Here is a 57671-nt window from a genome sequence, read left to right as displayed (position 1 = left end):
GCCCGTTCCTCGCGCCGGATCCGGTCGGCCGGGACGCCCCGGGCGGTCAGGTAACGGGCCATCGCGGCGGCCTCGGTGCACTCCTCGTGCGGGCCCTTCCCGCCGGTGACCAGGAGCAGCGGCGCGTGCCCGGCGGCCTCCTCGGCGGCGAAACGTTCCAGCGCGGCGTCCAGCCGGGCCGCCAGCGGCGGGGCGGGCTCGCAGCCGTCCAGGGCGGAGCCGAGGACGACCAGGTAGTCCGCCCCGACGGGGGCGGGGCGGCGCGCCTGCCGCAGCGCGCAGCCGAGGAAGCCGAGCAGCCAGAGCAGGACGTACCCGCCGAGCAGGACGGCGACGATCAGCAGAGCGTGCATACCGTCCGAACGTGTACGGCGGAACCCCCGTTCCACAGGGCGGTTTCCAGGGGACGGGGGTTCCGCGGTGCGGGCGGCGGCGGGGTCAGCCGGCGTCGGCCGCCGGGGTGACGGGGGTGACAGCGGCCGCCGGGGCGGCCGGGGCCGCCGGGCGCGGGCCGCGCTTGTGCAGCGAGGCCAGATAGGCGTTGTACGCCTCCAGCTCGGCGTCGCCGCTGCGCTCCTCGGCGCGGTCGGAGCGGCGGGCCTGCCGCTGTTCGGAGCGCATCCACTGGTACACCAGCGCGATCAGCACGATCGCGGTCGGGATCTCGCCGAACGCCCAGGTGATGCCGCCGGCCAGCTTCTGGTCCTCCAGGAGATCGGTGCCCGGTGGCGCGCCCTCCACGGTGAAGGTGGTGACCAGCGGGTGGCTGGCCATCATCACGGCCACGCCGAAGAAGGCGTGGAACGGCATGCCCATGAACAGCTCGATGATCCGCATCACATGGCCGGGACGGTGCGGGCCCGGGTCCACGCCCATGATCGGCCAGAAGAAGGCCAGACCGGTGAGGAGGAAGTGCACCATCATGAAGATGTGCCCGGCGCGGTACTGCATCAGGAAGTCGAACAACGGGGTGAAGTAGACCCCGTACAGGCTCGCGATGAACATCGGGATGGTGAAGGCCGGGTGCGAGATCACCCGGACGTACCGGCTGTGCAGCAGCGCCACCAGCAGTTCGCGCGGCCCGCGCGGGCGGCCCTTGCCGGCCGGCCGCAGCGCGCGCAGCGCCAGCGTGATCGGGGCGCCCAGCAGCAGCAGGATCGGCGTCAGCATGGACAGCACCATGTGCTGGATCATGTGCGCGCTGAACAGCACCATGCCGTAGTCGTTCAGCCCGGTGCAGGTGACCAGGATCAGGCTGCCGACACCGGCCGCCCAGCCGACCATCCGGCCGATCGGCCAGCGGTCGCCGCGCCGGTGGAGCCGGACCACGCCCGCCGCGTACAGGGCCAGGGCGGCCAGGCCGCCCAGCAGGAACACCCAGTCGGGGGACCAGGTCCAGACGTTGGACAAGGTGAACGGGCCTAGCTGGGTCATCCCGCCGTGGTGGTGCATGCCTGACATTCCGTCGCCCATCGGGGGGCCCTGCTTTCCGTCCTCGTGGCCCCTGGAGGGGGTCCGGTTCGCCCGTTTTGCTTGGGCTACAGCCTAGGTGGGCCTTACCTCGGGCCGTGCCCCGCCCCCTCCGTACGGGTGGCCGCCGGGCGGGTGGCGGCTGGATAGACTGACCGGCCGGTCGACGGCGACACGCCGGGACGGCGACACGGGACACGCCGGGACGGCGAGGGGGCGGCATGGCGGCGGGACGGCGGCACCCGGAGCGCACCACGGTCGCGCTGACCGGGGCGACCGGCTTCATAGGCTCCGCGGTGCTGGCCGCCCTGACCGCCCGCGGCGCGGAGGTGCGGGCGCTGGCCCGCGCAGTGCCGGAGGGGCGCGGCCCGGCCGTCTGGGTGCCGGGAGACCTCGCCGACGGGGCGGCGCTGGCCGCGCTCTGCGAGGGTGCCGACGTCCTGCTCCACCTGGCCGCCCGGGTCTCCGGCGGCGCCGAGGAGTGCGCGGCGGTGAACGTGCGCGGCACCGAGGCGGTGACGGCCGCCGCGGCCCGGGCCGGGGTGCGACGGATCGTCCACCTGTCGACGACCGCGGTGTACGGCGAGGGGCCGCACTCCGGCATCGGGGTCGACGAGGTGCCGGCCGCCCCGGTCTCCGAGGCCAGCCGGACCAGGCTGCTCGGCGAACGCGTCGCGCTGGCGGCCGGCGCCGTCGTGCTGCGGCCCGGCCTGGTGACCGGGACGGGCGACCGCTGGGTGGTGCCCGCGCTGGCCGAACTGGTCCGCCGGGTGCCGGTGCCCTGGGCGGGCGGGAACGCCAGGCTCTCCGTGGTGGACCGCGCCGACCTGGCCCGGCTGATCACCGCCCTCGCCCTAGACGACCACGCCGTCCCGCCCGGAGTGCAGCACGCGAGCCACCCCGACCCGGTCCGGGCCGGCGACCTGCTCGCCGCCCTGGCCGGCCTCGGCCTGCTGCCCGCCCTGCCCGGCGCGGACGGCGTGGACGGCGTGGACGGCGTGGACGGCGTGGACGGGCCGGACGGCCCGGAGGCCTCGTGGGACGAATGCCGGCGTCTGCTCGCCGCCACCCCGGGCCGCGTCTCCGAGCGGCAGTTCTCGCTGATCGCCCGCGACCACTGGTACCGGGGGGACGACGTCTGGCGCCTCGCCGCCTGCCCGCCCGGCCCCGGCCCGCTGGCCCGGCTGCCCGCCGCCGCCTCCTGGTACCGCCAGGCGCTGGGGCTCACCGCACCGGCGTAGGACGAGACGCCGGTGCGGCGGGCGGGTTCAGGCGCTGTGCCGTCGGTCGGGCGCCGCGCCGACGGTCAGGGCCGCGCCGACGGTCAGCGGGGGCCGGGGTCGCTGGTGCCGGGGCGGCCGTTCTCCAGGTGGCCGGCCCAGCGGCGGCGGAAGGCCGGGCCGTCGGTGGCGGCGACCGTGATGTCGTACCAGCGGCTGTCGGGGCGTATGTCGAAGGTGAACTGGGCCGAGGCGCCGCGCCGGAGGCTGCGACTCTGCTGCGAGCCCTTGACGTAGGCGTTGGCGACGGTCACCGTCCGGGTGGTCGGCCCGTTGTTGGTGATCTTGACGCGCACCTTGGACTTCTGCGGGTCGAACAGCGCGACCAGCTCGGTCCGGGCGGTGCCCTCGAACTCGTACACCGACCCGTTCGGGCCGTGGGCGGCGAGGTGGTAGTCGCCGGAGGCGGAGTGCGGCCAGAAGTCGCCGAGGGTGTCGCCGCCCGAGATGGTGTAGCGGCGGGGGGCGGCCTTCGGCGCGGTCCGGTCGTAGACGTAGAGCCAGGCGCCCGCTTCGCCCCGGTTCTCCAGATCCAGCTGGAACCGCCCGGGGGTGTCCGTCTCCTCCTCGTTGACCACCAGGTCGTACGGGAGGGCGCGGGCCGGCCGGACGCCGGGCTCCTGGGTGGGCATCCGCTGGGGCAGCGGTACCTGGTACGGCTTGCCCTGGGAGGCGATCGGCGCGGGCACCGGGATCGAGACCGGCCGCGGGTCGGCGCCGGAGAAGTCGAGCGCCGAGGTGAGGTCGCCGCAGACCGACCGGCGCCAGGCGCTGATGTTGGGCTCCTCGATGCCGAACCGGGCCTCCAGGAACCGCAGCACGGAGGTGTGGTCGAAGGTCTCCGAGCAGACCCAGCCGCCGCGCGACCACGGGGAGATGACGAGCATCGGCACGCGCGGGCCGAGGCCGATCGGCTGGAGGCCGCCCGGGTCGGCGCCGGGGACCAGTGGGCTCATCTCGCCCGGGTGCTTGCCGAGGTCGAGCAGTTCGTCGCGCAGGCTCGCCCTCAGGTCGGCGGAGACGATGCCCTGGCCTCCCGGGCCGCTGACGACCGGCGGCATCGGCGGGACGACGTGGTCGAACAGGCCGTCGTTCTCGTCGTAGTTGATGAGGAAGACCGTCCTGCCCCAGACCTCGGGGTTGGAGGTGAGCGCGTCCAGCACGAGGTTGATGTAGTACGCGCCGTCGGTGGGCGTCGCGGACGGGTGCTCGCTGTACTTGTACGGCGGGACGATCCAGGAGACCTGCGGCAGCCGGCCCTGCTGGACGTCGGCGCGGAACTCCTTCAGCGTGTGGTCGGTGGCGCCCTTGTCCACCAGGGGGCCCGACGCGCCCTCGGCGACCTGGTACCGCTCGAAGAACATCAGCGAGTTGTCGGTGTAGTTGTCCGTGGGGGTGCCCGGCTCGCCGGAGCCGCCCTGGTACAGCTTCCAGCTGACGCCGGCCTTCTCCAGGCGCTCGGGGTAGGTGGTCCAGGTGTAGCCGTTGGTGTTGTTGCGCTCCTCCAGGCCGGGGCCGTTGGGCTTGCGGCCGTAGACGTTGCGCGGGTCGCTGGTGCCCGTCCACAGGTAGATGCGGTTGGGCGCGGTGTCGGCGTGGACGGAGCAGAAGTACGAGTCGCAGAGGGTGAAGGCGTCGGCCAGGGCGAAGTGGTACGCCAGGTCCTGGCGCTTGAGGTGGCCCATCGTCATGACGTCCTGCTTCTGGTTCACCCACTGGTCGTGGCGCCCCTCGTTCCAGGCGAGGTGGCCGCTGCTCCAGCCGTGGTCGGTGCCGGCCTGGTACTCGGTGGTGTTCCTGGGGTCGATGTACCAGGGCAGCACCTCCTGCTCGGAGGCGGGCAGGCCGCGGTCGTGGTAGCGGCCGGTCTTCACGGCGGCGGCGGGCTGGTGCCAGTTCGGCCGGCCGTCGGGCAGCAGGGTGGGGCGCGGGTCGTCGAACCCGCGCACGCCGCGCAGGGTGCCGAAGTAGTGGTCGAAGGAACGGTTCTCCTGCATCAGGACGACGACGTGTTCGACGTCCTCGATCGAGCGGGTCCGGCCGATCGCGGGCAGTGCCAGGGCCTTGCTGACCGCGGGCGGGAACGCGCCGAGGCCTGCGGCGGCTGCGGATGCGCCGCTCAGCTGGAGGAATCGGCGCCGGTCGATGGAGGCCACGTGGTGTCCTTCCTTCTCGGGGTACATGGGGTGCCAAGAAGGTTCGAACATAGGTGCCGCGGCCAGGCCGTACGAGGTCCCCCAGCGAACGCCGCATGAGTTTTCGGCCAATTCCTGTCTAGCCAACTTCTCGTGACCCATCGGCGGCGGGCCTGCGCCGACCGCCGGTCCGCGCGGTATGACCGTGATCACATCAATTCCGTTGTGCCGTGGTCCGACCCTCATCGCGTCTGAGTTCGGGGGTCTGTGCCCACGAGCGAATCGGAGACCGGACTGTGCGTGCTCACCAAGGTGGCGGGGCCGAGAAGGAGAAGCCCGGAGGGGAGAGGCCCGAAGGGCGGCGGTGGATCGACTACCCGCGCAGAGGGCGGCGCGGAGTCCGCCGCTGGCTCCCGTCCTGGCGGCAGCTGCTCCTGGTGGCGGGGGCCGGGGCGGCGGTGCTGACGGGGTGGCTGGCCTGGTTCTACGTCACCACCAAGGTCCCGGAGGACCTGAACGCCTTCGCCACCCAGCAGAACAACGTGTACTTCTGGGCGGACGGCACCGAGATGGCGCGGATCGGTGAGACCAACCGGCAGGAGGTGCCGCTCGACCGGGTGCCGGAGTCGGTGCGGTGGGCCGTACTGGCCGCCGAGAACGAGACCTTCTACTCGGACCCGGGGATCTCCTTCACGGGCATCGGCCGCGCGGTCTACCAGATGGCCACGGGCGGTGAGACCCAGGGCGGATCGACCATCACCCAGCAGTACGTCAAGAACAGCTACCTGAATCAGCGTCAGGACTTCTCGCGCAAGCTCAGTGAGATCGTCATCGCGATCAAACTGGACCGGCGGATGAGCAAACCGGACATCCTGGCCGGCTATCTGAACACCAGTTGGTTCGGGCGCGGCAGCTACGGCATCGAACGGGCCGCGGCGGCGTACTACGGCAAGGACGTCTCGCAGCTCAACCCGAGCGAAGGGGCCTTGCTCGCCGCCCTGTTGAAGGGGGCCGGGCAGTTCGATCCGGGGATCAGCGCGAACAACCACCGGCGGGCCGAGGAGCGGTGGTCCTGGATCCTGGACCGGATGGTGAAGGTCGGCAAGCTCTCCGCCGCCGAGCGCGCCGGGTACACGGTGTTCCCCGAGCCCAGGACCCAGCCGAAGGCGGCGGGGCTGAGCGGCCAGGTCGGGTACCTGGTGGACATGGCCAGGACCTACGTGGAGGGCCACAGCGACATCACCCAGGCCCAGTTCGACCTCGGCGGCCACCAGATCTTCACCACCTTCGAGAAGCCGAAGGTCACCGCGCTGGCCGCCGCGGTGCGGGACGCCACCAAGGGGATCGACCCCGACAGCCGTGAGGCCGACCGGTTACTGAAGGTCGGCGCCGCCTCGGTGGCCCCGGACGGGAGGATCGTCGCGCTCTACGGCGGAACCGACTACCTGAAACAGGGCTTCGACAACGCCAACACCTCCACGGTGCCGGTCGGTTCGGCCTTCACCCCGCTGGTCTACGCCTCGGGCCTGAGCGAGGGCGTCCAGCGCCAGCGGGGCGGCAGCCGCACCCCGGTGACGCCCGCCACCACCTACGACGGCGACGACGGCGTGAACGTGATGACCCCGGAGGGGCCGTACTGGGGGCGTAACGGGCGAATAGCGAGGACCGCCAACGACGGCAAGCGGAGCTGGGGGGCGGTCACCCTGAGGAGCGCGGTGGAGCAGTCCGTCAACGGGCCGATGATGCAGCTCGCCATGGACGTCGGCCTGGACCGGGTGCAGAAGACCGCCGCCGATCTGGGCCTGCTCCCGGGCAGCATGGGGGAGTTGGTGCCGGCCTTCGGCGTCGGGAACTCCACACCGAGCGCGATCAGGACCGCCGACGCCTACGCCGCCTTCGCCGCGGGCGGCAGCCGCACGGACCCGTACTCCGTCCTGAGGATCACCCGGAACGGCGAGCCCCTCGCGCTGCGCCTGCCGACCGCCGTACAGGCGCTGACCCCGCAGGTCGCGGGGGAGGTGGACGCGGCGCTGAAGAGCGCGGTCCGCACCGGGAGCGCCAAGGCGGCGGCGGAGGCCGGGCCGGACCTGGCGGGGAAGCCGGGGACGACCCCGGACCGTACGGCGGGGTGGTTCGTCGGCTACGACGCGCAAATGTCCACGGCCGTCACGGTCTTCCGGGCGGACCTGAAGGACATGAAGCTGCTCTCACTGGAGGGGCTGGGCGGCGCCGCCCCGGACACCCCGGACTCCGCGCTGCCCACCCGGATCTGGACCTCGTACATGAAGGCGGCCGGCGGCCCGGGAGGCGGCCGGTAGGGCCGGGCGGCCGCGGGGCGTGGTGTCACGGCCCCGCGGCCGCCCGGGCAGGGTCACTTGACCAGACGGGACCAGTCGGCCGGCTGCCCCGGGTCCAGCGCGCGCAACTGGTCGAGCACCTTGGGGTCCTGGACGTCCAGCCAGTCGGCGACCTGGCGGAAGGACACGCAGCGGACGCCCTCCCGGGTGCAGACGCTCTTCATCACGTCCTCGATGGCCTGCATGTAGATGCCGCCGTTCCAGTTCTCGAAGTGGTTCCCGATGAAGAGCGGCGCCCGGCTGCCGTTGTAGACCCGTTCGAAGCCGTTGAGGTAGCCGTTCCGGGTCTCCTTCTCCCACGCGTCGTACTTCTTCGGATCGCCCTTGGTGCTGTCCCCGGACTGGTTGGCGAGGAAGTTGAAGTCCATCGAGAGGACCTGGGTCGATTTGCCCGGGTAGGGCAGCAGTTGGAGCGGGAAGTTCCAGATGCCGTCCTTCTTGCCGGGCCAGACCTGGAACTCGCCCGGTGAGCTGGCGTCGTACCGGAAGCCGGCCGCCTTCTCGGCCGCGAGCAGGTTCTTCTGGCCCTCCAGGCAGGGGGCGCGGCCGCCGACCGCCTCCTTGGTGTAGTCGAAGGGCAGCGGCGGGAGGTCCTTGAAGCCGGTGTTGGTCTTCCAGGTGGTGACGAAGGAGATCGCCTGGTCGAGCTCGCTCTTCCACTCCTCGGTGCTCCAGTCGCCGCCGCCCTTGGAGCCGCAGAAGTGCCCGTTGAAGTGGGTGCCGATCTCGTTCCCGTCCTGCCAGGCCAGGCGCAGTTGCTCCAGGGTGTCCTTGATGTGGGCGTCGGTGGCGAAGTCGATGGCGGCGGCGCCGGCGTCGTGCTGCGGCGGGTGGTAGAGCGTGCGTTTGGACTTGGGCAGGGTGTACATGCCGCTCAGGAAGAACGTCATCTGGGCGTTGTTCTCCGTGCCCAGCTTGCGGAAGCGCGAGAACTGCTCGTCGTCGCCCTCCAGGGCCCCGTCCCAGGAGAACACCACGAACTGCGGCGGCTTCTCGCCGGGCTTCAGCTTCTCGGGCCGGGGTTGCCTGGGCTGCGGGCCGGTGTCGGAGGTGGAGCCGTCGCCGAGCACCTTGACCTGGCCGTCCCAGGTCGGCGTGGCGCTGGGGGTCGGGGTGGCAGCGGGGCTGCTGGGGCTGTCGGAGGGTGTGCCGCTCGGGTCGGGTGTGCTCTCCGGGGCGGCGTCGGCGGTGGCCGGTCTGCCCTTCGAGTCGGGGCCTCCCGTGCCCAGGCCGAGGGCCACGACGACCCCCGTTGCCAGCAGGACAGCCACGCCACGAGCAGGCCGCACCGTTCCTCCGCTTCTCCGACCCACCGTCAGGTTTCGGTCGGATAGTCATACTTATGGTGCGAACATCAGAACACCTTGATCGACAATGTGTCGAGGCTTGCACGGAAAGGGAGTTGGGAGATATGTGTGCGACGGGAGGCCGACCGCACCCCGGGTGGGTGCGGCCGGCCTCCTGGTCGGGCGGGCTCCGGTCGGGCGGCTCAGCGGCCCGCGTAGACGTCCTCGACGTAGCGGCGCTCGTCGATCAGGCCCTGGAGCCAGGCCTGGGCCTGGCCCTCGTCGGCGCCGGGGGTCCGGCTCAGGTAGAGCTCGCGGAAGGCGGCGCGGACGCCCGGGGCCATCCGGGCGCCGTCGCCGCACACGTAGACCTCGGCGCCGGCGGCGAGCAGGCTCCAGACCTCCGCGCCCTCGGCGGCGATGCGGTCCTGGACGAAGCGCCGGCCGTCGACGGGCTGTTCGCTGAAGACCGGGCGCATCGAGACGGCGCCGGCCTGCTCGGCGGCGAGCAGTTCGTCGCGGTGCAGGTAGTCGGCGTCGGGTGCGTCGCAGCCGAAGTAGAGCAGGGCCGGGGCGAGTTCGGTCTCCCCGTCGGTGGCCTCGGCGGTGGCCTTGTCGGTGGTGGTGGCGAGCAGGGCGCGGCGGTCGGCGACCGCGCCGCGGAACGGCGCCAGGCCGGTGCCGGCCGCGATCATGATCACCGGGGCGCGGTGGCCGATCCGGAACGTCTCGCGGCACGGCTGGAGGCGCGCCAGCACGGTGTCCCCGACGGCCACCCGGTCGAGGTAGCCGGAGCCGACGCCCCGGAAGGCGCCCCGGCCGGAGCGGGCCGGGGCGTCGAGCACGGAGACCATCAGGTCCACGTGGCGCGGGGCGCTGGTCGGTGAGGTGGAGATGGAGTACATCCGGGGCCGGATCGGCGGCAGCAGTTCCAGCAGCACCGGCCAGGTCAGGACCTCCCGCAGGGCCGGGTGGTCCTCGACCAGCTCCAGGAGCGTCCGCGGGTCGTCCTCGGGCAGCGCCCGCAGCGCGGCCTGCTCGGGCGGGCAGGGGTTGAGGTCGGCCAGCGTCGCGCGCTGGGCGGCGTTCGGGCGGTCCTGCAACTCGACGTGGTGGGTCAGCAGTTCGCGAACCGTCAGCGGCCGGTCCACGGCCAGGATGGTGCGGCGGTTCGCCACGATGGCGAGCAGGGTGTCCGGGTCGGCGCCGAACACCTTGGCGGCGCGCTCGACCAGGGCCGGGTCGTTGGCCGGCAGCACCGAGACGTGGTCCGCGGTGCGGTAGTCGACGCCCTCCGGCAGGGCCAGCCGGACCAGGCGCTTGACCCGGGGGTAGGCGGGGTCGGTGAGGCTGCCGACCGCCGTGACGGTCAGCCCGATCACGCGGCGCTTCGCGGCCAGGGCGTCCAGCGGACCGCCGGCCAGCTCGGTCACGGTGTACGTCTCCAGGGCGGCGGCCTCGGCGGGCGCGGGCGCGGGAGCGGTGCCGGTGGCGGGGGCGACGACGGGTGCGGCGGCGTCGCCGTACCGCTCCAGCAGGGCCCGGCCCAGCGCCGTGGTGAACTCCGCCACCTTCCCGGCCAGGTCGCCGGAGGCGTCGGCCGCGCCCCGGGCGAGCAGCCGGGTGCCGCCGAGGGCGGCGAGGCCCTCGTCGATCAGCGTCGGCACGCGCTGGTACGTGGCGGCGTACGTCCGGTCGCCGATGCCGAGCACCGCGTACCGGACGTCCTTCGCGAACCCGGCGGCGCCCTCGGCCTGTTCGGCCTGTTCGGCCTGCTCGGTCGCCGCCCGGAGCCGGCGGAAGAACTCCGCCGCGTCGTCCGTCGGCTGGCCGTTGTACGAGGCGGCGGTGATCACCACCGGCCGGTCGGTGGGCAGCCCGTCCGCGTACGCGTCCAGCGGGGCGACAGCGGTGTCGCAGCCGAGTGCGGCCGCCGCGTCGGCCAGCTGCCGGGTGAACTCGCGGCAGGCGCCGTAGTTGGAGCCGTGCAGGAGCAGCAGGCCGGTACCCTGGCGGACCCGCCCGGGCAGGTCGGCGGCGCGGACCGGCGCGTCCACCACCGCCGGGGGCGTGGGCGTGCGCGGGGCGAGGGCGAGGGTGAAGTCGTCGGGCTTGATGGTGAGCGTCTGCTTGATGGTCAGCTGGTAGTCGGCGTGGTCGATCAGCCGGTAGCGGTGGACCAGCATGCCGAGCAGCATGGTTGCCTCGTGCAGCGCGAACTGCCGCCCGATGCAGGCGCGTTCGCCGGTGCCGAAGGGCTTGAAGGCGTGCGGCGAGCGGGCCGCCTCCGGCTCGGGGTCGAAGCGGGAGGGGTCGAACAGCTCCGGGTTGTCGCCCCAGACGGGATCGCGGTGCAGCATCATCGTGGCCACCAGGACCGGCTCCCCGGCGCGGACCGGGATCCGGCCGCCGAGCAGGGTGTCCGCGCGGGCCTCCCGGCTGAACGCGGGGGCCGTCGGCCACAGCCGCAGCGCCTCGTTGAGCACCTGCCGGGTGTACCGGAGCCGGCCGACGTCCTCGTACGAGGGCTCCGGGTCGGCCTGGTCGCCCCAGAGCGCGTCCACCTCGCGCTGGACCTCGCGGAGCGCGGCGGGGTGCTTGACGAGGTAGTACAGGGCGAAGGAGAGCGCGCCCGAGGTGGTCTCGTGGCCGGCGATCAGGAAGGTGATCACCTGGTTGCGGATGTTCTCGGCGTCCAGTCTGCTGCCGTCGGCGGGGTGCACGGCGTCGAGCATCAGGCCCAGCAGGTCCTCGGCCGGGCCCTGTTCGGGGCTGCCCGCGCGGGCGGCGATCACCTCGTCCACCGCCGAGGCCAGGTACCGGGCGTCGCCCCGGGCGGACTCGTCGCGCTCGCTGTGGTCGAGTTCCGGGTCGCGCAGGAGCTTGTTCATCGCCCAGTCCAGGGAGCGGACCATCGCCTCGACGAAGGGGTGCGGCTCCTCCCGGTCGAAGGAGCCGAAGTCGAAGCCGAAACCGGCCAGCCCGATGGTGTCCAGGGTCATCCGGGTCATGTCGCCGGGCACGTCGACGACCAGTCCGGCAGCCGACCTGCCGTCCCAGGACTCGATCAGGCGGCGGGCCACCCGCAGCATCACCGGGTGGTAGGTGCGCATCGAGCCGAGCGCGAAGGCGGGCATCAGGATGTCGTGCGCCCTGGCCCAGTTCGGCTCCGCGTTGTACGCCGTGAACAGGCCGTCCCCGGTGAACGTGCGGACGTTCTCCAGGGCCGGTCCGATCGACTTGGTGAACCGCTCCTCGTCGGCCAGTTCCTCGGCCAGGTCCAGGCCGGTGACGATCAGGGTGTCCCGCCCGTGCAGGCGCTGGACGAAGGCCGGGGCGTGCCGCCGGGCCAGCTCCATGGTGCGCAGCACGGGAGCGGCGATCGGCGGCGCCGACGAGATGTCGACCAGCGGCACCCCGGCGGCGTTCTGCCGGGGCAGCGGGGTCTCGGCCGGGAGCCCGGCTCCAGCCGGATTCGCAGCCCCGGCCACCGCCGGAGTCATCGTCTCGGTCATGGGTTGTCGCCTTCCGTGGCAGGAGAAACCTCGTCGTCCTCCACTCTCGCCCGAGCGGGGCGGGAACCCGGGCCCGATGACTACATGTTTGTGCAGTAGCGGCGGTCGCGAAAGACTTGTCAACGGACCGTCAGGTCTGCAGCACGCGGGAGCCGTACACGGGAGGGGCCGGGCATGAGACTGACCGACTGCGAGTCGACCGCGGAGAGCTGGCAGGACCTCGCCGTCATCTGGCGCAACCGGACGCTGCGGTTGCTCGACCACGTGCCGGTGGCGCTGGCGGTGTGCGAGTTCAGCGGCCGGATCATGATCGTCAACCGGGCGATGGCCGCCGAATTCGGCCTGCTGCCCGGGCAGTTGCGCAACCGGAAGATCCTGGAGTTCTTCACCCTCCGGGACAGCGCCACGATACCGGCGCTCGCCGAGGCCGTCCGCCTGCACCGCCGCTCGCAGTACCCGGCGCCGGTCTCCTGGTCGGCCGCCGACGGCACCGAGCGGAGCGGCGAGATGACCGTCGCCCTGGTCGGCGACACCCCGGAGGAGGCCCCGAACCTGCTGCTCTCGCTGCCCGTCCGTACCGGGCCCGCCGCCCCGCCGGCCGCACCCCGCCCCGAGGTGAGCCCGATCGAGGCCCGGATCCTCGCCGCCGCCGCGCGCGGCGCCACCACCGCCCAGATCGGCCGGGAGATCGGCCTCACCCCGGACGGCGTCAACTACCACCTCGCCCGGCTCACCCGCCGCTGGCAGCTGCCCAACCGCACCGCGCTGGTCGCCCGCGCCTACGCCACCGGCGTCCTGACCGCCGGCGCCTGGCCGCCGGAGCCGGCTCCCCGGCCGTGACGGGGGCGGCCCGCGGGCTGGGCCGGGCTGCGAGGGCTGGGCTGTTCGGCGATTTAGTTATATGCTCACAATGATTGCAATCATACAAATACTTGTGGAGCCCCCACCATGCCGGACGCCGCCCCACGACGGCCCTGGCTCGTGCTCGCCATCTGCTGCATGAGCCTGCTGATCGTCAGCCTCGACAACACGATCCTGAACGTCGCCCTGCCCGCCATCCAGCGCGACCTGCACACCTCGGTGTCCGGGCTGCAGTGGACGGTCGACGCCTACACGCTGGTGCTGGCCAGCCTGCTGATGCTCTCCGGCTCGACCGCCGACCGGGTGGGCCGCCGCCGGGTCTTCCAGATCGGGCTGGTGGTCTTCACCGCGGCCTCGCTGCTGTGCAGCCTGGCCCCCGGGCTCGGCTGGCTCGTCGTCGCACGGATGCTCCAGGCGGTCGGCGGATCGATGCTGAACCCCGTCGCCATGTCGATCATCAGCAACACCTTCACCGACTCCCGGCAGCGTGCCCGCGCCATCGGCGTGTGGAGCGGCGTCGTGGGCATCAGCATGGCCGCCGGGCCGATCGTCGGCGGCGCCCTGGTCGAGTCGGCCGGCTGGCGGGCCGTCTTCTGGATCAACGTGCCGATCGGCCTGGCCGCGCTGTTCCTGACCCGCAGGTACGTGCCGGAATCGCGGGCACCGCGGCCCCGCCGGGTGGACCCGGTCGGCCAGGTGCTCGTCATCGTCCTGCTCACCACGCTCACGTACGCGATCATCGAGTCGCCGGAGCGCGGCTGGACCTCGCCGCTCGTCATCGGCTGCGCGGCGGCGGCGCTGGGCGCGCTGCTGGGCCTGCTGTGGTACGAGCCCAGGCGCACCGACCCGCTGATCGAGCTGCGCTTCTTCCGCTCCGCACCGTTCGCGGGCGCCACCGTGATCGCGGTCGCCGCCTTCGCCTCCCTGGGCGGGTTCCTGTTCGTCAGCTCCCTGTACCTGCAGAACGTGCGCGGGCTCACCCCGCTGCACGCCGGACTGTTCATGCTGCCGATGGCGGTGATGGCGCTGCTGACCGCACCGGTGTCCGGCCGCATGGTCGCCTCCCGGGGGCCGCGCGTCCCCCTGCTCCTCGCCGGGGCGGCCCTGTGCGCGAGCGCCGTGCTCCAGGCGCTCACCTACTCCGACCACCTTCCGACGGCCGTGCTGGTCGTCGCGTACCTGCTCTTCGGCACCGGCTTCGGCCTGGTCAACGCGCCGATCACCAACACCGCCGTTTCGGGCATGCCCCGTTCGCAGGCCGGCGTCGCGGCCGCGGTGGCCTCCACCAGCCGGCAGATCGGCCAGTCCCTCGGCGTGGCCGTCGTCGGCGCCCTGATGGCGGGCGGCGCGTACGCGCACACCGCGGCCTTCACCGACGCCGGGCGGACGGCGTGGTGGATCATCGCCGGCTGCGGCGCCGCCGTGCTGGTCACCGGTACGCTCACTTCCGGCCGCTGGGCCCGGGAGACGGCCCTGCGCACGGCGGAGCGGCTCGCCGCCGAGGAGACGCCGGAGACGCCGGAGACGCCTGGGACACCGGAGGCGCCGGGGACGAGGGAGACGAAGGAGACGGTGAACACCTGATGGACCGCCCGCACACCGGCGAGCACCACGAGGGCGACGAGGCCGCCACCAGGACGGCGACCAGGGTCTGGCAGGGGCTGAACGCGCTCGTCCTGGAGCGCTACGACCGCCGCAAGGCCGTCGCCGAAGCCCTCGGCATGAGCTTCAGCCGGGTCAGGGCGCTGCGCCGCCTCGGCGCCGACCCGATCACCCTGCGGGACCTGGCCGAGAGGCTGGGCAGCGACCCGCCCTACACCACCGTCATCGTCGACGACCTGGTGCGGCGCGGCCTCGCCGAACGCGTCACCAATCCCGCCGACCGCCGGTCCAAGCTGGTCCATCTGACCGAGGAGGGCCAAGCGAAGGCCGCCCTCGCCGTCAGGATCCTCACCACCCCGCCCGACGACCTGCTCGCCCTGCCCCCGGAGGACATCCAGGCGCTCGACCGCGTCCTGGCGAAGCTCCTGGACTGAACCTCCCGGAGCGGGGCGGAGCGGGGCGGAGCGGGGCGGGGCGGGGCGGGGCGGGGCGGGGCGCCGCCGTGGCGGCCGGGCCGGCCGCCACGGCCTCCGCGACGACGGACCCCGTCAGTCGCGTGCGCCGATCCAGGCCGCCCACAGCTGCGCGTACCGGCCGCCGGCCGCCACCAGCTGGTCGTGGCCGCCCTGTTCGACCAGCAGGCCGTCCTCCAGGACCAGGACCCGGTCGGCGCGCACCGACTGGGTCAGCCGGTGGGCGACCACCAGTGCGGTGCGCCCGGCCAGCGCCCGCTCGGCGGCGGCCTCCAGGATCCGTGAGCCGGCGCTGCCCGCCTCCGCCGTCGCCTCGTCCAGCACGGCGACCGGGGGATCGGCCAGGACCAGCCGGGCCAGCGCCAGCTGCTGGGCCTGGATCGGGGTGAGCTGGGCGCCGCCCTGGCCGACCACGGTGGCCAGCCCCTGCGGCAGGGCGGCCGCCCAGTCCCAGGCCTCGACCGTGCTGAGCGCGGCGCGCAGCTCCTCGTCCCCGGCGTCCGGGCGGGCGAGCCGGAGGTCATCGGCCAGCGTCCCGGCGAACACGTGGGTCTCCTGGTTGACCAGGGCGACCATCCGCCGCATCTCGCCGGACGTCAGTTCGTCGGCCGGGCGGCCGTCGAAGAGTATCCGCCCTTCGGAGGGCGGGTAGACCCCCGCCACCAGCCGGGCCAGCGTGCTCTTGCCGGCCCCGGTGGTGCCGACCACGGCCACCCGCTCGCCCGCGGCCAGGGTCAACTCCAGCTCCCGCAGCACCCGGTGGCCCGGGAGGTAGGCGTGGCCCACCGCACGCAGCTCTACGGCCGCACCGCGGCCCCGGGGCCGCGGTGCGGCCGTGGCCCCGGGTGCCTGCGGCTCCGAGGCCCTGGCCTGCGGCAGCCGGGCCAGCCCGACCACCCGGTCGGCGGCCGCGGCGGCCGACTGCACCTCGTCGACGGTCGACAGCAGGCCGTTGATCGGGTCGAACAGCCGCAGGAAGTAGAGCGCGGCGGCGCTGGCCGTGCCGACCTCGATGGTGCCCGAGCGGACCAACAGGTACCCGACGACGAGCAGGCCCGTCAGCCCGGTCAGCTCGGCACCGTTGAGCTTGCCGAAGAAACGCGTCCCGATGTGCGTGGAGCGCAGCGCGAGGTCGCGGGCGGCGCTGGAGCGCTGCTCGACGGACGCCAGTTGCTGCGGGCCCAGGCCGAACGCCCGTACGGTGTGGACGCCGTTCACCGACTCCAGGATCTGCTGCGCCTGCTCGCCCTGGGCGATCCGTTCCTGGCGCCGGACCGGGCCGGAGCGCCGGCGCAGCCACCGTACGGCGTACACCTGGAGCGGTACGGCGGCCAGCGCGGCCAGCGCCAGCCGCCAGTCCAGCAGGAGCAGGGCGGCCAGGGTCAGACCGATCTCCAGCACCGCGCCGATGAGCTGCGGCACCAGGGTGCGGACGGCCTCGCCCAGCACGGTGACGTCGCCGCTGACCCGGGCCACCAGGTCGCCGCTGCCGGAGCGTTCCAGCCGGGCCAGCCCGGTGGAGAGCGCGCTGCCCAGCGCGCTCTCCCGGAGGCCGGCCAGGACCTCCTCGCCGCGGCGGGCCACCAGCGCCCGGCCCCAGCCGGCGAAGAGCGCCTGGGCCAGGCAGGCCGCCGCGATCAGCAGGGCCGGTCCGGTGACGGCCGAGGTCCGGTGGCCGCCGGCCACGACCAGGTCCACGAGGTGCCCCAGCGCGCGCGGCACCACGAGGCCGGCCACGACCCCGGCCACGACCAGGAACAGGGCGGCCGCGGACTGCCAGGGGTGGCGCAGCAGCCGGCCCGCGATCTCCGCGCGGGTCTCGGCGGCGCCGGCGGTGGGCAGCGGTTCCGGTGCGTCGGGCGGGGTGGCCCCGCCCCGGGGGTCGGTCAGCAGCTGGGTCACGACATCACCGCCGCGCGGTAGGAGGGCTGGTCGGTGGTCAGTTCACGGTGGGTGCCGGCGGCCCGGACCGAGCCGTGGTCCAGGAACACCACCCGGTCGCAGCCCCGGAGCAGGATCGGGCTGGTGGTCACGAGCAGGGTGGTGCGGCCCGTGCGCATCGTGCGCAGGCCGTCGGCGATCTTCGCCTCGGTGGCCGCGTCCACGGCGGTGGTCGGCTCGTGCAGCACCAGCACCGCCGGGTCGGCGGCCAGCGCCCGGGCCAGGGCCACCCGCTGGCGCTGGCCGCCGGACAGGGCCCGGCCGCGCTCGCCGATCCGGCCGTGCGCACCGTGCGGGAGCACGCGGAGCACCTGGTCGGCGTCGGCCGCCGCCATCGCCCGCGCGACCAGCGCCGGGTCGGCGGGGGCGTCGGCCGGGCCGCGCACGTTCTCGGCGACGGTCAGGTCGAACAGGTCGGCCTCGTGGTCGGCGACCAGCAGCGTGCCGCGGGCCGCGGCCAGTCGCAGCTCGGCGAGCGGGACGCCGTCCAGCTCGACCCGCCCGCGCTCGGGGGGACACCGCAGCGCGAGGACGTCGAGCAGGGCGGCGGCGACCGCCGGGTCGGGGGTCACCACGCCCACGGTCGTGCCCGGGTGGACGGTCAGGTCCACCGCGCGCAACGCTCCCGCGCCGAGTCCGGCCAGGACCAGCCCGCCGCGCACCGGCCGGGCCGCCTCGCGCTCGCCGCCGAGCACCGCGTACGGCTCCGCCAGCAGCGCGGCCATGCGGGCGGCCGAACCGCGCGCCCTGGCCCGCAGGCCCATCGCCATGCCGAACCGGGTGCTGGGGCCGACCAGGAACTGGGCCAGTCCGACCGAGGCGACGAACTCGCCCACCGAGATGGACCCTTCGACGGCCAGCCTGGCCCCGGCCCAGGCCACCACGGCCAGGAAGCAGCCGTTGAGCAGCAGCGTGAGGCCCTGGTACCCGGCGTCCCAGCGGGCGGCGCGTACGGTGGCGGCCAACGAGGCGCCGCTGGCCACCCGGTACCTGCGCAGTGCGGCGTCCTCCGCGCCCAGCCCCTTGACCACCCGCAGGCCCCTGACCAGGTCGGCCGCCGTCCCGGTGGCGCGCGCGACCTCGGCCTGTTCGGCGCTGCCGCGCGCGGTCAGCGGCCTGGCCAGCAGCCGGGTGCCGGCCAGCAGCGGCACCAGGCCGACCAGGACCAGCAGGCCCAGCGGGACGGACGTCAGCAGCAGCGCCGTCGCGCCGAAGGCCAGCGCGGCGACGGCGCCCGCGCCGATCGCCCAGGCGCGGTTGCCCAGGCCGATCCGCAGCGCGTCGGCCGTCGCGGTGCTCAGCAGGGTGCCGGAACTGCCCGTCCGGGCGGCGAATCCGCGAGGGTCCAGGATCCTGGTCACCGCGGCCAACCGGAGTTCGTGCGCGGCGTCCTGGCTCGCGTGCCGGTTGCACCGTCCCGCCAGCCGCATCGCGCCGCTGAGCACCAGGAACAGCAGGGCCAGCAGCGCGATCCAGCGCACCAGGTCGACCGGGGCGCCGCCGTCGATCGCGTGGTCGACCACGGCGCCGACCAGGACCGGGACCGCGGCCTCGGCCGCCTGGTGGAGCGCCGTGAAGGCCATCGCCCCGGCGATCCAGCGCCGTTGGCGGTGGAAGACCCACCGTCGTACGTCCTGTTCGGTGGCCAGGCGGACAGGCCCTGAGGGGCCCGCCACCGACCGGGTTCGCTCGTCCTGGGGCACGGGGCCCTCCCATCGTTCGTTCGTGTCGACTGGTGCGGGCGGCTGTCGGGCGCGGCGCCGTCAGCGGGCCGCCCGCCACTGCGCGGCCAGCAGGAAGGCCAGGTAGACCCCGCCGAGGGCGCCGGTGGCCACGCCCACCGGGAGCTCGCTGCTCAGCGCGTGCTGGGCGGCGAGATCGCTCAGCGGGACGAGCAGGGCGCCGGTCAGTGCGGCGGGCCCGAAGCCGGCGCCCGGGGAGCGGGTCAGCCGGCGGGAGATCTGCGGTGCGGCCAGCGCCACGAAGCCGACCGGTCCGGCGGCGGCGGTGGCCGCGGCCACCAGACCGACCGCGAGCACCATCAGGGTCAGCCGGGTGCGTTCGACCCGCAGGCCGAGGGTGTGCGCCGACTCGTCGCCCAGCTCCAGTTGGTCGGCCCGCGGGCTGAGCAGCAGCAGCGGGGGAAGCAGCGCGAGCAGGGCCAGCGTCAGCGGACCGGCCTGCTGCCAGCCGCGGCTGTTGAGACTGCCGGTCAGCCAGATCTGGGCGGTCAGCGCGTCGTTGAGCGAGGCCCGGGTGAGCATCCACTGGTTGAACGCGGTCAGCATGCCGGTGACGCCGATGCCGATCAGCACCAGCCTGAACCCCTGGACGGTGCGGCCGCGCAGGGCCAGCAGGTAGACGGCGGTGGCGATGGCCAGGCCGCCGGCCAGGGCGCCGAGCGCGACCTCGCCGGGACCGCCGTGCGCCAGGACCAGGACCGCGACCGCGCCGGAGGCGGCTCCGGTGCCGAAGCCGATCACGTCGGGGCTGCCCAGCGGGTTGCGGGTGACGCCCTGGAAGACGGCGCCGGAGGCGCCGAGCGCGGCCCCGACCAGGATGCCGGTGGTGAGCCGGGGCAGCCGCAACGAGTCGACCACGAAGCGGGTGCCCGGATCGCCCCCGCCGGTCAGGGCCTTGAGCACGTCGGGGACCGGGATCGGGTAGTCGCCGGTGGTGAGGGTCACGACGGCGGTCACGAGCACGGCGGTCAGCAGCGCGGCGCAGACCGCGGCGGCCCGCGGGCGCACCCGCAACGAGACCCGCTCGCCCAGGCGCAGTACCCGGAAGGCCGGCCCGGCCGGCGGCCGCGGCGTGCGCGATGGCACGGTCCGGAGGAGGTTCACAGCCGGGCCACCCGTCCGCCGCGGGCCAGCGCGATGAAGGCCGGTGCGCCCAGGAAGGCGGTGACCAGGCCCACTTCGATCTCGTTGGGCCTGGTGACCACCCGGCCCAGTACGTCGGCGCCGATCAGCAGGATCGGTGCCAGCAGTGCCGAGAAGGGCAGCACCCAGCGCTGGTCGGGGCCGGTGAGGAAACGCGCCAGGTGCGGGACGGCCAGCCCGATGAATCCGATCGGCCCGACCGCCGCGGTGGCCGCCCCGCACAGCAGGGTGATCGCCGCCATGGCCACCAGCCGGGTGCGGGTCGGGTGTGCGCCGAGCGCGCGGCCGGCCTCCTCGCCCAGGGCGAGGGCGTTCAGCGGGCGGCCCAGCGCCAGCGCGAGAACGGCGCCCACGGCGATGAACGGCAGCAGTTGGATCAGGACGTCCGTGCCGCGGCCGACCACCGAGCCCACGTTCCAGTAGCGGAACTGGTCGAAGGTCGCGGGGCGCAGCAGCAGGACGGCCGAGGTGAAGGCGGTGAGCGCGGCGGTCACCGCGGTGCCGGCCAGGGCCAGGCGTACCGGGGTCGCCCCGGACCGGCCGATCGAGCCCAGCAGGTAGACCAGGACGGAGACGGTGGCGGCACCGGCGAAGGCGAACCAGACGTAGCCGAGCGGGGAGCGCAGGCCGATGAAGCCGATCCCGACGGCGATCGCCGCCGAGGCGCCGGAGTTGACTCCGAGGAGGCCCGGATCGGCCAGCGGGTTGCGGGTCAGGGCCTGCATCAGCGCCCCGGCCAGGCCGAGGGCCGCGCCGACCACCAGGCCGAGTTCGGTCCGCGGCAGCCGTTCGTGCAGGACGACCAGCTGGTCCTGCCCGCCGGTGAAGTGGAAGAGCGCGTCGAAGGCGGTGTGGAGCGGGATGGACTTGGTCCCCACCGCGAGTGAGAGCAGGACCGTCAGGGCGAGGACGGTCGCGCACACCGCCAGGCCGCCGGCCCGGGCGGCCGCCGAGCGGCGCCGTACCGTCTTCTGGGGTGCAATGACCCTGGTGGGGAGGCCAGTTGGGGGGGAGCTAGTCCGAGGCACGAAGAGTTAGGTTAGCCTGCCCTTAGGAGTGCGGCAATGAACGGGCCCGAGCATCGTGGCGCGAGCCGACGCCGAGAGAGAGGGCTTTGCCATGACTCGTCCGATCCGAATCCCGCAGCGCGTCGCACTGGGCGCCGTCGGCGGAGCCCTGGCCCTCGCGCTGACCGCCTGTGGCGGCGGTGCCGCCGGAAGCGGCGGCGATGCCGGGTCCGCCTCGCAGGCCGACCCGGGCGCCTTCCCGGTCACCGTCCAGACCCAGTTCGGCACCGCCACCATCCCCAGGGCGCCCCAACGCGTGGTGGCCCTGGGATGGAGCGACCAGGACGCGGCGCTGGCTCTGGGGGTCAAGCCGGTGGCGATCGTCAAGACCGAGGACGGATTCAAGAACGGGGTGGGGCCCTGGGCCGAGCAGGCCCTCGGCGACGCCAGGCCCCAGGTCCTGGACACCACGGACGGCTACCCGATCGAGAAGGTCGCCGCCCTGCACCCCGACCTGATCCTCGCCGTGCAGTCCGGCCTGACCTCGGCGGACTACGGCAAGCTCTCGCAGATCGCGCCCACCGTGGGCTACCTGAGCGGCCGAACCGCCTACGGGACGCCGTGGGAGGAGCAGACCGAACTGATCGGCAAGGCCCTCGGGCGCGGCAAGGAGGCCGCCCAGGCGATCGCCGCGGTCGACCAGAGCCTCACCCGGGACGCCGCCACGTACCCGCAGTTGAAGGGCAAGAGCTTCCTCTACGCCTTTCCGCAGCCGAGCAACGGCCGGGTGGTGCTCTACACCGACGAGCGGACCAGGGTGCTGGAGCGGGCGGGTCTGGTCCTCGACCCGGTGGCGACCGGGGCGCCCAAACTGAACAGCTTCTCGAACGCGCTCAGCATGGAGCACCTGGGCTCGCTCACCTCGCAGGCGCTGCTCGTCTGGTACAGCACTCCGGAGAACCAGCAGCAGCTGGAGTCCAACCCGGTCTTCAAGGGTCTGCCCGCGGTCGCCTCCGGCGCCTACCTGCCGGTGAACCGCACGCTGGCCCAGGCCAGCAGTGCGCCCAGCGTGCTGAGCATCCCGTGGTCGGCGGAGCAGATCCTGCCGGCCCTGGCCAAGTCCCTGCACTGACAGGGCGGCTGCCGCTGCGGCAGCCGCGCCTGCGGTGCTTCGTCGACGGACCGCGCCCCGACTCCGGGCGCGGTCCGTCGGCATGCCCCCGAACCGCCTCCGGGTGGCCGGAAATGGAACACGTGGTCCTCAGGAGAACGCTTGACGGGTCGTCAAACTAAGGCAAGGCTTACCTAAGATTCGGGTCGGGGGCGGAGCGCCGCACGCCTCGACCCGAACCCTCCCAGCCTGCCCCCCTCCGGAGGAACGCCATGCCCCTGGACCCTGCCGACCTTCTCCCCCTGCTCGACCCGGGCGACCCGAACGGGATCGTGAAGGCGTTCGCCGCCAACACCGCCTTCCGGGCCGCCGAGTGGGAGGAACTGACCACGGAGGAGAACCCCTACCGGCGCCCCGTCCGGCCCGACGACCTCGCCTGGCTCGACTACGGCAAGCCGATGCCGGCGGCCAAGGCGCTCAAGCTGAGCGCGCTGCTCGGCCACCGGATGCTCCGCAACGTGTACGACGCGGGCCTGCTCTACCTCCCGCCGGTGCCCGGCCGGGCCGCCGCCGACGACGGCGCCGCCTTCTACAGCGCGCGCAACCGGGCGCTCGGCGCACTGGCCGGGCCGATCCTCGAACGCCACCTGTTCAGCCTGCTGGACGGCGAGTACAAGCCGCTCGACAGCGCCGACCCGCAGGCCCTGCGGCGCGAGATCCGCGCGTACCACGAGAACCGGCTCGCCGAACCGGGGCGGGCCTTCACGGTGGCCGCCGCCACCACGGACCGCAGGGCCGCCGCGACCTTCATGCTGCTCCAGCTGAGCGCCTACCTGCCGGCCGCCCGCGCCGCCGCGGGCCGTGCCGCGCTCGGCGAGTACGACGCCGCGCACCCGGGAGCCCGCCCGCTGCTGCTCGACGAGTACCGCAACTGGGCGGCGGCGCACCAGGATTACCGGGACCTGCTGGCGGGAGCCGGGTTGAAGCCCACCGCCGCGGCCTACTGGCAGCTGTACCTGGGGACCTCGCTGGGCCGCGGCAACCTGCTGCACCACCTGTCCGGCGACCGGGAGAAGTATCCGGAGTTCCTCGGCGCCCTGGTGCACCAGCAGATCGACGAGGCGGCGGACGGGCCCCGCTTCGCGGCGGTCCTGGAGGACGGACTCGGCCTGCGCACCGGCCTGTTCGACACCCTCGGCACGCTGACCCCGGACGGCCTCGACGCCCGGCTCGACAGCGTGCTGACCCCGCTGGCGGCCGCCTTCGGCCCCGAGGCGGTGCACCGGTTCCACCGGGGCTTCGCGGACGCCCGGTGGTTCGCCGGGCTCTGGGACGGCGATCTGGCCGACCAGTTGGCGTGGGCGGACAGCATCGAGCTGCACCGGGAGAAGGCCGAGCGGATCAGTCGTCACATCGCCGAGAGCGGCATCGAGGTCGACCTGGACACCTTCGTGGAGAGCCATGAGGAGACCTCCACCACCCATGTGCACAACGAGCACCGGCTGGTGATGGTGGAGCGCGGCCAGATGCACTTCTGGAACAACGTCACGCACAAGATCGCGTTCGGGGAGGGGGACAAGGTGTTGATCCCGGTCTCCCGCCTGCACGGCTCGACCGTCCTGTCCGGGGAGTGCACCTACCACCAGCCGATCATCCCCGAGGCGATGTACCAGCAGTTCTGACGGATCGCCGGATGAAGTCCCGAGGCCCTGAAGCCCGGGTGAAAGACGTCGAAGCCGTCCTGCCGCCCTACGCCGAACGAGGACCCCGGGCGCCGTCGCGCGCCCGGCCGTCCCGGGATGGAGTTCTCGCAGTGACCCCCCTTGATCCCCCCGGCGGTCCCGCCGGTGCGCTCAGTCAACAGGCGCTGGCCTCCTGCACGATCGGCAGCACGCCGGTGTGGGGGCCGCCGGTCGCCCGCGGCCTGCTGGCGACGCTGCTCGACCCCGGCCGGCCCTTCCCCTGCACCTTCGCGGTCTCCGCCGCCAAGAAGAACGCCCTGCGGTTCGGCTACCTGGAGAGCGTCCACGACGACGGCACCTGGGGCCCGCTGGTGGACATCCTGCACGACTACCTGGACTGCTACCAGGAGCTGGGCAAGGACACCTCGCTCGTGGTGTTGTTCCGCCCGGAGGAGCAAGTGCTCTCCCTGGAGGCCTACTTCGAGCGCTTCTGGTCCGTCCTCCAGTTCCTGCACGAGAAGGACTCCCAGCCCTGGCCGGCCGAGGTGCCCACCGACCCGGAATCGCTCTGGTGGGAGTTCAGCTTCGCCGGCACCCAGATCTTCGTGGTCTGCAACACCCCGGCCCATCTCACCCGGCACAGCCGGCACGCGCCGGGTTTCATGATCACCTTCCAGCCCCGCTGGGTGTTCGAGGGGCTGGAGCCCGACACCCCCAGGGGTGCCCGGGCCCGCACCGTGATCCGCAACCGGATCCGCCGCTTCGACGGTCTCGAACCCGCCCCCGAACTCGGCAACCACGGGGAGGAGGGCAACCTCGAATGGCGGCAGTACTTCCTGCCGGACACCCCGGACGGAACCGTGCCCTCCTGCCCCTTCCGCGCCCGGCACGAACCCGCCATCGGCGACCAGACCCTGGAGGCCGACCGATGAGCCCGACCGACCCCGCGCACCGGTCCACCTCCGCGCCGCGGAGCCGCCCGCGGCCCCCGGCCGGCACCGCCCCGCCGGGCCGCGCGGCCGCACCGGAGGCAGGCCCGCCGGAGGCGGAGCCGCAGTCGCTCACCGGCGCGCAGGCCGGCATCTGGTACGCGCAGCAGCGCGACCCGGCCAGCCCGGCGTACCTGTGCGCCGAATACGTCGAGCTGGCCGGCCCGCTCGACGAGCGGCGGTTCACCGAGGCGCTGCGCACGACCCTGGCGCAGGCGCAGACGCTCTGGCTGCGCTTCGCCGAATCGGGCGCCGACGCCCTGCCGGTGGCCGTCCTCGGCGCCCCCCGGGCCCACGGGGCGGCGTCGGTGCGGGTGGACCTGACGGCGGAGCCCGAACCCCACGCCGCCGCACTGGCCTGGATGCGCGCCGACCTGACCCGGCCGATCGACCTCGCCACCGGGCCGCTGTTCGGCACCGCCCTGATCCGGCTGGGCCCGGAGCACCACCTGTGGTACCTGAAATGCCATCACATATCCCTGGACGCCTACGGATTCGGCCTGCTCCAACACCGCCTGGCCGAGCTCTACTCGGCCCCGGAGGGCGGCCTCCAGCCCCCCGAGCGCTTCGCCCCGCTCACCGAACTCCTCGCCGAGGAGGACGAGTACCGCCGCTCCGCGCAGCCCGAGCGCGACCGCGCCTTCTGGCGCGAGCGGCTGGCCGGGCTGCCCGCCCCGGTGACCCTGGCCGCCGGCAGCGCGCCGCCGAGCGCCACCCCGGTGAGCGTCCGCGCCGCCCTGCCGCCCGCCGCCCAGGAGGCGCTGGCCCGCGCCGGCGCCGGCCTGCGGGCCCCCCGGGCCGAGATCCAACTCGCCGTGGTGGCCGCCTACCTGCACCGGGTCACCGGACGGACCGACCTCACCCTCGGGCTGCCGTTCGCCGGGCGGTTCGGTTCGGTCGCCGCCCGGGTGCCCGCCGACACCGTCAACGTGCTGCCGCTGCCGCTCACCGTCGACCCCGGGATGAGCGGCGCGCAGCTGGTCGCCCAGGTCGCCCGCAGGCTGCGCGAGGTGCGTCCGTACAGCAGGCTGCGCGGTGAGGAGCTCCGGCGTGAGCTGCGGCTGGGAGCCACCGACCGGCTCACCGGGCCGCTGGTCAACGTCGGCCTCGTCAGCCCCTCGCTGCGCTTCGCGCAGCTGCGGGCCAGGGTGCACCCCCTCGCCCCCGGGCCGATCGACGACCTCACCATCAGCTTCCGCGACGACGCGGACGGCCGGGCCACCACGGTGGACCTGGACGGCAACCCGGCGCTCCACTCGGCCGAGCGGCTGAGCGGGCACCACGACCGGCTGCTCGGCCTCCTGGCCGCCTTCACCGCCCGGCCCGACCGGGCGATCGCAACGCTGGACACCTTCGCGGAACGCGAGCGGGCCGCCGTCCCCGAACTGGCGCCCGCCGAAAGCCGGCGCGCCCCCGAGCCGCCCGGACCCACCATCCCGGAGCTGTTCCGCGAACAGGCGGCGGCCCACCCCGAGGCGATCGCCCTGGTGGCGGGGGAGGAGCGGCTGACCTACCGCGAACTGGCCGACCGGGTGGCCCGGCTCGCCGGACTGCTGCGCGACCGGGGCGCCGGGCGCGAGCAGGTCGTCGCCCTGGCACTGCCGCGCTCGGCCGACCTGGTGGTGGCGGTGCTCGCCGTCCTGAGCGCGGGCGCGGGCTACCTGCCGATCGACCCGTACCAGCCGGCCGCCCGCACCGGCGCCGTGCTCCGGGCCGCCCGCCCACTGCTGCTGGTCACCGACCTCGGCCACGCGACCCGCCACCCGGCCGAGGCGGCAGCGGGCGGGCAGGTGCCCGTGCTGGTCCTGGACAGCCCCGGCACCCGGGCCGAACTGGCCCGCCGGCCCGCCACCGCACCCGCCGTCGAGGACGCCGCCGACACCGACTGCGCCTACGTGCTGCACACCTCCGGATCCACCGGCGAGCCCAAGGGCGTCGTCCTGGAACACCGCAACGTGGTCCGCCTGCTGCGCACCACCGCGGCCGGATCCGGCTTCGGCCCCGCCGACACCTGGACGCTGTTCCACTCCTACGCCTTCGACTTCTCCGTCTGGGAGCTCTTCGGCGCGCTGCTGCACGGCGGACGCCTGGTGGTCGTCCCGTTCACCGTGAGCCGCTCCCCGGAGGAGTTCCTCGGCCTGCTGGTCCGCGAGCGGGTCACCGTCCTCAACCTCACCCCGTCGGCCTTCGAACAGCTGGTCCAGGCCGACCGCGACCTGCCGCACCTGGGCGACGCCCTGTCACTGCGCCAGGTGGTCCTGGGCGGCGAGGCGCTGCGCCCGGCGGTGCTCGCCGACTGGTACCGGCGGCACCCGGACACCGCGCCGCGGATCACCAACATGTACGGGATCACCGAGACCACCGTGCACGTGACCAGCCGCCACCTCACCCGCGCGGACGCCGACCCGGGGGCCACCGGGCTGATCGGCGAACCGCTCCCCGACCTGCGGGTCCGCCTGCTGGACGCCGCGCTGCGCCCGGTGCCGCCCGGGGAGGTCGGCGAGATCCACGTGGCCGGGCCCGGCCTCGCCCGCGGCTACCTCGGCCGCCCCGCGCTCACCGCCGAGCGGTTCCTGCCGGACCCGTACGGCCCGCCCGGATCGCGGATGTACCGCAGCGGGGACCTCGCCCGGCGCGACGCCCAGGGGCGGCTGGAGTACCTGGGCCGGTTCGACGACCAGATCAAGATCCGCGGCTTCCGGATCGAACCCGGCGAGGTCGCGGCCGCTCTGGCCCGGCACCCCGTCGTGCGGCAGGCCGCCGTGACGGCCAGGAGCGAGGCCGGCGGCGCGCGCCTGGTGGCGTACGTCGTGCCGCGCCGCGGCGAGCGCCTGGAACCGGCCGAGCTGCGCCGGCACGCCGCCGAGCTGCTGCCCGAACACCTGCGCCCGGCCGCCGTGGTGGTCCTCGACGCGCTGCCGCTGACCGGCAACGGCAAGCTGGACCTGGCCGCGCTGCCCGCCCCCGCCGCCGCCGGCCCGTCCCCGGGCCGCGACGCCAGGGGCCCGCGCGAGCAGGTGCTCTGCGAACTCTTCGCCGACCTCCTGGGCGCCGACCGGGTCGGCCCCGAGGAGGACTTCTTCGCCCTCGGCGGCCACTCGCTGCTGGCCACCCGCATGGTCGGCCGCATCCGTGCGGCACTGGGCGCCGCCGTCGGCGTCCGCGACCTGTTCGAGGCGCCGACCCCGGCCGCACTGGCCGCCCGGCTGGACCACGCGGCCGCCGAGCGGCCCCGGCTGACGGCCCGACCGCGTCCCGAACGACCACCGCTCTCGTACGCCCAGCGCGGGCTGTGGTTCCTGCACCGCATGGAGGGGCCCAGCGCCACCTACAACATCCCGCTGGCCCTGCGGCTCACCGGCCCGCTGGACGTGCCCGCGCTGCGCCGGGCGCTGAACGACCTGGTCGCCCGGCACGAGAGCCTGCGCACCCTGCTGGTCGCGGACGGCGACGAGCCCGGAGCGCGGGTGCTGGCCGCCGGACAGGCCGAGGTCGAACTCGACCTGCTGACGGCACGCACCGGCCGCCCGGTCTCCGCCGAGCTGGCCGCCGCCACCCGCTACGCCTTCGACCTCGCCGGTGAACTTCCCCTGCGGGCCCGGCTGCTGCGGGTCGACGAGAGCGAGCACGTGCTGCTCCTGCTGCTGCACCACACCGCGGGCGACGACTGGTCGCAGGCCCCGCTGGCCCGGGACCTGGCCGCCGCCTACGGTGCCCGGCTGGACGGCGCCGCCCCGGCGTTCGCACCGCTGCCGGTGCAGTACAGCGACTACGCGCTGTGGCAGCGCGATCTGCTCGCCCCCGACAGCGCCCTGTTCCGGAACCAACTCGGCTACTGGAAGGAGCGGCTGGCCGATCTGCCGGACCACCTGGAGCTGCCCACCGACCGGCCGCGACCGGCGGTCTCCAGCCATCGCGGCGCCGCCGTCCCGGTCCACCTGGACGCGGAACTCCACCGCGGCCTGCGGGCCCTGGCCAGGCACGGCGGCGCCACCGTCTTCATGGCCCTCCAGGCGGGCCTCACCGTGCTGCTCACCCGCCTCGGCGCCGGTACCGACATCCCCCTCGGCTGCCCGGTGGCCGGCCGCCAGGAGGGGGCGCTGGACGACCTGATCGGACTGTTCGCCAACACCCTGGTGCTGCGCACGGACACCTCCGGCGACCCGACCTTCCGCGAGCTCCTGACCCGGGTCCGGAAGGGGGATCTCGCCGACTTCGACCACCAGGAACTTCCGTTCGAACGGCTGGTCGAGGAGCTGGGCCCGGTCCGCTCGCCCTCGCGGCACCCGCTCTTCCAGCTGATGATCTCCTACGGCTCCGGCCGGCGCCCCGTCCGGCTGCCCGGACTGGACGCCACGGCCCTGCGCCCGCACAACGGCTCGGCCAAGTTCGACCTGACCCTCTCGCTGGCCGACCGTCCCGAGGGCGACGGCATCGACGGGTTCCTGGAGTACGCGCTCGACCTCTTCGACGAGGCGGGCGTGCGGGTGCTGGTCGAACGGCTGGTCCGGCTGCTGCGCCAGGCGGTCGACGCGCCGGACCGCCCGATCAGCACCCTGGAGGTGCTGGCGGACCCCGAACGCCGGCGCATCGTCCACGAGTGGAACGACACCGACGCGCCGGTGGATCCGCGCGCCTTCCCCGCGATGTTCGAGGAGCAGGCCCGCCGGGCACCCGACCGCCTCGCGCTGGTCGCGGGCCCCCACCGCCTGACGTACGGACAGGTCAACGTCCTCGCGAACCGGTTGGCGCACCACCTGGTCGCGATCGGGGTCGGCCCGGAGCGCACCGTCGGCATCCACCTGCCGCGCTCCGCGGAACTGGTGATCGGCCTGCTCGCCGTCCAGAAGGCCGGCGGCGCCTTCGTCCCGTTGGACCCGGGCTGGCCGCCGGCCCGGATCGCCGGGCTCGCCGCGGACGCCGGCCTCACCGCCGCTCTCACCTCGCCGGGCGGCGCCGGCCTGCCCGACCACCTGCCCGGCATCGAACTCGCGCTGGACGGGCACGGGCCGGGCGGCTGGTTCGCCGACCGGCCGGAGCACGACCCCGAGGTGGTGATCGACCCGGAGAGCCTGGCGTACGTCATCTACACCTCGGGCTCCACCGGCACGCCCAAGGGTGCGATGATCCGGCACCGGGCGATCAGCAACCGCCTGCCCTGGCAGATCGGCCTGCTCGGCCTGACCCCGGAGGACCCGGTGCTGCACAAGGCCCCGCTGACCTTCGACATCTCGGTCAACGAGATCTTCCTGCCGTGGGCGGCCGGTGCGCCGCTGGTGGTCGCCGAGGCGGGCCGCGAGGGCGACGTGGCGCACCTGCTGGAGCTGATCGAGCGGGAGCGGATCGCCTTCGTCTACCTGGTCTCCTCGATCCTCGACATCATGCTGGAGCGCCCCGACGTCTCCCGGGCCGCCGCCTCGCTCAAGCACGTGTGGTGCGGCGGCGAGGTGCTGACGCCCGAACTGTTCGCCCGGTTCCGCGAACGGCTCGGCCCGGCCACCATGTACCACGGCTACGGCCCGGCCGAGACGACCATCGGCGTCACCTGCCAGGTCTACCGGGGGGCGGCCGACCAGGGCATCACGATCGGCCGCCCGAACCCCAACACCCGGGTGTACGTCCTGGATCCGGCGATGCGCCCGGTGCCGGTCGGGGTGCCCGGCGAGCTCTACCTGGGCGGGGTGCCGCTGGGCCGGGGCTACCTGGGAGACCCGTGCCGCACCGCGGCCGCCTTCGTGCCCGACCCGTTCTCCGGGCGGCCGGGCGCCAGGCTGTACCGCAGCGGCGACCTGGCCCGTTACCGCGCCGACGGCAACATCGAGTTCCTCGGCCGGGCGGACAACCAGGTCAAGATCCACGGAGTGCGGGTCGAGCTGGAGGAGATCGAGTCGGTGCTGAGCCGGCACCCGGCGGTCCGCCAGGCGGTGGTGCTGGTGCTCCGGGGTGCCCCGGGAGGGGACCGGCTGGCCGCGTGGTGCACCCCGGACCCGAAGCGGCCGCGCCCGGACCCGGCCGACCTGCGCGACTGGATGCTGGCCGTCCTGCCGGAGTACCTGGTGCCCCGGGAGGTCCGCGTGGTGGCGGCGCTGCCGCTGATGAGCTCCGGCAAGGTGGACCGCAAGGCGCTGGCCGGGCAGGCGCTCCGGGACGGCCGCGACGGGCCCCCCGAGGCGGTCGGCCACCGCGCCCCGGCGGAGGGCACCGAGCGGCTGATCGCCGAGGTCTGGTCCGCGGCGCTGGGCCTGGAGCGGATCGGCGCCGAGTCCAACTTCTTCGACCTCGGCGGCCATTCGCTGCTGCTGGCCCGGGTGCAGACCGGGCTGCGAGCCCGCCTGGGCTGGGACGTGCCGGTGCTCGACCTGTTCACCCGCCCGACCATCGCCCAGCTCGCCCGCCACCTGGACAGCCGGGACGGCCGCGCACCGGAGTCGGCGGCCGGCGCCGGCAGCCGCGAGGCCCTGGAGGTGCTCCTCCCGCTGCGCACCGGCGGCGGGTTGGCGCCGCTGTTCTGCGTGCACCCGGCCTCCGGGCTGAGCTGGCCGTTCGCGGGCCTGCGTCCGCACCTGGACCCGCGCCGCCCGCTCTACGGACTGCAGAGCCGTACCCTGCTGGGCCGGCCCGTCCCCGAGTCCCTGGAGGAACTGGCGGACGAGTACCTGGAGCGGGTCCGCGAAGTCCAGCCCGCCGGGCCGTACCACCTGGTCGGCTGGTCCTTCGGGGGCGTGATCGCGCACACCATGGCCACCCGCCTGCAACAGCGGGGCGAGCGGGTCGCGCTGCTGGCGATGCTCGACTCCTATCCCCGCTACCCCTGGCGCCGGCTCGCCCGCGATCACCGGCAGCAGGCGCTGCGGTCGCTGCTCCACATGTCCCACTACGACCTGTCCCGGCTGGACGGCACCCGGCTCGACCGGGCCGAGGTGCTCCGGACCATCGCCGAACAGGGCGGTGTGCTGGCCGAGTTGGCCGAGGACACGATCCAGGGGGTGATGGACGGCTTCGTCTCCTCCGCCGAACTCCAGCAGCGGGTCGAGCACCAGGTGTTCCACGGGGACCTGCTCTTCTTCACCGCCACGGTGGACCCGGTCGACCCGGCGCTCTCCCACCGGGACTGGAAGCCCCACCTCGACGGCACGATCGAGAACCACGGGATCACCTGCGAGCACAAGGACATGACCCGCAGCGGCCCGCTCGCCGAGATCGGCCGCCGTCTCGACCGGCGCCTTCGCGACCTGGCCGAGGCCGGAGAAGGATGAGCCCGGTGCGCCGGGGGTCCGTCAGCCCCCGGCGCACCGTTCGACGTCAGTCCGCGACCAGGCCGCCGATCAGCGCCTCGAGCGCGGTGCGCAGTTCCCGGCAGTGGGCGCCCGGACCGCGGTACGGGGCCTCGGCCCGCGCGCGGGTCAGGGCGGGGAGGGTCTGCGGATCGGCGGCGGCGATGGCCGCGGCCCGCTGGTTGGGCTGGCGCGGCGGGCTGACGAGGTGTTCGGAGAGGAGCTCGCCGAGCACGAGCTGCCAGCAGGAGCGGAAGGCGGCCGCCGCGCGCGCGGGCGGCAGGCCGGCGGCCATCAGGTCGGCGAGGCAGGCGTCGCTGAAGGGCAGCGCGTTCTCGGCGACGAGTTCGCCGCGGATGAGGATGTGCGGCACCCAGGCGTGGCCGGCCATGAAGTCGTGCGCGTCGAGGAGGCGGCGGAGCAGCCGGGCGGCCGGGGAGGCGCCGGGGACGGCCACCGGCAGGCCGGCGGCGACCTCCTCCAGTACGGCGAGCAGCAGGCTGTCGCGGTCGGCGACGTGCCGGTACAGCGAGGCGGCGGCGGTGCCGAGTTCGGCGGCCACGGCGCGCATGGTGAGGGCGTCGATCCCGTCGCGCTCGATCACCCGGTGCGCGGCCGCGACGACCGACCCGGTGGTGAGCCCGGGGCGTTGGCGCCGGGGGCCGTAGCGGCCGCGCTCGGCGGTGGTGTGCTGCTCTGCCGTCCGGTCTGCCATTGCGCCATCCTGCCACGCCCGGTCGGCCCGCGACCTGCGCGGTTGCCGTCGAGGTCAACTTAGGCTTACCTTACGCGAACAACGTTCGCATCATTGGAGGTGGCCGTGCCCGGCCCAGCCCTGCCCTCACCCTCGACCGGCGCGCCCGCGGCGTCGGCCCCGTCCGCGCACGGTCGGCGCGCCCCTTCCGGCCCGCGCGCCGGCCTCGTGCTCGCCACCGCGTGCCTGTGCCAGCTGATCGTCACGCTCGACGCCAGCATCGTGAACATCGCGCTGCCCGCCATGGGTCAGTCCCTGGGCTTCGGGGACAGCGCGCTCGCCTGGATCGTCAACGCCTACGCGCTCGCCTTCGGCGGGCTGCTCCTGCTGGGCGGACGGGTGGCCGACCTGGCCGGTCACCGCCGGGCGCTGCTCGCCGGCCTGGCCCTGTTCGGGGTCGCCTCCGTACTCGGCGGGTTCGCGCAGACCCCCGCTCAACTGATCGCCGCCCGGGCCGGGCAGGGCGTCGCCAGCGCCCTCCTCGCGCCGATCAGCCTGACCCTCATCATGGTCACCTTCGCGGAGGGGGCCGCCCGGGCCCGGGCCCTGGGGGTCTGGTCGATGGTGACGGCCGCGGGCAGCGCGATCGGAGTCCTGCTCGGCGGGGTGCTCACCGACCTGCTCGACTGGCGCTGGGTGTTCTTCGTGAACGCCCCGCTGGTGCTGCTGGCCGTCGTGCTGGCCCTGCGCTCGGTCGCCATCGCCCGGCCGGTACCCGGCGGGAGGCTGGACGTGGTCGGCGCGGTGCTCGGCACGGGCGCGATGAGCGTGCTCGTCTACGGGCTGATGGAGACCGGCCGGCACCCGTGGGGCTCGACCCGCACCCTCGTCACCCTCGGCGCCGCCGTGCTGCTGGGCCTCGCCTTCCTCGGCTGGGAGGCCCGCTTCGCGTCCGCGCCGATCGTCCGGCTCGGGGTGCTGCGGGCGCGGACGGCGTGGTCCGCGACGGTGATCGTCACGCTGATCGGGGCGGCGATGCTGGTCGGCTTCTACTTCTGCTCGCTGCACCTCCAGAACGTCCTCCACTACGGGCCGCTGGCGGCCGGTGCCGCCTTCCTGCCCTTCTGCGCCGGGGTGATGGCGGGCAGCATGGCGGCCGGCCGGCTCGGCGCCCGGTTCGGTGGGCGGGCCACGCTCACCGGCGGGCTGCTGCTGGCGGGCCTGGGGATGCTGTGGTTCAGCGACCTCGGCGTCGACTCGGGTTATCTGACCGCGTTCGTCGGGCCGTCCGTGGTCACCAGCGCGGGTGTCGGAATCTGCATGGTCGCCAACACCGCGATGGGCACCTCGGGGGTCGCCCGGCGCGAGGCCGGCCTGGTCAGCGGGCTGCTCAACGCCGGGCGCCAGTGCGGCGGCAGCATCGGCCTGGCCGTGCTCTCCTCGCTCGCCGTGGCGGCGACCCGGAACGCGGCGGAGGAGGGCCGGGCCCCGCTGGAGGCGCTCGCGGCCGGCTACGACCGGGCGTTCGTCGTCACCGCGGTGCTGTTGGCCGTGGCCGCGTTGATCGCGGTGCTCTTCGTCCCGGGCCCCGCGCCGAAGGCGGCGGCGACCGGAGACGCGTCGGCGCGCTGACGGCACGACCGTGCACCGGAGACGCGTCGGCGAACCGGCGGCGCGTCTCCCCGCCCCGTCCGGCGATCGATCGGACCGGCCTGGCCGGTGGGGATACCCCCGCCCGGCATATTAGGTTAGCCTAACCTCAATTGTGGCGTGCTGATGGCGTACCGAACGGCGCGGCCGTGGTGCCCGGCCGCCTGTTGGAAGGAGCCCACCCTGTCCTCCGTCACCGCTCCCGTGCGTTACGCGCTCTTCCCGCTGAGGGTCGCCCGCACCGAGACGCTCACTCCGCACATGGTCCGGATCACGCTCGTCGGCGAGAGCCTCGCGGGCTTCGTCAACGGCGGCCTCGACCAGAGGGTCAAGCTGCTGCTACCGCTCCCCGGCCAGGCCGAGCCGGTGATCCCGCCCGGCGAGGGCGACTTCGGCTGGTACCACAGCTGGCGGGGGATGTCCCCGGACGAGCGCCCGGTGCTGCGCACCTACACCGTCCGCGAGCAGCGTCGCGATCCCGACGAGATCGACATCGACATCGCCGTCCACGGCGACGCGGGCCCCGGATCCCGCTGGGCGGCCGCGGCCGCCCCCGGCGACCGGGTGGTGGTCTGCGGCCCGGCGGTGGAGCAGGCCGGCGGCGTCGAGTTCGACCTCCCGGACGCCGCCGACTGGGTCCTGCTGGTCGGGGACGAGTCGGCGCTGCCGGCCATGGCCGCCGTCCTGGAGGCGCTTCCCGCCGGACTGCCGGTCCGGGTCTTCGCCGAGGTGGAGGGGGTGGAGGAGGAGAAGTATCTGCCGACCGGACGGCCGGGCGTCGAGACCGTGTGGCTGCACCGGAGCGCCGGCGGACCCGGGCTCACCGGGGCCGTGCGCGTCGCCGACCTGCCGGCCGGCGAGCCGTACGCCTGGATCGCCGGAGAGGCGGCCGCGGTGCGGGAACTGCGCCGCCACCTGGTCGGCGAGCGGGGGATCGACCGGCGCGCCGTCTGCTTCATGGGCTACTGGCGGTCCGGGCGCAGCGAGGACCAGCGGGCCGAGGAGGGCCCGGAGGACTGATCCGGCCGGCCTGGTGGCCGCTCGTCACCGGGCGCGGGGCGGCCCGGCCCTGACCTCCCGGCAGTGTCCGCGGCGCCACCGGGCCCGGGCCGGCGGGGCGGTGCGGCGGGGAGGTCGGCGGGCCGGGCGCCGAGGGATGGTGACGGCATCAGGGGAGCAATGTAAGGTAACCCTTGCCTAAATTCCCTGGTGGGAGCGGACGCGATTTCGAGCCGGGTGCCGAGCGGGTCCAGTGGGCTGTGGTGCGACCGGCGCCGCATGGGGTCGGATCACGGATGCGGGGCACTGGTGGGCGAAGAGAGCTCGGCTGCTTTCGGCGCGGAACGGATCCTGGCGGACCGGTACCCCCCGGACCTCGCCTCCTGCCTCTCCGACCTGCGCCGCTTCCAGGGCGCCGTCGTGGTGGTCAAGTTCGGTGGCAACGCCATGGTCGACGACCGGCTCAAGGCGGCCTTCGCCCGGGACGTGGTGTTCCTGCGCTACGCGGGTCTGCGTCCGGTCGTGGTCCACGGTGGTGGCCCGCAGATCGGTGCGCAGCTGAGCCGGCTGGGGCTGGCGTCCTCCTTCGTCGGCGGGCTGCGGGTCACCACGCCCGAGGCGATGAACGTCGTACGGATGGTGCTCGCCGGACAGGTCCAGCGTGAACTGGTCGGGCTGATCAACGCCCACGGGCCGTTCGCCGTCGGACTGACGGGGGAGGACGCGGGCACGATGACCGCGGTGAAACGTTTCGCCGACGTGGCGGGCGAGCAGGTGGACATCGGCCTCGTCGGTGACGTCGCGTCGGTGCGCCCCGCTCTGCTGGAGTCCCTGGTCGGCGACTGCCGGGTCCCGGTGGTGTCCTCGGTGGCGCCGGGGCCGGACGGCGAGGTCTACAACGTCAACGCGGACACGGCCGCCGCCGCGGTGGCGGGTGCGCTGCGGGCGGACGTCCTCCTGATGCTGACCGACGTGCCCGGGCTCTACCGCTCCTGGCCGCCGGAGGGCGAAGTGATCCCCCGTCTGGGATCCGAGGAGTTGACGGCGATGATGCCCGGTCTCGCGGGCGGGATGGCGCCGAAGATGGGGGCCTGTCTGGCGGCCCTGAGGGCCGGGGTGCGCGCGGTCCGGGTGCTGGACGGACGGACTCCGTACGCCCTCGTGCGGGCCTTCGGTGCCGGGGCCCCGGGCACGGAGATCGTGCCGTCGCCCTCCGGTCCGCGCGACGGGGCACGCGGCCGGTCGTCGGGTGAACTCGCCCTGAGGTGACGGCCGGTGGCGCGGCGGGGGGCGTTGCCGGGCCCGTTCGGGCAGGTCGCCGCGCTGTGCGGGGGAGGGGGCTCGCCACGCCTGAACTTGACTACGTCACCTTCCGTAAGAAAACTTAGGCAAGCCTAACCAAAGTGATCCGGTAATTGCTCCGGGGTTGCGAGCCGGGTCCCCGGGTTGTGAACGACCAGCAGATGGACGGAAGGACAAGTCATGTCGCGCGAGAACGAGGCCATCCACGAAGGTGCGAGCGTCGACGACCTGGTCGGCATAGGCTTCGGCCCCGCCAACCTCGCCCTCGCCATCGCGATCGACGACCACAATCGCCGGAGTGCCGAACAGGCCCTGCGGGTCCGGTTCCTGGAGAAGCAGGAACGATTCGGCTGGCACCGGGGCATGCTGCTCGACGGCGCCACGATGCAGGTGTCCTTCCTCAAGGACCTGGTCACCCTGCGTGACCCGCGCAGCCGCTTCACCTTCCTGTCCTACCTCCAGGAGCGCGGCCGCCTGGTCGACTTCATCAACCTGAAGAGCTTCTACCCCACCCGGCTGGAGTTCCACGACTACTTCGAGTGGTGCGCCGCGGAGTTCGCCGGCCAGACCGGATACGGCCGCAAGGTCACCGCGGTCCGCCCGGTGGAGTCGGACGGCCGGATCGACAGCGTCGAGGTCGTCTCCGAGGCGGTCGCCGGCGGTGACCGCGAGGTCCGCCGGGCCCGCAACATCGCGGTGGGCACCGGCCTGACCCCGCGCCTGCCCGCCGGAGTCACCCTCGGCGAGCGCGTCTGGCACACCCGCGACCTGCTGACCAAGGCCCCCGAGCTGGCCGGCCGGCCGCTGCGCCACCGCCGCATCGCCGTCGTCGGTGCCGGCCAGTCCGCCGCGGAGACCGTCGAGTACCTGCACCGCACCTTCCCCGACGCGGAGATCTGCGCCGTCCTCACCCGCTACGGCTACAGCCCGGCGGACGACAGCCCGTTCGCCAACCGGATCTTCGACCCGTCCGCCGTGGACGAGTTCTACGCGGCCTCCGAGGACGCCAAGCGGACCCTGCTCGACTACCACGCGAACACCAACTACTCGGTCGTCGACGGCGACCTGATAGAGCAGCTCTACCGCACGGTGTACCAGGAGAAGGTCGCCGGCCGGGAGCGCCTGCGGATCCTCAACGCCAACCGTCTGACCGGCGTCGGCCACGAGGCGGACGGCGTCACCGCGACGATCGCCTCCCTGACCACCGGCCAGGATCAGGTGCTCGACTGCGACGCCGTCGTCCTCGCCACCGGCTACGCCCACGTCGACCCGCGCGAACTGCTGGGCGCCCTCGCCCCCGCCTGCCTCACCGACGCCTCCGGCCGGCTGAGGATCGACCGCGACCACCGGGTGCTGACCGAGGACCACGTCGGCGTGGGGATCTACCTCCAGGGCGGCACCGAGCACACCCACGGGATCACCTCCTCGCTGCTCTCCACCCTCGCCGTCCGTTCCGGCGAGATCTGCGACTCGCTCCTCCTCCGCCGCACCGGCGAGCAGCTGAGGGCGCAGAACGGCCGCCTCGGCGTGGCCGGCTGAACCGGCTACTAGCCCCCGCCGACCCGAAACCCCCCGAAAACGAACGGAGTCCTCGCATGAGCACCGACCCCGCGGCCGACCGCACCGGCTTCGACCCGGACGCCGTCCGGGCAGACGTCGCCGACATCCTCGGCGAGCGTCCCGAGGACGTCTCCGACGAGGACGACCTGCGCGAACTCGGCCTCGACTCGATGCGTCTGATGCACCTCGTCGAGATCTGGCGGGCCCGCGGCGCCCGCGCCGAGTTCGCCGACCTGGCCGACCTCGGCACCTCGCCGACCGTCGCCTCCTGGTCGGCCTACCTCAGCCGCCCCTGATCAGCCCCGAATCCCGTTACGGCGTCCCGCCGTTCCCCGCTCCCGGGCGGCCCCGAACCCGCACCCGGCGGACCCGCCGCGCACCATGCAGCACCCAAGGAGAACCATGAACACCCGTGCCCTGACGACCCGCAGCGTCAGGCTCGCCGCCGTCGCCGCGACCGCCGCCCTCACCCTCGCGGCCTGCGGCTCCAACGGTGGGAGCAAGGACGCCGCGGACTCCTCGAACGGGGCCTCCGCCGCGTCGGGCCCGGTCGTGGTCGAGGCCACCAACGGCAAGATCACCGTCCCGGCCGGCGTCAAGCGCATCGTCAGCGTCTCCTACGCCACCGGCGCCCTGCTCGACCTCGGCGTGCAGCCCGTCGGCACCAGCACCATCGACGACAACAACCCGATGGAGCTGCTGCCCTCGCAGACCGAGGCGGCCAAGAAGATCGAGCCGATCGGCTCCGGCATCGAGATCAACATCGAGAAGGTCGCCTCGCTCAAGCCCGACCTGATCATCGTCGAGGGCGCCACCGCCTTCGACTGGGGCGTCAAGAAGCTGGAAGGCGTCGCCCCGACCCTGTACTTCGGCGTCGACAAGCCGGTCGACCTGCTGAACGCCCAGGAGAAGATCGCCACCGCCGTCGGCAAGGAGGCGGAGTTCAAGAAGCTGAAGTCCGACTACGACGCCAAGGCCGCCAAGATCAAGGCCGACTACGCGGGCAAGCTCAACAACGTCAAGTGGACCATCGCCTCCTCCTACGGCGGCGGCGAGTTCCTCGTCGACACCAGCACCTCCTGGGTCGGCCGCGTCCTGAGCGACGCGGGTGCCACCTTCTCGAAGGCCTCCTCGGACACCAAGGACCACGAGGTCACGTACTCCGTCGAGAAGCTGGACGTGCTCTCCGACGCCGACATCATCCTGGTCCCCAAGGCGGCCGCCACCGGCGAGGTCCCGCAGGACACCAAGGACCTGCAGCAGCAGCCGTCCTGGAAGAACCTCAAGGCCGTCCAGGCCGGCAAGGTCATCCCGGTCACCTACGCCACCACCGACCGGTACGGCACCTCGATCAACGTCCTCGACCAGATCGAGACCATCCTCAAGGGCCTCTAGCCCACAGCGTCAAGGGCCTCCGGGCCCCGCAGCGTCACGGGCCTCCGGCCCCACCGCGTCCGGGCGGCCGCACCTCGTGCGCCCGCCCGGACGCGGACACCACCTCATCGCACCGAGCGCACGAGCACCCCGGGCCGGCACGGCCGGCGGGGCGGCGGAACCGGGAAGGGTCGACCCATGGCTGGCACGACGACCACGCAGGCCGAGCAGGACGCTCCCCAGGAGCTGACGGCGGCCCAGGCGGGAATCCTCGCCGCGCAACGGATCGACCCGGACAACCCGGCCTACAACGTCGGGCAGTACGTGCGCATCACCGGGGCCCTCGACGAGGCCCTCCTGGAGGGCGCGCTGCGTCGCACCCTCGCCGAGGCCGACGGCCTGCACCTGCGGCTCGCCGAGCACGGTGGCCGCACCGTCGCACTGCCCGGCCGCTTCGACGCCGACGCCTGGGGCCTGCCGCGCCTCGACACCAGCGGCGCCACCGACCCGGTCGCCGCCGCGGTGGCCCTGGTCCGCGAGCAACTGGCCGTCCCCACCCTCCTGGAGGGCCCGGACGCCGGCCCGCTCACCGGCTCGCTGCTGGTCCGGGTCGGCCCGGACGACCACCTGTGGTTCCAGTGGTTCCACCACCTCGTCATCGACGGCTACTCCGTGGCCCTGTTCAGCCGCCGCGTCGCCGAGGTCTACACCGCGCTCGCCACCGCGACGGACGTCCCCGACAGCCCGTTCCGCCCCACCGCCCTGCTCGCCGCGGCCGAACGCGACTACCTCGCCTCCGAGCAGGCCGGGGCCGACCGCGCCTACTGGACCGAGCGCTTCGCGGACCGCCCGGCCGTCCTCGGCCTCACCGAGCACACCGCCGCGGCCGCCCCCGCCGCCCTGCGCCATCGGGCCGAGCTGACGGCCGCGCAGAGCGCGACGGTCCTCGCCGCCGCGCGGGCCGCCAAGGCGACGTGGGCGGAGGCGGCGAACGCCGCGTTCGCCGCCTACCTCCACCGGATGACCGGCACCACCGACGCCGTCCTCGGCCTGCACGTCATGGCGCGCACCGCCCCGGGCGCCCTGCGCGTCCCGGGCATGGCCGTCAACATCCTGCCCGTGCGGCTGCCCGTCACCGGCACGGACACCTTCGACGCCCTGCTGCGCCGGTCCGCCGACGAACTCAAGGCCGTCCGCCGCCACCAGCTCCACCGCGGCGAGGAGATCCGCCGCGACCTCGGCCTGGTCGGCACCGACGGACGACTGTACGGGCCGATGCTCAACATCAAGCCGTTCGACCTCGACCTCGACTTCGCGGGCCTGCCCGGCGCCCCCGTGAACCTCGCCTCCGGACCGGTGGACGACCTCGCGCTGTCGGTGGTGAAGACCCCCGACAACCGCCTGGTGCTGGAGCTCGACGCCAACCCCCTGCTCTACGGCGCCGACGAACTCGCCCGCCACGCCGACCGGTTCGCCGCGCTGCTGGCCCGCCTGGCCGCCGAGCCCGACCGCCCGCTTGGCACGCTGCCGCTGCTCTCCGACCAGGAGGTCCAGGACCTCCGGCGCTGGAACGACACCGCCCGCGAGGTCCGCGAGGGCACCCTGGTGAGCCGGATCGCCGAGCGCGCCGCCGCCACCCCGGACGCGGTCGCCGTGGTCGCCGAGGACCGCACCCTCAGCTACGCCGAACTCGCCGCCCGCTCCGACGCGTTGGCCCGCACCCTGGTCGCCGCCGGGGCCGGGCCGGGCCGGATCGTCGCCGTCGCCGTCCCGCGCTCGGCCGAGCTGATGGTCGCCCTGCTCGCCGTCCTCAAGTCCGGCGCCGCCTACCTGCCGCTGGACGCCGACTACCCGGCCGACCGCCTGGCCCTCATGGTGGAGGACGCCGCCCCGGTGCGCGTCCTCACCGTCCCGGCGCTGCTCGACCGCCTGCCCGAGGCCGCCCGGGCCCTCGCCCTCACCACCGAGGCGGCCGCCGACGGCGACGCCACGACACCGCTGCCCGCGCCCTCGCCCGAGCACGCCGCGTACGTCATCTTCACCTCCGGCTCCACCGGGCGCCCCAAGGGCGTCGTGGTCACCCACCGGGCCATCGTCAACCGGCTCGCCTGGATGCAGCACGCCTACCGGCTGGACGCGCAGGACCGCGTCCTGCAGAAGACCCCGGCCAGCTTCGACGTCTCGGTCTGGGAGTTCTTCTGGGCGCTGTGCGAGGGCGCCGCCGTCGTCTTCGCCCGGCCCGAGGGGCACAAGGACCCCGCCTACCTCGCCGCGCTGATCGCCGAACAGCGCGTCACCACCCTGCACTTCGTGCCCTCCATGCTGCGCGCCTTCCTGGAGGAGCCCTCGGCCGCCGAGCGGTGCGCCGGGCTGCGGCGCGCCTTCTGCTCCGGCGAGGCCCTGCCCGGCGACGTCGTCGACCGGTGGTACGCCGCCCTCCCCGGCGTCCCCCTGCACAACCTCTACGGCCCCACCGAGGCCGCCGTCGACGTCACCTACCACCGGGCGTGGGCCGGCTCCGGCGTCGTCCCGATCGGCCGCCCGGTCTGGAACACCCGCCTGCACGTGCTCGACGCCCGGCTGAGGCCCGTCCCGGTCGGCGTGCCCGGCGAGCTCTACCTGGCCGGTGTCCAGCTGGCCCGCGGCTACCTCGGCCGCCCCGGCCTGACCGCCGGCCGCTTCGTCGCCGACCCGTTCGGCGCCGGCGGCGAGCGGATGTACCGCACCGGCGACCTGGTCCGCTGGGCTCCCGACGGCACCGTGGAGTACCTGGGCCGCACCGACGACCAGGTCAAGGTCCGAGGCTTCCGCATCGAGCTCGGTGAGATCGAGGCCGCCCTGGAGGCCCTGCCCGGCACCGTCCAGGCGGCCGTGACGGCCCGCGAACTGACCGCCGGCGGCGCCCGCCAGCTCGTCGGCTACGTCGTGCCCGCACCCGCCGACCCCGAGGCGCTGCGCGCCGAACTCGCCCGCACCCTGCCCGAACACATGGTCCCGGCCGTCCTGGTCGGCCTCGACGCCCTGCCGCTGAGCCTCAACGGCAAGCTCGACCGCAAGGCCCTGCCCGCCCCGGCGTCCGGGCGCACCGACGGCGGCGGCGCCCCGCGCACCGACGCGGAGCAGATCCTGGCCGCGCTCGTCGCCGAGGTCCTCGGCCTGCCCGGCGACCAGGTCGGCGTCGACGACAACTTCTTCTCACTCGGCGGCGACAGCATCTCCGCGATCCAGCTCGGCAGCCGGGCCAGGCGCGCCGGATTCCGGATCACCCCGCGCGTGGTGTTCGACAAGCGCACGGTCGCCCGGATCGCCTCGGTCGCCGAGACCGCCACCGACGGCCCGGCCGACCGGCCCGCCGTCGAGGCCGTCGGCGCCCTGCCCACCACCCCGATCAGCGAGTGGCTGCGCGAGCGCGGCGGGCCCGTCGCCCGGTTCGGCCAGCACACCGTCGTCACCGTGCCGGCCGGCCTCGACCCGCAGCGCCTCGCGGCCGCCCTGGACACCCTGACCGACCACCACGACGCGCTGCGCCTGCGCCTGCACGTCGCCGAGGACGGCGGCTGGACCCAGGAGGTCCGCCCGGCCGGCTCCGCGCCCGCCGTCGACCGGCTGCGCCACCTGCGGGTCGCCCCCGACGAACTGGCCACCGCCGCCGCCATCGAGCGCGAGGCCGCCGCCGACCGCCTCGACCCCGAACTCGGCGTCGTCCTCCAGGCCGTGCACCTGGACGCGGGGGCCGACGCCCCCGGCCTGCTCGTCCTCGCCGCGCACCACCTCGCCGTCGACGGCGTCTCCTGGCGCATCCTGCTGCCCGACCTGCACGCCGCCTACCAGGGCCGGGCCCTGGAGCCGGTCGGCACGCCGCTGCGCGCCTGGACCACCGGACTCGCCGAGGCCGCCACCGGCGACCGCGTCCGCGCCGAACTCCCGCTCTGGCAGGCCGTGCTGGCCGACGGCAGCGGACCGCTCCTGGGCGAGCGCCCGCTGGACGCCGTCCGCGACACCGCCGCCACCACCCGCCGCCTGCGGCTGACCCTGCCGGCCGAGCGCACCGCGCCGCTGCTCGGCGCCGTCCCCGCCACCCACCGGGCCGGGGTCGACCACGTCCTCCTCACCGCGCTGACCCTCGCCCTGCTCGCCCGGCGCCGGGCGCGCCTGGGCGCCGACGCCCGCCCCGACCTGCTGATCCGCCTGGAGGGCCACGGCCGCGAGGACGTGCTCGTGCCCGGCGCCGACACCGCCCGCACCGTCGGCTGGCTCACCAGCGAGTTCCCCGCCCGCCTCGACCTGACCGGCATCGACCCCGAGGCCGCCCTCGCAGGCGGCCCGGCCGCCGGCCGCGCCCTCGCCCTGGTCAAGGAGCAACTGCGCGCCCTGCCCAACGCCGGCTCCGGCTACGGCCTGCTGCGCCGCCTTGACCCGGCCTCGGCGACCGCGCTCGCCGACCTCGCCGAGCCCCAACTGCTCTTCAACTACCTCGGCCGCTTCGCCACCACCGGTGAGGAGTGGGCCGTCGCCCCGGAGGCCGGGGACGCCATCACCGCCTCCGCCGACGCGGGCCTGCCCTGCGCCCACGCGCTGGAGATCGGCGCCTTCGTCCACGACGGCGCCGACGGCCCCGAGCTGACCGTCCAGCTCTCCTGGCCCCAGGGCGTGTTCGGCGAGAGCACGGTCCGCGGCATCGCCGAGGACTGGTTCGCCCACCTGGACGCCCTCACCCGCTACGCCGCCCGTCCCGACGCCGGCGGCCTGACGCCCTCCGACGTGCCGCTGGTCCCGGTCACCCAGGCGGCCCTCGACCGCATCGCCGCCGACCACCCCGACACCCGCGACGTCCTGCCGCTCTCCCCGCTCCAGGACGGCCTGCTCTTCCACGCCCTCCTCCAGGACGAGCAGGGCGCCGACGACCTCTACACCTCGCTCACCTCCCTCGACCTGCGGGGCCCGCTCGACACCACCGCCCTGGTGCGGGCCGTCGACGAGGTCGTCAACCGGCACACCGCGCTGCGCGCCGGCTTCCCGGGCGCGGGCTCCGGCGAGCCGCTCCAACTGGTCGCCGGCCGGGTCCGCGTCCCGTGGACCGAACACGACCTCACCGCGCTGCCCGCCGACCGGCAGGACGCCGAGACCTCCCGCATCGAGGACTCCGAGGCCTCCCGCCGCTTCGACCTGGCCCGGCCGCCGCTGGTGCGCTGCGCCCTGATCGCGCTCGGCCCGGAGCACCACCGCCTGCTGCTGACCCGCCACCACATCGTGATGGACGGCTGGTCCACGCCCGTGCTGCTGCGCGAGCTCATCACCGCCTACGGCGCGGGCGGAAGCGCGGACGCCCTGCCCGCCGCCGCCCCGTACGCCGACCACCTCGGCTGGCTGGCCGCCCGCGACGCCGACGCCGACGCCGCGGCCTGGCGGCAGGCGCTGGCCGGCCTCGCCGGGCCGACCCTGCTCGCCGACGGCCTCGGCGCCCCCGCCGCCGGGCCGGCCGCCGCCGGCAGCGAGATCGACCTGCCGATCCCGGCCGAGCTGTCCGCCGCGCTGACCGCGACCGCCCGCGAGCACGGCCTGACCCTCAACACCCTGGTGCAGGGCGCCTGGGCGATCCTGCTCGGCCGCCTCACCGGCCGGAGCGACGTCGTCTTCGGCGCCACCGTCTCCGGCCGCCCCGGCGACCTGCCGGGCGTGGAGTCCATGGTCGGCCTGTTCAGCAACACCGTCCCGGTGCGCTTCGACCCCCGCGACGACGAGCCGGTGGGCGAGGCACTGGTCCGCCTCCAGACCCAGCAGTCCGCCCTGCTCGACCACCAGTACCTCGGCCTCGCCGACATCCAGGCCCAGGCAGGCCACGGCACCCTCTTCGACACCCTGCTGGTCTTCGAGAACTATCCCGTCGACCCCGAGCACCTCACCTCCCGAGGCCTGCGCGTCGCCGGGATCGGCAACCGCGGCGCCACCCACTACCCGCTCACCGTGCTCACCCTGCCCGGCGAGGCACCGCAGCTGACGGTGGAGTACCGCCCCGACGTGTTCACCGCCGAACAGGCCGGCGCCGTCGGCGAGCGGCTGCTGCGGCTGCTCACCGCGATCGCCACCACCCCGGACACCACGGTCGGCGCGCTGGAGATCCTCTCCCCGGCCGAGCGCCGCACCGTCCTGGAGGAGTGGAACGCCACCGCCCGGGCCGTGCCCGAGGGCACCGTCGTCGACGCCTTCACGGCCCGCGCGGCCGAGACGCCCGAGCAGACCGCCGTCGTCCACGGCGACCAGCGGCTCCGCTACGACGAGCTCGCCGAGCGCGTCACCCGCACCGCCCGCCACCTCGCCGCGCTCGGCGCCGGCCCGGGCCGGGTCGTGGCACTGGCCCTGCCGCGCTCCGCCGACCTGGTCGCCGCCCTGCTCGGCGTCCTCGCCTCCGGCGCCGCCTACCTGCCGATCGACCTCGACCACCCGGACGAGCGGATCGCGCTCATGCTGGAGGACGCCGATCCGCTGCTCACCCTGACCACGCCCGAGGTGACCGAGCGCCACCCGGTGCTCGCCACCCACGGGCAGGGCGTCGTCACCCTCGCCGAACTCGGCACGCTCGACGCCGAACCGGCGCGCCCGCACCCCGACGACCTCGCGTACGTCATCCACACCTCCGGCTCCACCGGCCGCCCCAAGGGCGTGCAGGTGCCGCACCGCGGCCTGGCCAACATGCTGGAGCACCACGGCAACACCGTGTTCGCCCGGGCCGTCGCGCTCGCCGGCGGACGGCGCCTGCGCGCCGCGCACACCGCCTCGTTCTCCTTCGACTCCTCCTGGGAACAGCTGCTCTGGCTGATCCGCGGCCACGAACTGCACGTCTACGGCGAGGACCTGCGCCGCGACCCGCAAGCCCTGGTCGGGCGGCTGCTCGCCGACCGCATCGACACCCTGGACGTCACCCCGTCCTTCGGCCAGCAACTCGTCGAGTGGGGCCTGCTGGACTCCGAGCAGCACCGCCCGCTGCTCTTCCTGGTCGGCGGCGAGGCCGTCGGCGACGCCCTGTGGGCCCGGATCCGGGAGACCGAGGGCGTGCTCGGCCACAACTTCTACGGCCCCACCGAGTACACCGTCGACACCCTCGGCGCCGCCCTGGACGAGAGCCCCACCCCGTTCGTCGGCCGCCCGATCGGCAACACCCGGGTCTACGTGCTGGACGCCCGGCTGCGGCCCGTCCCGGCCGGGGTCGCGGGCGAGCTGTACATCGCCGGCCCGGGCCTGGCCCGCGGCTACGGCAACCGGCCCGCGCTCACCGCGAGCCGCTTCGTCGCCGACCCGTTCGGCGCACCCGGCGAGCGCATGTACCGCACCGGCGACCTGGTGCGCCACCGCGCCGACGGCAGCCTCGACTACCTGGGCCGCGACGACGACCAGGTGAAGATCCGCGGCTTCCGCGTCGAACCCGGCGAGGTCGAGGCCGCGCTCGCCGCGCAGCCCGGCATCGCGCAGGCGGCCGTGCTGGCCCGCACGGGCGCCGGCGGCGTCAAGCGCCTGGTCGGCTACGTCGTCGCGGCCCCCGGCGCCGTCGCCGACCCCGCCGTCCTGCGCAAGGCGCTCGCCGACACCCTGCCCGAGTACTTCGTCCCGGCCGCGATCGTCCCGCTGGCCGCCCTGCCGCTGAACGTCAACGGCAAGCTGGACCGGCAGGCCCTGCCCGAGCCCGAGGCCGACGCCTACGCCGCCCCCGCCGGGCGCGCCCCGCGCACCGAGCGGGAGGCCGTGATCTGCGGCGTCTACGCCGACGTGCTCGGCCTGCCCGCGGTCGGCGTCGACGACGACTTCTTCCTGCTCGGCGGCCACTCGCTGCTCGCCACCCGGGTGATCGGCCGGCTGCGCGCCGCCCTCGGCACGGACGTCGCCATCCGCGACCTGTTCGAGACCCGTACGGCCGCCGCCTTCGCCACCCGCCTGGACGGTGGGGACGACGCCCGCACCGCACCGGCCGCCGGGCCGCGCCCCGAACGGATCCCGCTGTCCGCGGCCCAGGCCCGGCTCTGGTTCCTGTACCGCCTCCAGGGCCCCAGCACCGCCTACACCATCCCCTGCGCGCTGCGGATCGACGGCGAGCTGGACGTGGACGCCCTGCGGGCCGCCTTCGGCGACGTGCTGGCACGGCACGAGGCGCTGCGCACCGTCTTCCCCGACCACGACGGGCGCCCGTACCAGCACATCCTCGACCCGCAGACGGCCGGAACGCCGTTCACCGTCACCGAGGTCCCCGGGCGCCGGCTGGACGTGGAGACCGCCGCCGCGGGCGCGTACGCCTTCGACCTGGGCACCGAGATACCGGTGCGGGCCACCCTGCTGACCGCCGGGCCCGCCCGGCACGTGCTCAGCATCGCGCTGCACCACATCGCCGGCGACGAGTGGTCCGAGGGCGTGCTGCTGCGCGACCTCGACCTCGCCTACGCCGCGCGACGCGCCGGCCGGGCCCCGCAGTTCGCCCCGCTGCCGCTGCAGTACGCCGACCACGCACTGTGGCAGGCCGGGCTGCCGGCCGCGGACCAGACCCGCTACTGGACCGAGCGGCTGGCCGGCCTGCCCGCCGAGCTGACGCTGCCCACCGACCGGGCCCGCCCGGCCGAGGCCAGCGGCCGCGGCGGCGCCGTGCGGCTGCGGTTGCCCGAGGAACTGCACACCGCGCTGCGCGACTACGCCCGGCGCACCGGGGCCACGCCGTTCATGGTCACTCAGGCCGCCGCCGCGCTGCTGCTCGGCAAGCTGGCCGGCACCACCGACGTCGCGCTCGGCACGCCCGTCGCGGGCCGCGCCGACGAGGTGCTGGAGTCCGTGGTCGGCTTCTTCGTCAACACCCTCGTCCTGCGGCACGACCTGTCCGGCGACCCGTCCTTCGACGCGCTCGTCGCCCGCTCCCGGGAGAGCGTGCTCGGCGCGCTGGCCCACCAGGACCTGCCGTTCGACCGGCTGGTGGAGATCGTCAACCCCGAGCGCTCGCTCGGCCGCCACCCGCTGTTCCAGGTGATGGTCCAGCACCGCCGGGAGGCCGACGGCCTGGACCGGCTGCTCGGCGCCCGCACCGCCCTGCTGCCCGACCCCGTCCACGCGGCCCGCTTCGACCTCGCGTTCACGTTCGTGGAGTCCGCCGACGGCGCGTTCACCGACCTGACGGTCATCCACGCCGAGGACCTCTTCGACCGTGCCACCGCGCGGCTGTTCGGCGCCCGCCTGCTGCGCGTCATGGAGCAGGCCTTCGCAGCCCCCGGGCAGCCGGTCGGCCGGATCGAGCCGACCGCCGCGCAGGAACGCCGCGGCCTGGCGGGGGAGTGGAACGCCACCGCCATCGCGGTGCGCGAGGGCACCCTGCTCGACCGGATCGCCGAACGCACCGCCGCCACCCCCGACGCGGTCGCCGTGGTCTTCGAAGGCACCACGCTGACCTACCGCGAGCTGGACGAGCGCGCCGCGCGGCTCGCCGGGGCGCTGGCCGTCGCCGGGGCCGGGCCGGACCGGATCGTCGCCGTCGCCGTCCCGCGCTCGGCCGAGCTGATGGTCGCCCTGCTCGCCGTCCTCAAGTCCGGCGCCGCCTACCTGCCGCTGGACACCGAGTACCCGCCCGAGCGCCTGACCGGCATGGTCGAGGACGCCGCCCCGGTGTGCGTGCTCACCGCGCCCGGCCTGGAGGCCGCCCTGCCCGCCGTGCCCGGCGTGCCGGTGCTCACCGTCGACGCCCAGGCGCCGGCGCCCGTGACGCCCACCGCCCCGGACGCCGACCACGCCGCGTACGTCATCTTCACCTCCGGCTCCACCGGGCGCCCCAAGGGCGTCGTGGTCACCCACCGGGCGATCGTCAACCGGCTCGACTGGATGCGCGAGGTCTACGGGATCACCGCGGCCGACCGCATCCTGCAGAAGACGCCGGCCAGCTTCGACGTGTCCGTCTGGGAGTTCTTCCTGCCGCTGGTCAGCGGCGCCCGCGTGGTGCTGGCCCGCCCCGGCGGCCACCGCGAGCCGGAGTACCTGGCCGCCCTGGCCGCCCGGGAGGCCGTCACCGCCTGCCACTTCGTGCCCTCGATGCTCACCGCCTTCACCGGCGCCGCCGAGCAGGACGCGACCGTCGGGCAGTCCTTCGCGGGCGTGAACCGGGTCTTCTGCTCCGGCGAGGCCCTGCCCGCCGCCGCCGTGGACCGCTTCCTCGCCCGGTGGCCGCAGATCGAGCTGCACAACCTCTACGGCCCCACCGAGGCCGCCGTCGACGTCACCTACCACCGGGCGTGGGCCGGCTCCGGCGTCGTCCCGATCGGCCGCCCGGTCTGGAACACCCGCCTGCACGTGCTCGACGCCCGGCTGAGGCCCGTCCCGGTCGGCGTGCCCGGCGAGCTCTACCTGGCCGGTGTCCAGCTGGCCCGCGGCTACCTCGGCCGCCCCGGCCTGACCGCCGGCCGCTTCGTCGCCGACCCGTTCGGCACCGGCGGCGAGCGCATGTACCGCACCGGCGACCTGGTGCGCCGCCGCATCGACGGCGAGATCGAGTACCTGGGCCGCACCGACGACCAGGTCAAGGTCCGCGGCTTCCGCATCGAGCTCGGCGAGATCGAGGCTGCCCTCGCCGCCGTGCCCGGCGTCGCCCAGGCGGCCGTCACCGCCCGCGCCCTCACCGAGGGCGGCGCCCGCCAACTGCTCGGCTACGTCGTCCCGCAGGCCGGGGCGGGTGTGGCGCCCGAGGGCGTGCGCGCGGCCGTCGCCGCCGTCCTGCCCGAGCACATGGTGCCCGCCGTGCTGACCGTCCTGGACGCGCTGCCGCTGAGCGTCAACGGCAAGCTCGACCGCAAGGCCCTGCCGGCACCCGGCCGCCACACCGCACCGGCCGCCCCGTCGGCCGTCGGCTCCTCCCCGGCCGCGGCCCTCGCCCGGGTGTTCGCCGAGGTGCTCGGCCTGGCCGAGGTCGGCGAGGACGAGAACTTCTTCGCCCTCGGCGGCGACAGCATCGTCTCGATCCAGCTGATCAGCCGCGCCCGCAAGGCCGGATTCGACCTCGCCGCCAAGGACGTCTTCCAGCACCCGACGCCGGCCGCCCTGGCCGAGGCCAAGGGGCTGGCGAGCGCCGCCCCCGCCGCCGCGCAGGCCCCCGCCGCCGCGCGCGGCGCGGACGGCGAGCTGCCCGCCCTGCCGGTGGTGCACTGGCTGCGCGAACGCGGCGGCCCCGTCGACCGCTTCAACCAGTCGGTGCTGCTCGCCGTCCCGGCCGGTCTGCGGGAGGAGCCGCTGCGCGCGGCCCTGGCCGCCCTGGCCGCCCACCACCCGGCCCTGCGCCTGCGCCTGGACCGGACCGACGGCCTGTGGACCCAGGAGATCCTCCCGGCCGACCAGGCCCCCGCCGCCACCGAGGCGGACACCCTGCGCAGGGTCGACGCCCGGGGCGGCGGCGACCTCACCGCGGCGCTGACCCGCGAGGCCGACGCGAGCGCCGCCGCGCTCGACCCCGCCGCCGGGCGCGTGCTGCGCGCCGTCTGGTTCGACACCGGCGACGCCCGGGACGGCCGACTGCTGCTGACCGTGCACCACCTCGCCGTGGACGGCGTCTCCTGGCGCACCCTGCTGCCCAACCTCGCCGCCGCCTACCAGGCCCTGGCGGGCGGCGGCAGGCCCGCTCTCGAACCCGAGGCGTACGGCCTGCGCGCCTGGTCCGAGCACCTGCTGACGCACGCCCAGGAACGCGCCCGGACGGCCGAGACCGCCCACTGGCGCACCGCGCTGGCGGGGCCGCCCGGACCGCTCGCCGGGCTCGCCGCCGACCCGGGGCGCGACACCGTCGCGACCGTGCGCACCCTGCGCCGCACGCTCCCGGCGGAGCGCACCGCCCCGCTGCTCACCGACGTGCCCAAGGCCTTCGGGGCCGGCGTCGACGACGTGCTGCTCGCCGGTCTGGCGCTCGGCGTGGCCACCGCCCACCCGGACGCGGCCCCGGCCCTCCAGATCGACCTGGAGGGGCACGGCCGCGGCGGCCACGGCGGATCCGCCCCCGACCTCGCGGGCACCGTCGGCTGGTTCACCACCGTCCACCCCGTCCGGCTCGACCTCGCCGGGCTCGACCCCGCCGCCGCGCTCACCGGCGGCCCGGCCGCCGGCCAGGTCCTCAAGCAGGTCAAGGAGCAGCTGCGGGCCGCCCCCGACAAGGGCCTCGGCTTCGGACTGCTGCGCCACCTCAACGCGCAGACCGCGCCGCTGCTGGCCGCCGCGCCCCGCTCGCAGCTGCTCTTCAACTACCGGGGCCGCACCGGCGGGACGGGCGGCACGCTCGGCGGCTGGCCGCTCGCCCCGCAGGCCGAGCGGGCCGCGGTCGCGGCCGGGGCCGCGCCCGACCCGTCGATGGCCGCCGGCTACCCGCTGGAGATCGACGCGGTGGTGCGCCCCGGCGCCGACGGACGGCCCGAACTGGCCGTCGAGTGGAGCTGGCCGCAGGCCCTGCTCACCGAGGCGGAGGTCACCCGGCTCGCCGACGCCTGGTTCGCCGCCCTGGACGCCCTCGCCCGGCACACGGCCGGCGGCGCGGCGGGCGGGATCACCCCCTCCGACCTCAGCCTCGTCTCGCTGAAGCAGGCCCAGATCGACCGGCTGGAGTCCCGACTGCGCGGCCGGCGCCGCCGGTGAACCCCGAGGCGCCGCCGCCCGTCCCGACCGACCACCACCTCCCCACCGACCCCAGGACCGAGAAGACCGTGATGAACGACTCCACCGCCCCGATCGACGACCCGCAGGCCGCGACCGCGGCGGACCTGGAGGACGTGTACCCGCTCTCCTCCCTCCAGGAGGGCCTGCTCTTCCACGCCCTCTACGACGACCGGGCCCGCGACGTCTACGTCGTCCAGTCGCACCTGGACCTGGCCGGCCCGATCGCCACCGCGCGCCTCGCCGCCGCCCTGGACGCCCTGCTCGCCCGGCACGCCAACCTGCGGGCCGGCTTCTGGTACGAGGACCCCGAGGCCGTCGTCCAGTTCGTCCAGCGCACCGTGGACACCCCGCTGCGCGAGGTCGACCTGACGGCGCTCACCGGCGGGGCCCAGGACGCCGCCGTCACCGCGGCCATGGACGAGGACTGGCACCGCCGCTTCGACCTCGACGCCCCGCCGCTGCTGCGGCTGGCCCTGCTCCGCCTCGGCGAGGGCCGTGCCCGCCTGGTCCTGACCTGCCACCACCTGCTGCTCGACGGCTGGTCGATGCCGATCGTCTTCCGCGAGCTGCTCGCCCTCTACGGCTCCTCCGGCGACGCCTCGGTGCTCCCGGCGGCCCGCCCGTACAAGGACCACCTCGCCCTGCTCGCCACCCGGGACACCACCGCCGCCGAGCAGGCGTGGACGCGGGCCCTGGAGGGCTTCGAGGAGGCCCGTCCGGTGGCCCCCGGCGCCACCGCCGCCACGGCCGCGGAGTCCGGACTGGTCACCCGGTACGCCGCCCCCGAGCTGTCCGAGCGCATCGCCGCGGCCGCGCGCGGCCGCGGTCTGACGCTCGGCAACGTCGCCCACACCCTCTGGGGCGTCCTGGTCGGCTCGCTCACCGGCACCGCCGACGTGGTCTTCGGCACCACCGTCTCCGGCCGCCCCGACGACCTCCCCGGCGCCGAGTCCATGGTCGGCCTGTTCATCAACACCGTCCCGGTCCGGGTCCGGCTCGCCCCCGGCGCCACCCTGGCCGCCACCGCCGCCGCGGTCCAGCACGAGCAGGCCGGGCTGATGGCCCACCAGCACCTCGGCCTCGGCGCGATCCAGCGCCGCAGCGCCGTCCAGGGCGACCTCTTCGACACCCTCCTCGTGGTGGAGAACTACCAGGGCGGCGGCGACGCCCTGCGCGAGACCCTCGGCACCGCCGACGGCCTCGCCGTCACCGGGCTCGGCGCCCGCGACGCCACCCACTACCCGCTCGGCCTCACCGTGCTGCCCGGCACCGAACTGCGCGTCGAACTCGAGTACCGGCCCGACCTCTTCACCGCGGCCGAGGCCGAGGGCCTGGCCGACCGCTTCGTGGCGCTGCTGGCCGCCTTCGCCGCCGACCCGGACACCCCGCTGGCCCGGCTGGACCTGCTGGACCCGGCCGAGCGCGCCGCCCTGCCCGCGACCCTGTCCGGCCCGGTGCACGAGGTGCCGGCCGGCACCGTCGCCGACCTGTTCGCCGCCCAGGCCGGCCGCACGCCCGCCGCCCTCGCTCTGGTCGGCCCGACCCTCACCGGCGCCCCGGCGACCGAGACCTTCGGCGGGCTGGACGCCGCCGCCGACCGGCTGACCCGCCTCCTGCTGTGCCGGGGCCTCGGCGCCGACCGCGTCGCGGCGATCGCCCTGCCCCGCTCCACCGAGACCGTCACCGCGATCCTCGCGGTGCTCCGCTCCGGCGGCGCCTACCTGCCGCTCGACCTCGACCACCCGGACGAGCGGCTCGCCCTGCTGCTCGACGACGCCCGCCCGGCCGTGCTGCTGACCACCACGGCCGTCGCCCGCCGGCTGCCCGAACTGCCCGGCACGACCGTCCTGCTGCTCGACGCCCCGGAGACCGCGGCCGCACTCGCCGCCCTGCCGGACGGCCCGGTCGGCGACACCGAGCGTGGCGGCCCCGTCCACCCGGACCAGGCCGCCTACATCATCCACACCTCCGGGTCCACCGGGCGCCCCAAGGGCGTCGTCGTCACCCACCGGGGCCTCGCCAACCTGACCCATGACCACCTGCACGGCCCCTTCGCCGCCGCCCTGGCCGCCGCCGGGCTGTTCCGGCTGCGGGCCCTGCACACCGCCTCGTTCTCCTTCGACTCCTCGTGGGAGCAGCTGATCTGGCTGGTCGGCGGCCATGAGCTGCACATCCTCGGCGAGGAGGACCGGCGCGACGCCGAGGCGGTCGTCGCCTACACCCGCGCGCAGCGCGTCCACGCCCTGGACGTCACCCCCAGCTACGCCCAGCAGCTGCTCGACTCGGGCCTGCTGGCCGGTGAGCACCGCCCGCCGGTCCTGCTGCTCGGCGGCGAGGCGCTGCCCGAGCCGCTCTGGACCAGGCTGCGGGCCGAGTCCGGGGTGACCGTCCTCAACTACTACGGCCCGACCGAGTTCACCGTCGACGCCCTGCTCGCCGACCTCGCCGACAGCGACACCCCGAGCGTGGGGCGCCCGCTGGCCGGCGGCCGTGCCTACGTCCTGGACGCCCTGCTGCGGCACGTGCCCGCAGGCGCCCCCGGCGAGCTGTACCTGGCCGGTGTGCAGCTGGCCCGCGGCTACCTGGACCGGCCCGGCCTGACCGCCGAGCGGTTCGTCGCGGACCCGTTCGGCGAGCCGGGCGAGCGGATGTACCGCACCGGCGACCTGGTCCGGCGCCGCGCCGACGGCACCATCGACTACCTCGGCCGGGTGGACGACCAGGTCAAGGTCCGCGGCTACCGGATCGAGCTCGGCGAGATCGAGGCCCTGCTCGGCGAGCAGCCCGGCGTGGCGCACAGCGCCGTGCTGGTGCGCCGCGGCGCCGTCGACCGGGTGGTCGCCTACCTGGTGCCCGCCCCGGGCGCGAGCCTGGACACCGAGGCCCTGCACCGGGCCGTGGCCGACCGCCTGCCCGAGTACATGGTCCCCTCGGCGTTCGCCGTGCTGGACGCGCTGCCGCTGACCGTCAACGGCAAGCTCGACCGCAAGGCCCTGCCCGACGACGCCCTCGACTACACCGGGGTGTCGGCCGGCCGCGAGGCCGAGACGGAGACCGAGCGGCTGCTGTGCGAGCTGTACGCCGAGGTCCTGGGCCTGCCCGCGACCGGTGCCGAGGACGACTTCTTCCGCCTCGGCGGCGACAGCATCTCCTCCATCCGCCTGATCGGCGCCGCCCGGGCCGAGGGCCTGTCGCTCAGCCCGCGCGACGTCTTCGAACGGCGCACCCCCGCCGCCCTGGCCGCCCTCGCCGACGGCCGCGAGGCCGCCGCCGAGGCCCCCGAGCTGCCCGAACTGCCGACCGCCTCCGAGGCCGAGGCCGCCGCCGTTCGGGCGGTGGCGCCCGGGCTGGACATCGAGGAGATCTGGCCGGTCTCCCCGCTCCAGGAGGGCCTGCTGTTCGAGGCGGGGTACGACGACCAGGCCCTGGACGTCTACACCTCCCGCGACGTGGTGACGCTGACCCGCCGGATACCGCTGGACGCCCTGCGCGCCGCCGTCACCGCGGTGCTGGAGCGCCACCCGAACCTGCGGGCCGGATTCCTCCAGGACGGCCCCGGCCGCCCCTTGCAGTTCGTGCCGCGCGCCGTCGACGTGCCGCTCACCGAGACCGACCTCTCGGCGCTCACCGCCGAGGAGTTCGAGGCCGAGCTGGCCCGGCTGACCGAGCGCGAGGCCGGCACCCGCTTCGACCTGGCCGCCCCGCCGCTGCTGCGCCTGGTGTCCGTGCTGGCCCCGGACGGCGGCCAGCGCATCGTGATCACCAACCACGCGCTGCTGTGGGACGGTTGGTCGTCCGGGCTGTTCCTCCAGGAGCTGCTGGCGCACTGCGCCGGGCAGCCGGCCCCCGAACTCGGCCTGCCCTACCGCGACTTCCTGCGCTGGCTGGTCGCCCAGGACACCGAGCAGGGCAAGGCGGCCTGGCAGTCGGCCCTGGCCGGTCTGGCGGAGCCCACCCTGCTCGCGCCGCAGGCCCGGGAGCGGGCCGCGCTGCTGCCGCAGGAGGTCACCGCGGAGATCTCCGCCGAGCTGACCGCCCGGATCGCGGCCTTCGCCCGGGAGCGCGGCCTGACCCTCAACACCGTGCTCTCCGGTGCCTGGGGCCTGCTGCTGTCCGGGCTGACCGCCCGGGCGGACGTGGTCTTCGGCGCGACCGTCTCCGGCCGCCCGGCCGAACTGGCCGGCATCGACGCCACCATCGGCATGTTCCTCAACACCGTGCCGGTGCGCACCCGGCTGGACGGCTCCGAGAGTGCCGCCGCCTTCCTCACCCGGCTCCAGGAGGAGCAGACCGCGCTGCTGGCGCACCACCAGACCGGCCTCGGGGAGATCCAGCGCGGCACCGGCTTCGGCCGGCTCTTCGACACCCTCCAGGTGCTCCGCAACACGCCCGCGGACCAGGACGTGCGTGACCGCATCCGGGAGGGCCTCGGCGTCCAGGACGTGGTGGACGTCGACGCCACGCACTTCCCGCTGATCTTCATCACCAACCCCGGCGAGGCGCTCTCCTTCGAGTGGAAGTTCCGCCCGGACGTGTTCGAGCGGGCCGTCGTGGAGCAGCACGCCGAGCGCCTGGTCTCCCTGCTCGGCCAGATCGTCGACCACCCCGACCGGCCGGTGCGCGCCCTCGACGTGTTGACGTCGGGTGAGCGTGGGTTGTTGGGGGAGTGGGCGGCGACGGGTCGTGAGCTGCCGGAGGCGTCGGTGGCGGATCTGTTGGCGGAGCGTGCGGTGCTGGTGCCGGATGATGTGGCGCTGGTGCAGGGCGACGTGTCGTGGACGTACGCGGAGTTGGACGCGCGGGTGAACCGGTTGGCGCGGTTGTTCGTGGCGCGGGGTGCCGGTCCGGAGACGGTGGTGGCGCTGGGTCTGCCGCGTTCGCTGGACATGGTGGCGTCGTTGTTCGCGGTGCTGCGCACGGGTGCGGCGTACCTGCCGCTGGAGCTGGACTACCCGGTGGACCGCCTGGCGTTCATGGTCGAGGACACCGCCCCGGTCTGCCTGGTCACCGACACGACGGCCGCGGCCCACGTGCCGGATCACGGCAACACCGTCCTGCTCGACGCCGACACCGTCCGCGAGGAACTGGCCGGCCTGTCCGCCGAGCCCTACGCGACCTCCTACGACCCGGACGCGGCGGCGTACGTGATCTTCACTTCGGGGTCGACGGGTCGCCCGAAGGGTGTGGTGACGCCGTACCGGGGTCTGACGAACATGCAGTTGAACCACCGGCAGGAGATCTTCGATCCGGTGGTGGCCTCGGCCGGTGGCCGTCGGCTGCGGATCGCGCACACGGTGTCGTTCTCCTTCGACATGTCGTGGGAGGAGTTGCTGTGGCTGGTCGAGGGGCACGAGGTGCACGTCCTCGACGAGACCCTGCGCCGTGACGCCCAGCAGCTGGCCGACTACTGCGCCGAGCACGTGGTGGACGTCATCAACGTGACGCCCTCCTACGCCCAAGCGCTGGTGGAGTGCGGTCTGCTGGACGAGGGTCGGCATCGTCCGGTGCTGGTGCTGCTGGGTGGTGAGGCGGTGGCGGAGACCTTGTGGTCGAAGTTGCGGGACACCCCCGGGGTG

The 57671-nt window shown here is 74.7% G+C and carries 27 protein-coding genes (1 of these 27 running past the window's edge); 17 read left to right on the top strand and 10 right to left on the bottom strand.

Annotation, left to right across the window (positions count from 1 at the left end; genetic code table 11):
• Both ACIQVZ_RS11925 and ACIQVZ_RS11920 read right to left on the bottom strand, forming a co-directional pair.
• A protein-coding gene (locus tag ACIQVZ_RS11925) for a YdcF family protein (protein ID WP_402449118.1) crosses the window boundary here: on the bottom strand, positions 1 to 353 show its 5' portion. It extends 280 nt beyond the left edge of the window; the window shows 353 of its 633 coding nt (coding positions 1–353); the start codon lies at positions 351 to 353; its stop codon lies off the left edge, out of view.
• Positions 354 to 438: 85 nt separating this feature from the next.
• The gene (locus ACIQVZ_RS11920) at positions 439 to 1452 is read right to left on the bottom strand and encodes a cytochrome c oxidase assembly protein (protein ID WP_402449115.1); all 1014 of its coding nucleotides are present in this window, start codon (positions 1450 to 1452) and stop codon (positions 439 to 441) included.
• Between the two features lie 239 nt (positions 1453 to 1691).
• On the opposite strand from ACIQVZ_RS11920, the gene ACIQVZ_RS11915 reads away from it, so the two are divergent.
• A complete protein-coding gene (locus tag ACIQVZ_RS11915) occupies positions 1692 to 2711 on the top strand; it encodes an NAD-dependent epimerase/dehydratase family protein (protein ID WP_402449112.1) in 1020 nt (339 codons plus the stop codon).
• 83 nt (positions 2712 to 2794) lie between these two features.
• Here ACIQVZ_RS11915 and ACIQVZ_RS11910 read toward each other — a convergent pair whose 3' ends face one another.
• Positions 2795 to 4906, bottom strand: a complete 2112-nt coding sequence (locus tag ACIQVZ_RS11910; protein ID WP_402449110.1) for a phosphocholine-specific phospholipase C — start codon at positions 4904 to 4906, stop codon at positions 2795 to 2797.
• 275 nt (positions 4907 to 5181) lie between these two features.
• Between ACIQVZ_RS11910 and ACIQVZ_RS11905 the strand changes: the two genes are divergently transcribed.
• Positions 5182 to 7203, top strand: a complete 2022-nt coding sequence (locus ACIQVZ_RS11905) for a transglycosylase domain-containing protein (protein WP_402449108.1) — start codon at positions 5182 to 5184, stop codon at positions 7201 to 7203.
• Between the two features lie 53 nt (positions 7204 to 7256).
• Here the strand turns inward: ACIQVZ_RS11905 and ACIQVZ_RS11900 are convergent, their stop codons facing one another.
• Both ACIQVZ_RS11900 and ACIQVZ_RS11895 read right to left on the bottom strand, forming a co-directional pair.
• Positions 7257 to 8513, bottom strand: coding sequence for a hypothetical protein (locus tag ACIQVZ_RS11900; protein ID WP_402449107.1), 1257 nt, complete (start codon positions 8511 to 8513; stop codon positions 7257 to 7259).
• Positions 8514 to 8731: 218 nt separating this feature from the next.
• On the bottom strand, positions 8732 to 12031 hold the full coding sequence (locus ACIQVZ_RS11895; RefSeq protein ID WP_402449456.1) for a cytochrome P450: 3300 nt from the start codon (positions 12029 to 12031) through the stop codon (positions 8732 to 8734).
• A gap of 186 nt (positions 12032 to 12217) precedes the next feature.
• Here ACIQVZ_RS11895 and ACIQVZ_RS11890 point away from each other — a divergent pair, with 186 nt between their 5' ends.
• The 3 genes from ACIQVZ_RS11890 (at position 12218) to ACIQVZ_RS11880 (ending at position 14940) form a co-directional block, all read left to right on the top strand.
• Positions 12218 to 12883, top strand: coding sequence for a LuxR C-terminal-related transcriptional regulator (locus ACIQVZ_RS11890; protein ID WP_350879159.1), 666 nt, complete (start codon positions 12218 to 12220; stop codon positions 12881 to 12883).
• A 108-nt stretch (positions 12884 to 12991) separates the two neighbouring features.
• Positions 12992 to 14488, top strand: a complete 1497-nt coding sequence (locus ACIQVZ_RS11885; protein WP_402449103.1) for an MFS transporter — start codon at positions 12992 to 12994, stop codon at positions 14486 to 14488.
• Positions 14488 to 14940, top strand: coding sequence for a MarR family transcriptional regulator (locus ACIQVZ_RS11880; protein ID WP_350879161.1), 453 nt, complete (start codon positions 14488 to 14490; stop codon positions 14938 to 14940). The genes ACIQVZ_RS11885 and ACIQVZ_RS11880 overlap by 1 nt, the downstream gene beginning before the upstream one ends.
• Before the next feature lie 114 nt (positions 14941 to 15054).
• On the opposite strand, the gene ACIQVZ_RS11875 is transcribed toward ACIQVZ_RS11880, so the two are convergent.
• The 4 genes from ACIQVZ_RS11875 to ACIQVZ_RS11860 all read right to left on the bottom strand — a co-directional run bounded on the left by ACIQVZ_RS11875 (position 15055) and on the right by ACIQVZ_RS11860 (position 20788).
• Positions 15055 to 16881 carry an ABC transporter ATP-binding protein gene (locus tag ACIQVZ_RS11875; protein ID WP_350879163.1) on the bottom strand — a complete coding sequence of 609 codons (1827 nt, stop codon included), beginning with the start codon at positions 16879 to 16881 and terminating at the stop codon, positions 15055 to 15057.
• Positions 16878 to 18503, bottom strand: coding sequence for an ABC transporter transmembrane domain-containing protein (locus tag ACIQVZ_RS11870; RefSeq protein WP_402449453.1), 1626 nt, complete (start codon positions 18501 to 18503; stop codon positions 16878 to 16880). Before ACIQVZ_RS11870 ends, ACIQVZ_RS11875 begins: the two co-directional genes overlap by 4 nt.
• A gap of 180 nt (positions 18504 to 18683) precedes the next feature.
• The gene (locus ACIQVZ_RS11865; RefSeq protein WP_402449101.1) at positions 18684 to 19748 is read right to left on the bottom strand and encodes a FecCD family ABC transporter permease; all 1065 of its coding nucleotides are present in this window, start codon (positions 19746 to 19748) and stop codon (positions 18684 to 18686) included.
• 14 nt (positions 19749 to 19762) lie between these two features.
• Complete coding sequence (locus ACIQVZ_RS11860; RefSeq protein ID WP_402449452.1) at positions 19763 to 20788, bottom strand: FecCD family ABC transporter permease; 1026 nt, start codon at positions 20786 to 20788, stop codon at positions 19763 to 19765.
• A gap of 136 nt (positions 20789 to 20924) precedes the next feature.
• Between ACIQVZ_RS11860 and ACIQVZ_RS11855 the strand changes: the two genes are divergently transcribed.
• The 4 genes from ACIQVZ_RS11855 (at position 20925) to ACIQVZ_RS11840 (ending at position 31850) form a co-directional block, all read left to right on the top strand.
• A complete protein-coding gene (locus ACIQVZ_RS11855) occupies positions 20925 to 21944 on the top strand; it encodes an iron-siderophore ABC transporter substrate-binding protein (RefSeq protein ID WP_402449098.1) in 1020 nt (339 codons plus the stop codon).
• Between the two features lie 251 nt (positions 21945 to 22195).
• Positions 22196 to 23605, top strand: a complete 1410-nt coding sequence (locus ACIQVZ_RS11850; RefSeq protein WP_402449096.1) for a hypothetical protein — start codon at positions 22196 to 22198, stop codon at positions 23603 to 23605.
• A 131-nt stretch (positions 23606 to 23736) separates the two neighbouring features.
• Positions 23737 to 24537 (top strand): YqcI/YcgG family protein, encoded by an 801-nt coding sequence (locus tag ACIQVZ_RS11845; protein WP_402449094.1) that lies wholly within the window; start codon positions 23737 to 23739, stop codon positions 24535 to 24537.
• Positions 24534 to 31850, top strand: coding sequence for an amino acid adenylation domain-containing protein (locus ACIQVZ_RS11840; RefSeq protein ID WP_402449092.1), 7317 nt, complete (start codon positions 24534 to 24536; stop codon positions 31848 to 31850). Before ACIQVZ_RS11845 ends, ACIQVZ_RS11840 begins: the two co-directional genes overlap by 4 nt.
• 46 nt (positions 31851 to 31896) lie before the next feature.
• Here the strand turns inward: ACIQVZ_RS11840 and ACIQVZ_RS11835 are convergent, their stop codons facing one another.
• Positions 31897 to 32583 carry a TetR/AcrR family transcriptional regulator gene (locus tag ACIQVZ_RS11835; RefSeq protein WP_402449090.1) on the bottom strand — a complete coding sequence of 229 codons (687 nt, stop codon included), beginning with the start codon at positions 32581 to 32583 and terminating at the stop codon, positions 31897 to 31899.
• 105 nt (positions 32584 to 32688) lie between these two features.
• Here ACIQVZ_RS11835 and ACIQVZ_RS11830 point away from each other — a divergent pair, with 105 nt between their 5' ends.
• From ACIQVZ_RS11830 to ACIQVZ_RS11795, 8 genes are all read left to right on the top strand, one after another.
• Positions 32689 to 34194 carry an MFS transporter gene (locus tag ACIQVZ_RS11830; RefSeq protein ID WP_402449088.1) on the top strand — a complete coding sequence of 502 codons (1506 nt, stop codon included), beginning with the start codon at positions 32689 to 32691 and terminating at the stop codon, positions 34192 to 34194.
• Positions 34195 to 34338: 144 nt separating this feature from the next.
• Positions 34339 to 35232, top strand: coding sequence for a siderophore-interacting protein (locus tag ACIQVZ_RS11825; protein WP_350879181.1), 894 nt, complete (start codon positions 34339 to 34341; stop codon positions 35230 to 35232).
• Positions 35233 to 35520: 288 nt separating this feature from the next.
• Positions 35521 to 36480, top strand: coding sequence for an acetylglutamate kinase (gene argB, locus ACIQVZ_RS11820; protein WP_402449085.1), 960 nt, complete (start codon positions 35521 to 35523; stop codon positions 36478 to 36480).
• A gap of 213 nt (positions 36481 to 36693) precedes the next feature.
• Positions 36694 to 38052: a lysine N(6)-hydroxylase/L-ornithine N(5)-oxygenase family protein gene (locus ACIQVZ_RS11815; protein WP_350879183.1), complete on the top strand. Its 1359-nt coding sequence runs from the start codon at positions 36694 to 36696 to the stop codon at positions 38050 to 38052.
• Positions 38053 to 38108: 56 nt separating this feature from the next.
• Positions 38109 to 38369, top strand: coding sequence for a phosphopantetheine-binding protein (locus tag ACIQVZ_RS11810; protein ID WP_350879185.1), 261 nt, complete (start codon positions 38109 to 38111; stop codon positions 38367 to 38369).
• A gap of 106 nt (positions 38370 to 38475) precedes the next feature.
• Positions 38476 to 39468, top strand: coding sequence for an ABC transporter substrate-binding protein (locus ACIQVZ_RS11805; RefSeq protein ID WP_350879187.1), 993 nt, complete (start codon positions 38476 to 38478; stop codon positions 39466 to 39468).
• 177 nt (positions 39469 to 39645) lie between these two features.
• Positions 39646 to 52074, top strand: coding sequence for an amino acid adenylation domain-containing protein (locus ACIQVZ_RS11800; protein WP_402449082.1), 12429 nt, complete (start codon positions 39646 to 39648; stop codon positions 52072 to 52074).
• A partial coding sequence (locus tag ACIQVZ_RS11795) for an amino acid adenylation domain-containing protein (RefSeq protein WP_402449081.1) occupies positions 52071 to 57671 on the top strand: 5601 nt, incomplete at its 3' end. The genes ACIQVZ_RS11800 and ACIQVZ_RS11795, both read left to right, overlap by 4 nt.

Origin of the sequence: Kitasatospora sp. NPDC098663 (assembly GCF_044760075.1) — a bacterium.
GTDB lineage: Bacteria > Actinomycetota > Actinomycetes > Streptomycetales > Streptomycetaceae > Kitasatospora.
This window is presented reverse-complemented; position numbering and strand designations above follow the sequence as displayed.

Bases quoted from the DNA above. Each gene is read 5' to 3' on its own strand.
- ACIQVZ_RS11855 (WP_402449098.1), top strand. From the start codon at position 20,925: ATGACTCGTCCGATCCGAATCCCGCAGCGCGTCGCACTGGGCGCCGTC.
- ACIQVZ_RS11915 (WP_402449112.1), top strand. From the start codon at position 1,692: ATGGCGGCGGGACGGCGGCACCCGGAGCGCACCACGGTCGCGCTGACC.
- ACIQVZ_RS11895 (WP_402449456.1), bottom strand. From the start codon at position 12,031: ATGACTCCGGCGGTGGCCGGGGCTGCGAATCCGGCTGGAGCCGGGCTC.
- ACIQVZ_RS11835 (WP_402449090.1), bottom strand. From the start codon at position 32,583: ATGGCAGACCGGACGGCAGAGCAGCACACCACCGCCGAGCGCGGCCGC.
- ACIQVZ_RS11850 (WP_402449096.1), top strand. From the start codon at position 22,196: ATGCCCCTGGACCCTGCCGACCTTCTCCCCCTGCTCGACCCGGGCGAC.
- ACIQVZ_RS11880 (WP_350879161.1), top strand. From the start codon at position 14,488: ATGGACCGCCCGCACACCGGCGAGCACCACGAGGGCGACGAGGCCGCC.
- ACIQVZ_RS11815 (WP_350879183.1), top strand. From the start codon at position 36,694: ATGTCGCGCGAGAACGAGGCCATCCACGAAGGTGCGAGCGTCGACGAC.
- ACIQVZ_RS11805 (WP_350879187.1), top strand. From the start codon at position 38,476: ATGAACACCCGTGCCCTGACGACCCGCAGCGTCAGGCTCGCCGCCGTC.
- ACIQVZ_RS11800 (WP_402449082.1), top strand. From the start codon at position 39,646: ATGGCTGGCACGACGACCACGCAGGCCGAGCAGGACGCTCCCCAGGAG.
- ACIQVZ_RS11885 (WP_402449103.1), top strand. From the start codon at position 12,992: ATGCCGGACGCCGCCCCACGACGGCCCTGGCTCGTGCTCGCCATCTGC.
- ACIQVZ_RS11870 (WP_402449453.1), bottom strand. From the start codon at position 18,503: ATGGCCTTCACGGCGCTCCACCAGGCGGCCGAGGCCGCGGTCCCGGTC.
- ACIQVZ_RS11810 (WP_350879185.1), top strand. From the start codon at position 38,109: ATGAGCACCGACCCCGCGGCCGACCGCACCGGCTTCGACCCGGACGCC.
- ACIQVZ_RS11825 (WP_350879181.1), top strand. From the start codon at position 34,339: ATGGCGTACCGAACGGCGCGGCCGTGGTGCCCGGCCGCCTGTTGGAAG.
- ACIQVZ_RS11840 (WP_402449092.1), top strand. From the start codon at position 24,534: ATGAGCCCGACCGACCCCGCGCACCGGTCCACCTCCGCGCCGCGGAGC.
- ACIQVZ_RS11920 (WP_402449115.1), bottom strand. From the start codon at position 1,452: ATGCACCACCACGGCGGGATGACCCAGCTAGGCCCGTTCACCTTGTCC.
- ACIQVZ_RS11890 (WP_350879159.1), top strand. From the start codon at position 12,218: ATGAGACTGACCGACTGCGAGTCGACCGCGGAGAGCTGGCAGGACCTC.